This window comes from Sphaerisporangium rhizosphaerae, from assembly GCF_042665155.1.
GTDB lineage: Bacteria > Actinomycetota > Actinomycetes > Streptosporangiales > Streptosporangiaceae > Sphaerisporangium > Sphaerisporangium rhizosphaerae.
Window position 1 is genome coordinate 115,344 of sequence record NZ_JBHTCG010000016.1, and the last position, 57,671, is coordinate 173,014.

The 57,671-nt window shown below is 71.8% G+C and carries 47 protein-coding genes (2 of these 47 cut by a window edge); 33 read left to right on the forward strand and 14 right to left on the reverse strand.

What is annotated here, in order from left to right; genetic code table 11:
- The 4 genes from trpS to ACFQSB_RS23385 form a co-directional block, all read right to left on the reverse strand.
- On the reverse strand, positions 1-316 hold the 5' end (the start) of the coding sequence (gene trpS, locus ACFQSB_RS23370; protein WP_380829068.1) for a tryptophan--tRNA ligase. 737 nt of this gene lie to the left of the window's left edge; 316 of the gene's 1,053 nt are visible here — the first part of the coding sequence; its start codon is at positions 314-316; its stop codon lies beyond the left edge, outside the window.
- A 1,090-nt stretch (positions 317-1,406) separates the two neighbouring features.
- Positions 1,407-1,895, reverse strand: coding sequence for an SRPBCC family protein (locus ACFQSB_RS23375; RefSeq protein ID WP_380829069.1), 489 nt, complete (start codon positions 1,893-1,895; stop codon positions 1,407-1,409).
- On the reverse strand, positions 1,876-2,232 hold the full coding sequence (locus ACFQSB_RS23380) for an ArsR/SmtB family transcription factor (RefSeq protein WP_354851800.1): 357 nt from the start codon (positions 2,230-2,232) through the stop codon (positions 1,876-1,878). The genes ACFQSB_RS23375 and ACFQSB_RS23380 overlap by 20 nt, the downstream gene beginning before the upstream one ends.
- 129 nt (positions 2,233-2,361) lie before the next feature.
- Positions 2,362-3,225: an oxidoreductase gene (locus ACFQSB_RS23385; protein WP_380829071.1), complete on the reverse strand. Its 864-nt coding sequence runs from the start codon at positions 3,223-3,225 to the stop codon at positions 2,362-2,364.
- A 113-nt stretch (positions 3,226-3,338) separates the two neighbouring features.
- Here ACFQSB_RS23385 and ACFQSB_RS23390 point away from each other — a divergent pair, with 113 nt between their 5' ends.
- Both ACFQSB_RS23390 and ACFQSB_RS23395 read left to right on the forward strand, forming a co-directional pair.
- Positions 3,339-4,238 carry a LysR family transcriptional regulator gene (locus tag ACFQSB_RS23390; RefSeq protein ID WP_380829073.1) on the forward strand — a complete coding sequence of 300 codons (900 nt, stop codon included), beginning with the start codon at positions 3,339-3,341 and terminating at the stop codon, positions 4,236-4,238.
- Positions 4,239-4,421: 183 nt separating this feature from the next.
- The gene (locus tag ACFQSB_RS23395; protein WP_380829075.1) at positions 4,422-5,594 is read left to right on the forward strand and encodes a carboxylate-amine ligase; all 1,173 of its coding nucleotides are present in this window, start codon (positions 4,422-4,424) and stop codon (positions 5,592-5,594) included.
- On the opposite strand, the gene ACFQSB_RS23400 is transcribed toward ACFQSB_RS23395, so the two are convergent.
- The 3 genes from ACFQSB_RS23400 to ACFQSB_RS23410 form a co-directional block, all read right to left on the reverse strand.
- Positions 5,578-7,125, reverse strand: coding sequence for an NAD(P)-binding domain-containing protein (locus ACFQSB_RS23400; RefSeq protein ID WP_380829077.1), 1,548 nt, complete (start codon positions 7,123-7,125; stop codon positions 5,578-5,580). The genes ACFQSB_RS23395 and ACFQSB_RS23400 overlap by 17 nt on opposite strands.
- Positions 7,126-7,129: 4 nt before the next feature.
- A complete protein-coding gene (locus ACFQSB_RS23405; RefSeq protein ID WP_380829078.1) occupies positions 7,130-7,693 on the reverse strand; it encodes a hypothetical protein in 564 nt (187 codons plus the stop codon).
- Positions 7,694-7,806: 113 nt separating this feature from the next.
- On the reverse strand, positions 7,807-8,367 hold the full coding sequence (locus ACFQSB_RS23410) for a carboxymuconolactone decarboxylase family protein (protein WP_380829080.1): 561 nt from the start codon (positions 8,365-8,367) through the stop codon (positions 7,807-7,809).
- 277 nt (positions 8,368-8,644) lie between these two features.
- Here ACFQSB_RS23410 and ACFQSB_RS23415 point away from each other — a divergent pair, with 277 nt between their 5' ends.
- Entirely contained in the window at positions 8,645-9,040 is a 396-nt protein-coding gene (locus tag ACFQSB_RS23415) for a nuclear transport factor 2 family protein (RefSeq protein WP_380829082.1), read from the forward strand.
- 123 nt (positions 9,041-9,163) lie between these two features.
- On the opposite strand, the gene ACFQSB_RS23420 is transcribed toward ACFQSB_RS23415, so the two are convergent.
- Positions 9,164-9,859, reverse strand: coding sequence for a carboxymuconolactone decarboxylase family protein (locus tag ACFQSB_RS23420; protein WP_380829083.1), 696 nt, complete (start codon positions 9,857-9,859; stop codon positions 9,164-9,166).
- Positions 9,860-10,089: 230 nt separating this feature from the next.
- Here ACFQSB_RS23420 and ACFQSB_RS23425 point away from each other — a divergent pair, with 230 nt between their 5' ends.
- The 9 genes from ACFQSB_RS23425 to ACFQSB_RS23465 all read left to right on the forward strand — a co-directional run bounded on the left by ACFQSB_RS23425 (position 10,090) and on the right by ACFQSB_RS23465 (position 24,041).
- Complete coding sequence (locus tag ACFQSB_RS23425; protein ID WP_380829084.1) at positions 10,090-10,350, forward strand: acyl-CoA carboxylase subunit epsilon; 261 nt, start codon at positions 10,090-10,092, stop codon at positions 10,348-10,350.
- Positions 10,351-10,608: 258 nt separating this feature from the next.
- Positions 10,609-11,601 carry a DUF1702 family protein gene (locus tag ACFQSB_RS23430; RefSeq protein ID WP_380829085.1) on the forward strand — a complete coding sequence of 331 codons (993 nt, stop codon included), beginning with the start codon at positions 10,609-10,611 and terminating at the stop codon, positions 11,599-11,601.
- A gap of 254 nt (positions 11,602-11,855) precedes the next feature.
- Positions 11,856-12,815 carry a DUF1702 family protein gene (locus ACFQSB_RS23435; RefSeq protein WP_380829086.1) on the forward strand — a complete coding sequence of 320 codons (960 nt, stop codon included), beginning with the start codon at positions 11,856-11,858 and terminating at the stop codon, positions 12,813-12,815.
- Positions 12,812-14,779: a CRTAC1 family protein gene (locus ACFQSB_RS23440; RefSeq protein ID WP_380829087.1), complete on the forward strand. Its 1,968-nt coding sequence runs from the start codon at positions 12,812-12,814 to the stop codon at positions 14,777-14,779. Before ACFQSB_RS23435 ends, ACFQSB_RS23440 begins: the two co-directional genes overlap by 4 nt.
- A gap of 5 nt (positions 14,780-14,784) precedes the next feature.
- Entirely contained in the window at positions 14,785-15,792 is a 1,008-nt protein-coding gene (locus ACFQSB_RS23445) for an enediyne biosynthesis protein (RefSeq protein ID WP_354851771.1), read from the forward strand.
- Positions 15,789-21,560 (forward strand): type I polyketide synthase, encoded by a 5,772-nt coding sequence (locus ACFQSB_RS23450; protein WP_380829088.1) that lies wholly within the window; start codon positions 15,789-15,791, stop codon positions 21,558-21,560. Before ACFQSB_RS23445 ends, ACFQSB_RS23450 begins: the two co-directional genes overlap by 4 nt.
- Before the next feature lie 76 nt (positions 21,561-21,636).
- Positions 21,637-22,065 (forward strand): acyl-CoA thioesterase, encoded by a 429-nt coding sequence (locus ACFQSB_RS23455; protein WP_380829089.1) that lies wholly within the window; start codon positions 21,637-21,639, stop codon positions 22,063-22,065.
- Positions 22,066-22,098: 33 nt separating this feature from the next.
- Entirely contained in the window at positions 22,099-22,638 is a 540-nt protein-coding gene (locus ACFQSB_RS23460) for a flavin reductase family protein (RefSeq protein WP_380829090.1), read from the forward strand.
- Positions 22,635-24,041: a cytochrome P450 gene (locus tag ACFQSB_RS23465; RefSeq protein ID WP_354851764.1), complete on the forward strand. Its 1,407-nt coding sequence runs from the start codon at positions 22,635-22,637 to the stop codon at positions 24,039-24,041. The genes ACFQSB_RS23460 and ACFQSB_RS23465 overlap by 4 nt, the downstream gene beginning before the upstream one ends.
- Before the next feature lie 81 nt (positions 24,042-24,122).
- Here the strand turns inward: ACFQSB_RS23465 and ACFQSB_RS23470 are convergent, their stop codons facing one another.
- Entirely contained in the window at positions 24,123-24,851 is a 729-nt protein-coding gene (locus tag ACFQSB_RS23470; RefSeq protein WP_380829092.1) for a helix-turn-helix transcriptional regulator, read from the reverse strand.
- A 413-nt stretch (positions 24,852-25,264) separates the two neighbouring features.
- Between ACFQSB_RS23470 and ACFQSB_RS23475 the strand changes: the two genes are divergently transcribed.
- The 7 genes from ACFQSB_RS23475 to ACFQSB_RS23505 all read left to right on the forward strand — a co-directional run bounded on the left by ACFQSB_RS23475 (position 25,265) and on the right by ACFQSB_RS23505 (position 33,765).
- The gene (locus ACFQSB_RS23475) at positions 25,265-25,834 is read left to right on the forward strand and encodes a DUF5987 family protein (protein ID WP_380829093.1); all 570 of its coding nucleotides are present in this window, start codon (positions 25,265-25,267) and stop codon (positions 25,832-25,834) included.
- Positions 25,831-27,486: a GMC family oxidoreductase gene (locus ACFQSB_RS23480; RefSeq protein ID WP_354927845.1), complete on the forward strand. Its 1,656-nt coding sequence runs from the start codon at positions 25,831-25,833 to the stop codon at positions 27,484-27,486. The genes ACFQSB_RS23475 and ACFQSB_RS23480 overlap by 4 nt, the downstream gene beginning before the upstream one ends.
- 34 nt (positions 27,487-27,520) lie before the next feature.
- Entirely contained in the window at positions 27,521-28,603 is a 1,083-nt protein-coding gene (locus ACFQSB_RS23485; protein ID WP_380829095.1) for a carboxymuconolactone decarboxylase family protein, read from the forward strand.
- A 128-nt stretch (positions 28,604-28,731) separates the two neighbouring features.
- The gene (locus ACFQSB_RS23490) at positions 28,732-29,535 is read left to right on the forward strand and encodes a TIGR03084 family metal-binding protein (RefSeq protein ID WP_380829096.1); all 804 of its coding nucleotides are present in this window, start codon (positions 28,732-28,734) and stop codon (positions 29,533-29,535) included.
- 363 nt (positions 29,536-29,898) lie between these two features.
- The gene (locus tag ACFQSB_RS23495) at positions 29,899-30,924 is read left to right on the forward strand and encodes a prephenate dehydrogenase (RefSeq protein WP_380829097.1); all 1,026 of its coding nucleotides are present in this window, start codon (positions 29,899-29,901) and stop codon (positions 30,922-30,924) included.
- Between the two features lie 628 nt (positions 30,925-31,552).
- On the forward strand, positions 31,553-33,223 hold the full coding sequence (locus ACFQSB_RS23500) for an MFS transporter (protein WP_380829099.1): 1,671 nt from the start codon (positions 31,553-31,555) through the stop codon (positions 33,221-33,223).
- A gap of 212 nt (positions 33,224-33,435) precedes the next feature.
- Complete coding sequence (locus ACFQSB_RS23505) at positions 33,436-33,765, forward strand: YciI family protein (RefSeq protein ID WP_354851748.1); 330 nt, start codon at positions 33,436-33,438, stop codon at positions 33,763-33,765.
- Positions 33,766-33,980: 215 nt separating this feature from the next.
- On the opposite strand, the gene ACFQSB_RS23510 is transcribed toward ACFQSB_RS23505, so the two are convergent.
- Both ACFQSB_RS23510 and ACFQSB_RS23515 read right to left on the reverse strand, forming a co-directional pair.
- The gene (locus tag ACFQSB_RS23510; protein WP_380829100.1) at positions 33,981-34,307 is read right to left on the reverse strand and encodes a hypothetical protein; all 327 of its coding nucleotides are present in this window, start codon (positions 34,305-34,307) and stop codon (positions 33,981-33,983) included.
- 17 nt (positions 34,308-34,324) lie between these two features.
- A complete protein-coding gene (locus tag ACFQSB_RS23515) occupies positions 34,325-34,789 on the reverse strand; it encodes a hypothetical protein (protein WP_380829102.1) in 465 nt (154 codons plus the stop codon).
- A gap of 7 nt (positions 34,790-34,796) precedes the next feature.
- Here ACFQSB_RS23515 and ACFQSB_RS23520 point away from each other — a divergent pair, with 7 nt between their 5' ends.
- Entirely contained in the window at positions 34,797-34,997 is a 201-nt protein-coding gene (locus ACFQSB_RS23520) for a hypothetical protein (protein WP_380829103.1), read from the forward strand.
- Positions 34,998-35,024: 27 nt separating this feature from the next.
- On the opposite strand, the gene ACFQSB_RS23525 is transcribed toward ACFQSB_RS23520, so the two are convergent.
- On the reverse strand, positions 35,025-36,275 hold the full coding sequence (locus tag ACFQSB_RS23525; RefSeq protein ID WP_380829104.1) for an acyltransferase family protein: 1,251 nt from the start codon (positions 36,273-36,275) through the stop codon (positions 35,025-35,027).
- Positions 36,276-36,595: 320 nt separating this feature from the next.
- Here ACFQSB_RS23525 and ACFQSB_RS23530 point away from each other — a divergent pair, with 320 nt between their 5' ends.
- Positions 36,596-37,672, forward strand: coding sequence for a DUF2855 family protein (locus tag ACFQSB_RS23530; protein WP_354927827.1), 1,077 nt, complete (start codon positions 36,596-36,598; stop codon positions 37,670-37,672).
- A 117-nt stretch (positions 37,673-37,789) separates the two neighbouring features.
- Entirely contained in the window at positions 37,790-38,509 is a 720-nt protein-coding gene (locus tag ACFQSB_RS23535) for a DUF2306 domain-containing protein (RefSeq protein ID WP_354851740.1), read from the forward strand.
- Positions 38,510-38,762: 253 nt separating this feature from the next.
- Here ACFQSB_RS23535 and ACFQSB_RS23540 read toward each other — a convergent pair whose 3' ends face one another.
- Complete coding sequence (locus ACFQSB_RS23540) at positions 38,763-40,109, reverse strand: extracellular solute-binding protein (protein WP_380829105.1); 1,347 nt, start codon at positions 40,107-40,109, stop codon at positions 38,763-38,765.
- 660 nt (positions 40,110-40,769) lie between these two features.
- On the opposite strand from ACFQSB_RS23540, the gene ACFQSB_RS23545 reads away from it, so the two are divergent.
- From ACFQSB_RS23545 to ACFQSB_RS23595, 11 genes are all read left to right on the forward strand, one after another.
- The gene (locus ACFQSB_RS23545; protein ID WP_380829107.1) at positions 40,770-42,359 is read left to right on the forward strand and encodes an FAD-dependent oxidoreductase; all 1,590 of its coding nucleotides are present in this window, start codon (positions 40,770-40,772) and stop codon (positions 42,357-42,359) included.
- A gap of 146 nt (positions 42,360-42,505) precedes the next feature.
- Positions 42,506-43,753 carry a cytochrome P450 family protein gene (locus tag ACFQSB_RS23550; protein WP_380829108.1) on the forward strand — a complete coding sequence of 416 codons (1,248 nt, stop codon included), beginning with the start codon at positions 42,506-42,508 and terminating at the stop codon, positions 43,751-43,753.
- 124 nt (positions 43,754-43,877) lie between these two features.
- Positions 43,878-44,387: an SRPBCC family protein gene (locus tag ACFQSB_RS23555; RefSeq protein WP_354851733.1), complete on the forward strand. Its 510-nt coding sequence runs from the start codon at positions 43,878-43,880 to the stop codon at positions 44,385-44,387.
- Between the two features lie 16 nt (positions 44,388-44,403).
- Entirely contained in the window at positions 44,404-44,949 is a 546-nt protein-coding gene (locus tag ACFQSB_RS23560) for a dihydrofolate reductase family protein (protein WP_380829110.1), read from the forward strand.
- A gap of 81 nt (positions 44,950-45,030) precedes the next feature.
- Positions 45,031-45,912 carry an LLM class F420-dependent oxidoreductase gene (locus ACFQSB_RS23565; protein WP_380829112.1) on the forward strand — a complete coding sequence of 294 codons (882 nt, stop codon included), beginning with the start codon at positions 45,031-45,033 and terminating at the stop codon, positions 45,910-45,912.
- 50 nt (positions 45,913-45,962) lie between these two features.
- Positions 45,963-47,825: an asparagine synthase (glutamine-hydrolyzing) gene (gene asnB, locus ACFQSB_RS23570; protein ID WP_380829114.1), complete on the forward strand. Its 1,863-nt coding sequence runs from the start codon at positions 45,963-45,965 to the stop codon at positions 47,823-47,825.
- Positions 47,826-47,877: 52 nt separating this feature from the next.
- Positions 47,878-49,758, forward strand: coding sequence for a non-ribosomal peptide synthetase (locus ACFQSB_RS23575; protein WP_380829116.1), 1,881 nt, complete (start codon positions 47,878-47,880; stop codon positions 49,756-49,758).
- Position 49,759: 1 nt separating this feature from the next.
- Positions 49,760-52,327 carry a condensation domain-containing protein gene (locus ACFQSB_RS23580; protein WP_380829118.1) on the forward strand — a complete coding sequence of 856 codons (2,568 nt, stop codon included), beginning with the start codon at positions 49,760-49,762 and terminating at the stop codon, positions 52,325-52,327.
- On the forward strand, positions 52,324-53,103 hold the full coding sequence (gene cuyB / locus ACFQSB_RS23585) for a cysteate racemase (RefSeq protein WP_380829120.1): 780 nt from the start codon (positions 52,324-52,326) through the stop codon (positions 53,101-53,103). The genes ACFQSB_RS23580 and cuyB overlap by 4 nt, the downstream gene beginning before the upstream one ends.
- A gap of 185 nt (positions 53,104-53,288) precedes the next feature.
- Positions 53,289-54,059, forward strand: a complete 771-nt coding sequence (locus ACFQSB_RS23590; protein WP_380829122.1) for a thioesterase II family protein — start codon at positions 53,289-53,291, stop codon at positions 54,057-54,059.
- Positions 54,060-54,308: 249 nt separating this feature from the next.
- Complete coding sequence (locus ACFQSB_RS23595; RefSeq protein WP_354851718.1) at positions 54,309-55,535, forward strand: acyltransferase family protein; 1,227 nt, start codon at positions 54,309-54,311, stop codon at positions 55,533-55,535.
- Between the two features lie 163 nt (positions 55,536-55,698).
- Here the strand turns inward: ACFQSB_RS23595 and ACFQSB_RS23600 are convergent, their stop codons facing one another.
- Positions 55,699-57,671: the 3' portion of an FG-GAP-like repeat-containing protein gene (locus tag ACFQSB_RS23600; protein ID WP_380829124.1), read on the reverse strand. 340 nt of this gene lie beyond the right edge of the window; only the last 1,973 of its 2,313 coding nucleotides appear in the window; its start codon lies off the right edge, out of view; it ends in the stop codon at positions 55,699-55,701.

Consider the following 57,671-nt stretch of genomic DNA (forward strand, 5'->3'; position numbering starts at 1 on the left):
CGCTGTGGGCGAAGATCGTGCTGCGGGCCGGGTCGACGCCGACGGCCAGGTAGTCCAGCACGAGCTCCTCCACGTGCTCGGCGAGCCGGTCGGCGACGTCGCGGTCGGTCAGCACCTGGTAGTCGGCGACGACGACGAACAGCTCGACGCCGAGATTCTGCAGGCGGACGCGGTTGTGGAGGGTGCCGAAGTAGTGGCCGAGGTGCAGCCGGCCGGTCGGACGGTCGCCGGTCGAGATCCGGAACCCGCGCGGATCCCGCCGGATCAGCTCCTCCAGCTCGGCGCTGCGCAGCCGGGCGGCCCGCACGCCGAGCACGTCCGAGGGCGCACGCCCTTCTGACGCGGCCCCGGACGCGGAGCCGGGCCCGGACGCGGTCCCAAACGCGGTCCCGGAAGCGACCCCGGACGGAGGCTCGAACGTGGAGGCGGACCCGGATCCGGACGCGAACGCGATTGCGGACGCGAGCGCGGAGGCGGATGTGGACCCGGACGTGGAGTTGGACGCGGACCCGGACGTGGGCGCGATGAAGGGCCGGGGCGAACGGATCGGGTCGGTGGTGCCGGTCATGGTGTGGCTCCCTGGTGGGCGAGGTGGGTGGGATGGCCCGCCGGGACGGCCCCCTTGCCGGGTGGTTCAGGGAGAACACCAGAAAGGGCCGTCCGTCAGAACGGCCCTGCGCGTGCGAGAGAGGTGGCCGCTCCTACGAGGAGCGCCACCAGCTCACGCACTGCGGACGATGCATGGGATCAGTCTAGGCCACCCGGTGCCGCCGGCCCAGGGACCGGACCGCCCTGCCGCGCGAGGTCCCCCATGCCGTGGTGGATGCTCTCATCGACTCCTACTACGGCGACAAACCCGACCAACCCCCCGGTTGGCAGCAGAGCCATGAAAGGGTCCACCCCGCAAGCAGTCGGGGTGGCTAGCCATGGCTGCCCACCCCCGACACCACCGGCCACGCGGGGAGTCACCAGGACCCCGGTCAGGACCCCGGCCGGGCCCACTTTCCTGCTCCAACCGGCCGTCTCATCGGCACGAATGTGACACGAGCGGCCCCGACCGGTGATCTCCACCTCATGCGGCGACGGTCATGTTCCCGGTGTCGGTCCGGGGTGTTGCTCGGGTTTGTCGCCGTACGAGGGGATGCCATGGACCTGCTTGCCGGCGATCAGGCCGGCGCACGGGTCGCCCATCCCTGTCCTCGTGTAGCCAGGGGGAGGGCTGGGTGGGCAACCGTGGCTTGCCACCTCAAGTGCTTGCGGGGTGGGCCTCGTGTCGGTCTGGTGAAGGCGATGCGCGTCCGGAAAGGGCGAAGCCGCCGTCGTGGTGGGTGCGGCGGCGGCTTCACGGCTTGGCCTGCCGAGGACGCGTCCAGGGAGCGGACGATCCCGGTGGCGCGGCGGGTGGGTCAGGCCAGGGACTGGGCGACCAGTTCCAGGTGGTCCATGGCCTCCTGCATGCCGCCCTCCATGCCCGAGCCGATGTGCGCGTCGCGCGACTCGCGGCCGTCGTGCTCGATGAGCGAGGTGAGCGTCGTGCGCCCGTCCTTCTCGCTGAACGCGGTGGTGACCAGGGCCGCCTTGTCGGGCATGCCCTCGTAGACCTCCGTCGCCACGATGCGCTCGTGCGGGACGATCTCGCGGTACTCGCCGTGGAACCCGACCTCGAACCCGCCGTGCGCCGTCAGCACGTAGCGCCAGGCGCCGCCGACGCGCAGGTCGACCTCGGCGAGCGTCACCTCGCCCCGTTCGCCGCCCCACCAGCGCCTGATGAGCTCGGGCGTGGTCCAGGCCCGGTAGACCAGGTGCCTGGGGGCGTCGAATTCGCGCGTGATCAAGATCTGGGTGTCCGCCGGGAGCGTGACCACCGCCGTACCGCTACTCGCCTTCGTCGCCATCGCGTCGCTCCGTTTCCTTGAGTTCCTCCAGCACGACGTCCATCAGGTCGAAGCGCTGCGACCAGGTGTGCTCGTAGCCCCGCACCCAGTCGTGAATGGACTTGAGCGGCCGGCCGTTGAGCCGGTAGAGGCGTTGCCGTCCCTCGTCGCGCACGTCGACCAGCCCGACCTCTCTGAGCACCCGCAGGTGCTTGGACACCAGGGGTTGGGGAAGACCGAGCAGCCCGACCAGGTCGCCGACCGACCGCTCGCCGCCGACCAGGGCGTCCAGGATCTCCCGCCGCCGGGGCTCGGCCACCGCGTTGAACGCGTCCGTCGTCGTCGCCGCTCGTGCCATGGCCCAATCGTATTCCCATATGGGTATGCGTGCAAGGCGCGTGCGTCCGGGATCGGCGCATCACGGGGAACGGCCCCGCCGGGACGGCGGTCAGCCGAACGCGGCGTCGCGGGCGACCGGCTCCCATGGTCAGCCGAACGCGGTGTCGCGGGCGACGGGCTCCCAGGCCAGCAGCTCCGCGCGCACGCGGTCCGCGTGGGACACCAGCGCGTCCACCGCGTCGTCGCCCAGGGGCAGCCGAAGCGGCACAGGATCCGCCTGAAGGGCGGCGAGGATGGCCGCGGCGGCCTTGGCGGGGTCGCCGGGCTGCTTGCCGTCCGCCCCCGAGGCCATGGACCGGGTGGGCCCGACGGTCTCCCGGTAGGCCTCCATGGCATCCGACCGGTACAGGGCGTCACCGAACAGGCCGGTCCTGAACGCCCCCGGCTCGACGATCAGCACCTTGACGCCGAAAGGCGCGACCTCCTCGGCGAGCGCCTCCGACAGCCCTTCCAGCGCGCACTTGGTCGCCGAGTACGCGCCGAACCCGGCGAAGGACAGTTGGCCGCCCATGCTGCTCATCTGCACGATGGCGCCCGAACCCTGGCGGCGCATGTGCGGCAGCACGGCCCGCACGAGCGCGACCGGCCCGAACAGGTGCAGTTCCATCAGGTCGCGCAACTCCTTGTCGGTGGTCTCCTCGACCGCGCCGATCTGGCTGCGCCCGGCGTTGTTCACCAGGACGTCGACGCGGCCGTACCAGAGGATGACCTCGGCGACCACGGCCGCGACGCGCGCGGGGTCGGTGACGTCCAGTCGCAGGGCCGCGGCGCGGCCGGGGTGCGCGGCCACCAGGTCGTCGATCGCCTCCGGCCTGCGCGCCGTGGCCACCACGGTGTCGCCGGCCGCCAGCGCCGCCTCGGCGATCGCCCGCCCGAAGCCCGAGGAGGCTCCGGTGATCAGCCATACCCTGCCCGCCGCCGGCCGGGCGGGGGCTCCGTTGTCCACGGTCATTCGTCCTTCTCCACGCTCAGGGGTCTGTTGAGGTCTCCGTTATGCCGTGAGCCGTGGCAGGCCGTCCAAGACAGAAGATCGGCGGTCCGATAAACAGCGTTTATCATCGCAGGATGGAGCTACGGCAGCTGCGCTACCTGGTCGCGATCGACGAGGCGGGGAACCTCAGGCGGGCCGCCGAGGCGCTGTACGTGAGCCAGCCCGCGCTGTCCTACTCCTTGCGCACCCTGGAGTCCGAGCTCGGCGTGCGGCTGTTCGACCGGCACTCCGGCGGGGTGACCGCGACCGACGCCGGGAGGGAGGTCGTGGCCGAGGCGCGGCGCACGGTCGCCCAGGCCGGGCGGGTGACGGCCGCCGCCGAGCGGCACCGGCGCGGCGAGACCGGCGTGCTGCGGGTCGGCTTCGAGGCCAGCGGCGCGGGGCGGCTCACCACCCGCGCCAGGGCCGAGTTCGCCCGCCGCAACCCCGGCGTCCGGGTGGAGCCCAAGCGGTTCGACTGGGGCCAGGAGGCCGCCGCCCTGCGCGAGGGCAGGGTGGACGTGGCCTTCGTCTGGCTGCCCGCCGACCTCGCCGGCCTGCGCGCCGAGGTCGTGCACACCGAGGAACGGGTCGTCGGGCTGCCGTCCGGGCACCGGCTCGCCGGGCGGGACGGCGTGTCGGTCCTGGAGGTGAACGACGAGCCGCTCATGTGGACCGAACGGGCGCCGCGCGCCTGGGTGGACTGGTGGGCGGTCAACCCCCGGCCGGACGGGTCGGCCCCGCGCTGGGGGCCGACCAACGACAACGTGGAGGAGATGCTGGAGCAGGTGGCCGAGGGCGCCGCCATCTGCTTCGCCCCGGCCAGCATGGCCATCTACTACGCCCGTCCCGACCTGTCGTGGGTGCCGCTCACCGACGTCGAGCCGCTGCGGGTGGCCCTGGCCTGGGCGGACGGCGCGGACGCGCCCCTCGTGCGGGGGTTCGCGCAGGTCGTTCGCGAACTGGCCTCCGGTGGTACGGCCGTGGTGTCCTGACCGGTGGCCGCCGGACCCTGAGGGCCTCCGCGTCCCCCCGCGACGGCGGGGCCGCCGGTCGCCGCACCCCGATCGGGGGGCCGGGTGACCCCATTGAGTCTGCGGGAAGAAGATCTGTATGGGTAGCGTGTCGGGAGTCGGCAGACGAGCCCGCAGGACGGGCCGAGCTTTCCTGGAGTAGTGATGACGGCCACCCTCGACGCACCGCCGCCCGTGCCTTTCGACGCGGTCTGCCCGCTGATGGGGGTGGAGGAGGAGTACCTGGTCGTCGACCCGGCGACGCGCGAGGTCAGCCCGTGGGGCGCGCGCATCGTCGAGCGCGCCGCCGTCACGATGGGAGACCGGGTCTGCACCGAGATCACCAAGTTCCAGGTGGAGGCGAAGACCGCCCCCTGCGCGGGCGTGGCCGAGCTGGAGGGCCAGCTGCGCCGCATGCGGGCGGCGGTGGCCGCGGCGGCCCGCGACGAGGGCCTCGCGCTGGTCGCCTCCGGCACCGCGGTGCTGGGCCAGGTCGTGCCGCCGCCGATCAACGACGACCCGCGCTACGGGGTCGGCGTGGCGACCTACCGGGCGCTGCACGACGAGCTGAGCATCTGCGCGGGCCACGTCCACGTGCACCTGCCCGACCGCGAGCGGGCCGTGCTGGTGGGCAACCACGTGCGGCCCTGGCTGCCGGTGCTGATCGCGCTGATGGCCAACTCGCCGTTCTGGGCGGGCCGCGACACCGGGTACGCGAGCTGGCGGACGCTGTCGTGGGGCAAGTGGCCGGTGGCCGGGCCGCCGCCGTACTTCGGCTCCCTGCGCGAGTTCGACGAGACCATCGCCGCGCTCACCGAGATGGGCGCGCTGGTCGACCCCGGGACGATCTTCTGGGACGTCCGGCCGTCGGCTCGGCTGCCGACCCTGGAGATCAGGGTCACCGACGTCCCGGCGACCGCGGAGGAGTCGGCGCTGCTCGCGGCGCTCGTGCGGGCGCTGGTCGTGGTCTCGCTGGAGCGGGTCGAGCGGGGCGACCCGGGGCCGCCGCTGCCCGCCGAGCGGCTGCGCGTGGCGTATTGGCGGGCGGCCCGCGACGGGCTGGACGGGCACGGCGTCGACCCGGTCACCGGGCGGCTGCGCCCGGCGGCGGAGCTGCCCGGCGTCCTGCTGGAGCACGTGCGCCACGCGCTCGCGGCCACCGGTGACCTGGACCTGGTCACCCGGCGGCTCGGACGGCTGGCCGCCACCGGCACGGGCGCCGCGCGCCAGCGCGCCGCCCACGCCCGCCGCGGCCGCTTCACCGACGTCGTCGACCACCTCATCGACCACCTGGTCCCTGCCGAGGAGGCCGGGGAGGGGGTCACAGGTAGCCGGTGAGGAACTCCTTCAGGGGCGCGACGTGCCGGACGGGGTCGCGCCACTGGGCCAGGAGGTCTTCCAGCAGGTGGCGTTCGGCCACCTGCTCGCCGTGCCGCCAGACGCGGACGACGGGGTGCAGGAAGGCGCTCTCGTGGGCCCGCTCGGGGGTGGGGTGCCGCTTGATGGCGAACACGTCGTCGTGGCGGTCGCGGCCCCAGCGCAGGGTGACGGTGAAGCACAGCGGGTGGCCGGCGAACCGCTCGGCGGCGTAGTCCTCGGGCAGGTCCTGGTAGTGCGTGACGGTCCCGGCGTCCGGGTCGACGACGTAGGCGTCGCACAGGTACTCGAACTGGGTCCACAGCGCCGAGCTCCAGTTGACCCGGTCGAGCATGGTGGCGGTCAGCCGGCCGGGGTCGGGCGGCAGCGCCTGCCGGTCGAGCGGGACCGACTCGTACCGCTCGGCGAGCAGGGCGGCCATGGTGCGCAGGTTGTAGCGGAACCCGTCGATGAACGCCGAGGAGGCGCGCTTGAAGTCGCGGGCCTGCATGAGCGTGCCGGCGAAGTACAGGCCGTCCACGTTGGCCGACTGGAAGTCGGGACGGATGGCCGGCATGCGCCCGCTGGGCGTGAGCTCGGGACGGCAGGACTCGCCGAACAGGGAGGTGTCCATGGTGAACCCGGTGCAGCGGATCACCGCGTCGTACTCCAGCAGCGCCTGCTCGCCCTCGGCGAGGGTGTAGGTGATGGCGGCCTTGTAGGCGTCGCCCTCGCGCCAGATGCGGTCGACCGTGCATTCAAGGACGCCGTGCAGGGTCTTGAACCAGTAGCTGTCGAGCAGGGCGCCGTACTGGCCGCGCACGTTGCCCGGGTGCTTGGTGTTCCACGCCAGGGTGACCGGGCTGGGGCTGGCGAGGTGGATGATGGCGGCGTCGCCGAGCATCGAGTGGGCGGTCTCGAACGCCGAGTTGCCCTTGCCGATGATGAGCACGCGCTTGTCGGTGAAGTGCTCTCCGGACGTCGGGACGTCCTCGTAGCCCATGGCCAGCTCGATGCCCGGGATGTCGGGGATATTCGGCCCGCCCCAGCCGGTGGCGATGATCAGGCACTCGGCGCGGACCACCTCGCCGCCGGCCAGGTGCGCCAGGAAGTCCCCGCCGGTCTTCTCGACGCGTTCGACCGGCGTCCCGTAGCGGACGTTCAGCGCGTGCTCGCGCTGGAAGTCGGCCAGGTAGCGCACCAGGTCGTCGGCGCAGGGCAGGTACTCCTGCGAGTAGCGGGGGAAGGTCAGCTCGGAGGAGTCGCTGAGCAGGGAGTTCCAGTCCCACCGCAGCAGGATCTCCGGGTCCTTCTCGGTGGTGTGCACCTTGTTCAGCGAGATGAGCCTGCGGTGGCGCGGGAACCGCCGGAAGAACCCGCCGGGGGCCTGCTCGCGCTCCAGGGTGAGGTAGTCGGCGCCGGCGCGCTGGAGGTAGTAGCTGAGCTGCAGCCCCGCAGGGCCGGCCCCGATGATCAGATAGCGGACGCGCCCGTCCTGTCCCATGTCCGTCATGGGCTCAGGCCGGGACGGTGGCGCAGGAGCAGTTCATCCGCGCCTGCTCGTCGGGGCGAGGACGGCGGTGCAGCACCATGGCCACCACCATGGGCACGAAGACGACGGCGTTGTAGAACAGGTGCAGCTCCACGCGGGGCACCAGAAGCTGGATGATGCTGGTCGGCACCGGCCGGCCGAGCAGGTGGACGCCGGTCAGCGCCTGCAGCAGCAGGAGCAGGTGCTCGAAGTGGTGCCATACCTGGATGCCGAGCGAGATGGTCCACCAGGTGAGCGCCCGCCCGGTGAAGCCCTTGCGCAGCACGATGAGGCCCACCAGCATCAGCAGCGCGTAGCCGTAGTGCATCCACTCGGAGGTCACCAGCCACGGGAACGGCAGGCCGAGCACGCCGCGCGCCTCGGGGACCGGCCAGCCCATGACGTAGATCTGGACGGCCTGCGCCACGTGCTCGGCCCAGTGGGCGAGCACGATGAACAGGAACACGTTCAGGCCGAGCCGGTGGTGGTCGGTGTTCAGCGAGGTGATCAGGTCGTGCCTGTGCGGTAAGGCGCTGGAGTGGCTGGCCATGGTTCCTCCGCGGTCGTCGGGTCGGTCGCCGCCCGGGCGCGGCCGTCGCGCTCCGTGCCCCGCGCGGCGGGGGCATGCGTGGGCGCCGGCCCGCCGGCGGGCCGGCGCGGCCGTCAGGAGCGGCGCTGCGCCTCGGCGAGCAGGGCCAGGTAGCCGTCGGCGACGATGCGCTCGGCCCGGGCCGCGTAGGAGGCCGGGTCGTCGGGGGCGATCGTCGCCAGGCCGTCGACGTAGCGGTTGTACATGCAGAACGCCGCGGCGATCAGCACGGTGTCGTGGATCTCCAGATCGGTCGCCCCGGCGGCGCGGGCGGCGGCCACGTGCTCCTCGGTGACCTCGCGCCCGCCGCGCTGGACGGCGGCGGCGATGCCGAGCAGGGCCCGCAGCTTGGGCGTGATGGGTGCGCTCGCGAGGTCGGCGCGGACCTGTTCGACCAGCTCCATGCCCTCGGGAAGCTGGGCGGCGGCGTAGGCGGCGTGCGAGGAGAAGCAGTAGCGGCACTCGTTGAGCGACGAGACGTACGCGGCGATCAGCTCGCGCTCGCCCGGGGTGAGCGTGCTCTCGGCCCGCAGCAGCACCTCGACCAGCGCGTTGAGCGGGCCGGCGGTCTCGGGCCGGAACCGGAACAGGCCGCGGATGCCGGGCTCGTCGGTGGTAAGGGTGATGTGGGGCATGGCAGTTTCCTCGCCGTCGTGCAGTTGAGGCCTTTCACGCAGCCCCACGTGCGCATTTCATCCGACAAACGCTCATGCTCGCCATTCGACCACCCGGCTGTCAATGGCTGTTTTCGGTCACCCCTTAATCGCTTGACTGTGCCCCTTAAATCCTGTTGTCCACACCGGTATGACTATATGGTAAGTATGTCCTCACTCTCTTGTTTGCGGGTAAAGGCCCGGCGTAGCGTCACCACGTCGCCCCCAAACGATCCGCACCATCATGAGGAGGCCGTCCATGTCCGAACACCCCAACGTCAACCCGGTCCGCGAGATCTACGACGCCATCGCCAAGGGCGAACTGGATTACATCCGCGACAGTCTGCTCGCCGACGGCGTCTCCTTCCACGTGCCGGGCCGCGGCCCGCTCGCCGGAACGTACAAGGGCAAGGAAGAGGTGCTCGGCTACCTGGCGAAACTCGCGAATCACACCGGGAACTCACTGCGCTACGACCCCGACACCTTCCTCGCCGACGACGGCCACGTCGCCGCCCTGCTGCGCATCAGGGGTGACCGCGACGGCAAGGAGCTGGACGAGCGCGGCGTCCACGTCTTCCACGTCACGGACGGCAAGATCACCGAGCGGTGGAGCTTCCCCTACGACACTCACGTCATCGACGAGTTCTTCGCATAGGCGACCGAGGCGCCCGAGGCGCACGGATCACCGGCCCGGTGTTACGCGAGCCGGTGTCCTCTCCTGACCGCCCGGTCCGCCCGGCTCCTCGCCGGCGCGGGCCGGGCGGTCGCGTCGCCGCCGTCAGTTCTCGGCCTGCGACTCGGCGAACACGGCGAGATAGCCGTTGGCCATCTTCGCCCGCGCCGCGTAGACCTCCGGATCGTCCGGCGCGAACGTGGCCAGGCCGTCGACGTAGCGGTTGTACATGCAGAAGGCCGCCGCGATGAGCACCGTATCGTGGATCTCGACGTCGGTCGCGCCCGCCGCGCGCGCGTCGGCCACCTGCCGCCGGGTGACCTTCTTCCCGCTCTCCTGCACCGACGCGGCGATGGCCAGCAGCGCTCTGAGCTTCTCGGAGACCGGGGCGGTCGACAGGTCGGCGCACACGTGCTCCACCAGCATCATGCCGTCGGGGGAGCGCACGGCGGCGAAGGCGGCATGGGTGTAGAAGCAGAACCGGCACTGGTTGAGCGCCGAGACATAGGCCGCGATCAGTTCGCGTTCCCCGCGGGTCAGCGTGCTGTCACCGCACAGCAGCACCTCCGACAGGGCGTTCAACGGAAGCGCCGCGTCCGGGCGGTACCGGAACAGGCCGCGGATCCCCGGTTCGTCGGAGTTCAGCGCGATGTGCGGCTCCTCGGGGCTCGGCGCGCCCAGTGGCACCAGGGGAGGCCGGGCGGGCCATTCCAGCCCACAGGACAATCCGGCCGTCTGGGGCAGGGACTCAAGGTCGACGGACACGTTCGAGCGGACAGGTAGGGCCAATGCGTTCGACATTGCGGATCCTTTCGGCAGCCAACTGAGCTCGCACGTTCCACTGTGCGCGCCGCCCCGTCCCCGCAGACAGAGGTTCGGAGGTCAGCAAGCTGCCGGGGGACTTCCGTTTCCTGCAGGCCGCCCCCCTTGACGTCCCCGGCGCGAGCAGGTCAGCACGGCAGGAGATGCGCCGGGCGGGGGCGGGAGTGAGGCTGGTAGAGCGGGTCATCCGAGCCGGGAGGGCGGCGACTGTGACGCAGGGCTTCTACCTGAAGGTGGTACGCGGCAACCCGACGGCCGAGGAGCTGGCCGCGCTGATCACGGTGCTCAGCGCGCGCGCCGCCTCGCAGGCCGGCGGGGACTCCGGCGCGCACCCGTCCCAGAACGGCGCCGGCGCCGGCCTCGCCCCGGAGCCCGCCTCGGCGTGGCTGGACGGATCGCGCACGGCGCGCAAGCCGTCGGCTCCGAGCGCCAGTGCCGCGGCCTGGCGGGTCAGCGGCTGGGCCGGCTGACCGCTTTCGACATACTCGCCGGCGAGCCCCCGCATTCGCGGGGGCTCGCTGCTTTTCCGGTGCCTTGCACCGCTTACCCGGGCCGCCGGGACGGCCTGCCGGAGGATCTTCGCCCGCGCCCGTAAGACAGGTCATTACAGATCATGACTTAGCTTCGCAATACGGGAGATGTCGCGAAACTCCTTCGCATATCACCATTAAATGGTCCAGCTGAGGGTGCGGAACCGTCATCGGCTGACGGCGAAGACGAGGAGCATTATGCCTACCCTGTTCGGCTCATTGCGCAGGCTCGTGCTGACCCCGTCGCTGGCCGACGTGACATTCGGCGTGCGCGGCTTTCCCGCCACCCCGTCGGAGGCGACGCGACGGCTGGAGGCCATCCCGCGGGCGGTGATCTGCGGGTTCGAATGGGGGATCGACGCGCGCGACCAGTGGGAGGTCGAGCGCCGTCTCGAACTGGTCGACCAGGAGCACCGGGGGTTCGCCTACGAGGGCGCGACGATGGCGTTCACCGTGCTCGACGCGATGGCCGGCGGGCGCGGCCACCGCACCCGCGACCTGCTGCTCGGCCCCGGGCAGCCGCACATCTTCCTCACCTACATCGGCATCGGCTTCGCCATGGCCCGCCTGCCCCGGCCGCTGTGGAAGAAGGTGATGCCCGACCTCAGCGGCTCGGCGTACTACCCCACGATGAGCTGGCTGGCCGTCGACGGCTACGGATTCGACCGCGCCTACTTCGAGACCCCCCGCTGGGTGGACCAGCAGCGGGTGCCCGCGCCGTACGCCTGGGAGGGCGACCCCGAGTACTTCCTGCGGGCCGTCGACCAGGGCATCGGCCGCGCCCTGTGGTTCATCCACGGCGGCAACGTCCCGGGCATCGCGTCCCGCGTCGAGGGCTTCGCGGCCCACCGGCGGGCCGACCTGTGGAGCGGCGTCGGACTGGCCGCGACCTTCGCCGGCGGCTCGACGCCCGAGGGACTGGCCGCGCTGCGCCACGCCGCGGGGGAGTACCGGCCCGAGCTGGCCCAGGGCGTGGTCTTCGCCGCCAAGGCGCGTGACTTCTCCGGCTTCGTGCCCGAGCACACCGAGGCGGCCACCTCGGTGCTCGCCGAGCTGTCGATGGAGGCCGCCGTCGCGCTGGCCGACGCCACCGCGGTGGAGGCGGGCCCCGGCGCCGTGCCGGCCTACGAGCTGTGGCGGCGCGCGGTGCGCGCGCACTTCGTCACCGCCGGCGAGCGCATCCCGGGCTGACCGCCGCCGTCGTCTCCTTTTCCGCCGGCGCCGGCCGGCGGAAAAGGTCATTCTCGCATGCGCGGGATCAGACCCCATAAGGGTGCGGAGGTCATTTCCGCGTGCCCGGGAAACGGAAATGGCGCTACGCCGAGTGAGCACGTTTGAAGTGGACCCGAAGTAGTCCGATATGGCTACATTTAACCACAGATTATCCCGCGGAGCAGGGAAACCCCCGGGGGAGGGAGAGGGAATTGGCCAGCCTTCTGAGATCATTGAGGCGACGAATTATCACGCCGAACATCTCCGAGACGAAACTCGCGACGCGTGGTTTCCATGTGAAGAACGCCGAAGCCCGCGATCTGCTCGAAACGGTCGGCGAGATGTTCCTCACGGGCTACGCCTACGCGGCCGAGGCCCGCACGCCGGCCGAGGCGGAGGAGCGGCTGGAGCAGATCCCCCGGCGGTTCCGCGGCTTCGCCTACGAGGGCGCCGGCATGGCCTACGCCATCCTCGACGCCACCCCGCTGGCGACCAGCGGCAAGGTCGCCGCCAGCCTGGCCGGCCGGGGCGACGCCCAGGTCTACCTGATCTACGTCGGCGTCGGCTGGGCCATGGCGCGGCTGCCCCGCGTGCTCTGGTCGAAGATCCACGCCCCCGACCCGCTGCTGCGGTGGCTGGCGCTGGACGGGTACGGCTTCCACCAGGCCTACTTCCGCACCCAGCAGTACGTTCACGACCAGTACCAGGACCCGCGCTTCCCCTGGCCGAAGGACGGCACGTCCGCGTACGCGAACCGCGTCATCGACCAGGGCATCGGCCGGGCGCTGTGGTTCGTCGGCGGAACCGACGTCGAGGTCGTCAGCTCGCTGATCGCCAAGTTCCCCGAGCAGCGGCGCGGCGACCTGTACGCCGGCGCCGGCCTGGCCGCGACCTACGCCTGCGGCGCCGAGGAGGACGAGCTGCGCAGGTTCGCCGAGCTGGCCGGCCCGAACCGCCCCCAGCTCGCGCAGGGCTCGGCGTTCGCCGCCGAGGCGCGGGTGCGGCCCGGCCTGGTGGTCCCCGCCACCGAGATCGCCACGCGCGTGTTCTGCGGCGTCCCGCCCGAGCAGGCGGCCCGCATCAGCAACGAGTCACGTCCCGACCAGCCGATTCAGGGTGATGTGCCGGCCTATGAGGTGTGGCGGCAGCGCATCGCCGACCAATTTGTCTCTCTTGGAGGTGTTAGCCGGTGACCGCGACCCTTGGCTGGCTGCGCAGGCAGCTACCGGGAATCGTCGCTCTCGTGCTGATCGTGAGCGTCTTCTCGATTGCCCGCCTGCCGTCCTACTCCGCGGCCGAGACCGCGACCATCGCGAGCAAGTTCTCGTTCAAGCCGTTGTCCATCGCGCTGCCCAGTGGCTACACGCAGCAGACGATCCGCAAGGTGAACAAGGACTACACGCACATCGACGCCTGGATCTCCTCGGTCGGCGCGGCCATCGCCATGAACGACCTCGACGGCGACGGGCTGTCCAACGACCTGTGCCTGGTGGACACGCGCATCGACCAGGCCGTGGTGACGCCCACGCCCGGCGCGCGCGGCAACCGGTACGCGCCGTTCGCCCTGAACCCGGCCGGCCTGCCGATGAACGACACCATGGCGCCGATGGGCTGCGTCCCCGGTGACTACAACGAGGACGGCCGCATCGACCTGCTGGTCTACATGTGGGGCCGCACGCCGATCGTGTACCTGGCCAAGCCGGGCGCGACCAAGCTGGACGCCGCCGCCTACCAGGCCGTCGAGCTGGTGCCCGGCGCCAACTCCACCAACGGCCAGTACACGGGCCCGAAGTGGAACACCAACGCCGCCACCGTCGCCGACTTCGACGGCGACGGCCACGACGACATCTTCATCGGCAACTACTTCGCCGACAGCCCCGTCCTGGACCCCAACGCCAACGGCGGCGTGCACATGAACCACTCGATGTCCGACGGCCACAACGGCGGCGAGGACTACTTCTTCCGCTGGACCGGCTCCAGCACCGGCGCCACCCCCTCGGTCACCTACGAGTGCGTCGACAACGTGCTGTCGAAGGAGGCCTCCAAGGGCTGGGAGCTCGGCGCCGCCGCCACCGACCTGAACGGTGACCAGCTCCCCGAGCTGTACCTGGCCAACGACTTCGGCCCCGACCGGATGTTCTACAACCGGTCCACGCCCGGGCACATCAAGCTCTCGCCGGTCACCGGCGTCCGCTCGCCGATCATCCCCAAGTCCAAGACGGTGGGCAACGACTCCTTCAAGGGCATGGGCGTCGACTTCGGCGACCTGAACCACGACGGCCTGTACGACATGTTCGTCAGCAACATCACCACCTCGTGGGGCATCGAGGAGAGCAACTTCCAGTACATGAACACCGCCAAGGACCAGGCGGACCTGACCGCGAAGCTGAGCGAGGGCGTGGCGCCGTTCAAGGACGTGAGCGCGCCGTCGGGCACCGCGTGGTCCGGCTGGGGCTGGGACATCAAGATGGCGGACTTCAACAACAGCGGCGACCTGCAGATCGCGCAGGCCACCGGGTTCGTCAAGGGACAGACCGACCGCTGGCCGCAGCTCCAGGAGCTCGCCACCGCCAACGACCAGCTCCTGCAGAACCCCTTCTGGTGGCCGAACGCCCGCGCCGGCGACGACATCGGCGGGCACCAGACGCTGCACTTCTTCGTCAAGGGCCCCTCGGGCCGCTACGTCGACATGGCCAAGGAACTCGGCCTGGCGATCCCCACGCCGACCCGCGGCATCGCCACCGGTGACGCCGACGGCGACGGCCGCCTGGACTTCGCCGTGGCCCGCCAGTGGGACGAGCCGGTGTTCTACTCCAACCAGAGCCCCGACACCGGCGCCTACCTCGGCCTGAAGCTGTTCCGCGACACCCCCGCCTCCCCGGGCGCGCTCCCCGCGGCCGGCTCGCCGGTCACCGGCGCGCAGGTCTGCGTCAAGACCGCCGACGGGCGCACCTACGTCGCCCGCGTCGACGGCAGCAGCGGCCACTCCGGCCGGCGCTCCACCGACGTGCACATCGGCCTCGGCCAGAACGTCACCGGGCCGCTGACGGTGAACGTCAAGTGGCGCGACCGCACCGGCCAGGTACACGCCCAGGATCTCCAGCTCGCCACGGGCTGGCACACGCTCGAGCTCGGCCAGCAGGCCAAGGAGAAGTGATCGACATGGCTGAGTCAAAGCCCAGCGCGGCCGAGTCCAAGCCCGCCGCGCCGCCGCGCCACGACCCCAAGGTCGTCACCGCGCTGCGCAACTTCGCGATCTCGATTTCGGTCTTCAACATCTTCGGCTACACCGTGCTGGGCTTCGAGCAGCCCTGGCTGTGGCCGTTCATCGCCCTGGCCACCGGGTACGCCACCGAGATCGGCCTTGAGATCATCGGCGCCAAGGTCGAGGGACGCCAGCCGCGCTTCAAGGGCGGCGGCTTCAAGGGCCTGATGACGTTCCTGTACCCGGCGCACATCACCAGCCTCGCGATGAACATGCTGACGTATGTCAACGACCAGATCTGGGTGCTGTTGTTCGGCATCGTCGTCGCGGTCGGCGCCAAGTGGGTGCTCCGGGCGCCGGTCAAGGGTCGGCTGCGGCACTACATGAACCCGTCGAACTTCGGCATCGCGGTCATCCTGCTGCTGTTCCCCTGGGCCAGCATCGCCCCGCCGTACCACTTCACCGAGCACACCGACACGTGGTTCGACTGGATCATCCCCTGCATCATCATCCTCGGCGGCACGATGCTGAACGGCAAACTGACCAACAGGATGCCGTTGATCATGGGGTGGGTCGGCGTCTTCGCGCTCCAGTCGATCGTGCGCGGACTGATCTTCGGCACCTCCATCCCCGCCGCGCTCGGCATGATGACCGGCGTCGCGTTCGTGCTGTTCAGCAACTACATGATCACCGACCCCGGCACCAGCCCCTCCAGGCCCGCCATGCAGGTGCTCTTCGGCGGCAGCGTCGCCGCGCTGTACGGCCTGCTGACCGCGATCCACATCTCCTACGCCCTGTTCTTCGCCACGGCCGGCGTCTGCGCCATCCGCGGCGGGTTCTTCTGGGCGGCCCACTTCGTACACAAGGCGCGCGACGAGCGCGAGGCCCAGGCGGCGCTCAAGGCGGTGGCGGAGTTCCCCGTCGACCAGGTGCCCGCCCCGGACAAGAAGGTCGCCACGGTATGACCAGGATCGCGATCGTCGGCATGGCGTGCCGATACCCGGACGCCGCGTCGCCCAGAGACCTCTGGGAGAACGCCATCGCCGGTCGCCGTGCCTTCCGCAGACTGCCCGACGTGCGGATGCGGCTGGAGGACTACTGGAACGCCGACCCGGCGCATCCGGACACCTTCTACGCCCGCACGGCGGCGGTCATCGAGGGGTACGAGTTCGACCGCGTCGGCTACAAGATCGGCGGCAGCACGTACCGCTCGACCGACCTGACGCACTGGCTCGCCCTTGACACGGCGGGCCGGGCGCTGGCGGACGCGGGCTTCCCCGCGGCGGAGGGACTGCCCCGGGAGCGCACCGGCGTGGTCGTCGGCAACACCCTGACCGGCGAGTTCACCCGCGCCAACGTGATGCGGCTGCGCTGGCCGTACGTGAAGCGCACCGTCGCCGCCCAGCTCAAGGAGCAGGGCTGGGACGACGACCGGCTCGCCACCTTCCTCGCCGACCTGGAGGTCACCTACAAGGCGCCCTTCCCCGGCATCGACGAGGACACCCTGGCCGGCGGCCTGGCCAACACCATCGCCGGCCGCATCTGCAACTACTTCGACCTCAACGGCGGCGGCTACATCGTCGACGGCGCCTGCTCCTCCTCGCTGCTGTCGGTCACGACGGCCTGCAAGGCGCTGCAGGACGGCGACGTCGACGTGGCCATCGCGGGCGGCGTCGACCTGTCCATCGACCCGTTCGAGATCGTCGGCTTCGCCAAGACCGGCGCCCTGGCCAAGAGCGAGTTCCGCCTGTACGACCGGCACTCCAACGGCTTCTGGCCGGGCGAGGGCTGCGGCATGATCGTGCTGATGCGCGAGGAGGAGGCCGTCAAGGCCCGCCGCCGCGTCTACGCGACGATCGCCGGGTACGGCATCTCCTCCGACGGCAAGGGCGGCATGACCCGGCCCGAGGTCAGCGGCTACAAGCTCGCGCTGAGGCGCGCCTACGAGCGGGCCGGGTTCGGCATCGAGACCGTGGAGCTGTTCGAGGGCCACGGCACCGGCACCGCGGTCGGCGACGCCACCGAGCTGCGGGCGCTCACCGAGGCCAGGGCCGAGGCCGACCCCTCGGCCACCCGCGCGGCGGTCACCTCCATCAAGGGGATGATCGGCCACGCCAAGGCCGCCGCCGGCGTCGCCGGGCTCATCAAGGCCGCCATGGCCGTGCACGAGCAGGTGCTGCCCCCGGCCATCGGCTGCGTCGAGCCGCACGAGGTGCTGACCGACCAGGGGGCGACGCTGCGCGCGCTGCGCAAGGCCGAGCCCTGGCCGGCCGGCGCCCCCGTGCGCGCGGGCATCACCGCCATGGGCTTCGGCGGCATCAACACCCACGTCGTGCTGGAGAAGACCGGTCCGAGGAAGCGCGCGCCGCTCTCGACGCGCACCCGCACCCTGGCCGCCTCGCTCCAGGACGCCGAACTGCTGCTCATCGACGCCGCCTCACCCGAGGCGCTGCGCGAGCGGGTCGCCGAGCTGGCGGGCTTCGTCATCACGGTGTCCTACGCCCAGCTCGCCGACCTGGCCGCCACCCTCCAGCGCGACCTGCGCGACCTGCCCTACCGCGCCGCCGTGATCGCCTCCTCTCCCGAGGACGCCGAGCGGCGGCTGGGCACCGTGCTGGAAGCCCTGGACGCGGGCGAGACCCGCCTGTTCAGCCCCGAGGGCAAGGCCTTCTTCGGCCACGCCGACGGGCCGGGCCGGGTGGGCTTCCTGTTCCCCGGGCAGGGGTCGGGACGGGGCACCAGCGGTGGCGCGCTGCGCCGGCGCTTCCCCGACGTCGAGGACATCTACCTTCAGGCGGCGCTGCCGACCAGCGGCGACATGGTCGCCACGGCCGTGGCCCAGCCGCGCATCGTCACCGGGTCGATGGCCGGGCTGCGCGCCCTGTCCACGATCGGCGTGGAGGCCGACGTCGCCGTCGGGCACAGCCTCGGCGAGATCTCGGCGCTGCACTGGGCCGGGGCGCTCGACGAGGAGGGCCTGCTGCGCGTCGCCGGCGTCCGCGGCAAGGCCATGACCGAGCACAGCGCCTCGGGCACCATGGCCAGCGTCCGCGCGACGCCGGACACGGTGACCGAGCTGGCCGGCGAGCTGCCGGTCGTCATCGCCGGGTACAACGGCCCGGAGCAGACCGTGATCGCCGGTCCGCTCGACGCCATCGAGGCGTTCGGCCGCAAGGCCGCCGACGCCGGGCTGAAGTGGACCAAGCTCGCGGTGTCCCACGCCTTCCACTCGCCGCTGGTCGCGCCGGCCGCCGAGGCATTGGACGCCTACCTGGCCGAGGAGGAGTTCGGCCCGGTCGCCCGTCCGGTGGTCTCCACGGTGACCGGGGAGACGCTCCAGCCCGACACCGACGTCCGCGCCCTGCTGCGCGACCAGATCACCGCCCCCGTTTTGTTCACCCAGGCCGTCGAGGCGGCGGCCAAGGACCTGGACCTGCTGGTCGAGGTCGGCCCCGGCCGGGTGCTCAGCGGCCTGGCCGCGTCGGTGACCGAGGTGCCGGCGCTCGCGCTGGACACCGACGACGAGTCGCTGACCGGCCTGCTCAGGGTCGCCGGCGCCGCCTACGTCGCCGGCGTGCCGATCGTGCACGACGAGCTGTTCCACGGCCGGCTCGTCCGGCCGCTGGAGGTCGGCGCCGAGTTCACCTACTTCCAGAACCCGACCGAGCAGGCGCCGAAGGTGCAGATCAACGGCACCGTCCAGCAGCGCGTCGCCCAGCCGGTGGCGCCGGTCGCCTCCGAGACCGCCGGGCCGGTGGGCGAAGGCGGCGAGTCGAGCATCGACCTGCTGCGGCGCCTGGCCGCCGAGCGGGCCGAGCTGCCGCTGGAGATGGTCGGCGAGGACAGCAGGCCGCTGGACGAGCTGCACCTCAGCTCGGTCACCGTCATGCACATCATCGACCAGGCCACCCAGCGGCTCGGCGTGCCCGCCTCCAAGGCCCCGACCAACCTCGCCACCGCGAGCCTGCGCGAGCTGTCGGAGGCGCTGGACGCGCTGGTCGCCGGCGCCGACGGCGACCAGCCCGCCCCCGCCTCGGCGGTGGCCGGCGCGGCGCCCTGGGCGCGGCCGTTCAGCGTCGACCTGGACGTCCTTCCCCTCCCGGCGCGCACCTCCCCGCAGGAGAACGGCCCCTGGCAGCTCTACACGGCCGGGGACGCACCCCTCGCCGGGGCGCTGCGCGAGGCGCTCGAACGCGGGAAGGTCGGCTCCGGCATCCTGGTGGTGCTGCCGCCCGGCTGCCAGGAGGAGCACCTGGAGCAGGCGCTGCTCGGCGCCAAGTCGGCGGTCGCCGCCGCCCCGGGCACCCGGTTCGTCCTGGTCGAGCACGACCGCGGCGCCGCCGGGCTGGCCAAGACGCTGCAACTGGAGGCCCCGCACCTGCGCACCACCATCGCGCACGTGCCGGCGACCCCCGAGGCGGTCGGCTGGGTCGTGCAGGAGGTGGCGGCCACCACGCGGTTCTCCGAGGCGTTCTACGACGCCGAGGGCGTGCGGCGGGTGCCGACCCTGCGGGCCATGCCGGTGAGCCCGGCCCGCGCCGAGCACCCGCTCGGCGAAGGCGACGTCCTGCTGGTCACCGGCGGAGGCAAGGGCATCACCGCCGAGTGCGCCCTGGCCGTCGCCTCCGACAGCGGGGCCAAGCTCGCCATCCTCGGCCGCTCGGACCCGGCCGCCGACGCCGAGCTCGGCGACAACCTGCGCAGGATGGCCGACTCCGGGGTCGCCGTCCACTACGCCAGGGCCGACGTCACCGACGCCACCGCGGTGCGCGCCGGGATCGCCGAGCTGGAGGCCGCCCTCGGGCCGGTCACCGCCGTGCTGCACGGCGCCGGCCGCAACGAGCCCAGCGGGCTGACCACGCTGGACATGGCCGCCTTCCGGCGCACCTTCGCCCCCAAGATCGACGGCCTGCGCAACGTGCTGGACGCCGTCGAGCCGGGCCGGCTGCGTCTGCTGGTGACCTTCGGCAGCATCATCGGCCGCGCCGGGCTGCACGGCGAGGCGCACTACTCCACCGCCAACGACTGGATGGCCGGCCTCACCCGCGAGGTGGGGGAGGCCAACGAGGGCTGCCGCGCCATCTGCATGGAGTGGTCGGTCTGGTCGGAGGTCGGCATGGGCGAGAAGCTCTCGGTCGTCGAGGGCCTGTCCCGCCAGGGCATCGTCCCGATCGCCCCCGACCAGGGCGTGCGGATCATGCGGCGGCTCGTCGCCGACCCCGACGTCCCGCCGGTCGTGGTGATCAGCGGGCGCACCGAGGGCATCGACACCGTCCGCCGCGACCTGCCTGAGCTGCCGCTGCTGCGCTTCGTCGACAAGGCGCTCATCCGCTACCACGGCGTCGAGCTCGTCACCGAGGCCGAGATGAGCGCGGGCACCGACCTCTACCTGGCCGATCACCTCCTGGACGGCAACCTGCTGTTCCCGGCGGTGTTCGGCATGGAGGCCATGGCGCAGGTCGCCTCCGCCGCCACCGGCGAGCAGAGGGCTCCGGTCATCGAGGAGGCCGAGTTCCTGCGGCCGATCATCGTGCCGCCGGAGGGCAGCACCACCGTCCGCGTCGCCGCGACCGTCGTCGAGGACGACACGGTGCAGGTGGCCATCCGCAGCGCGGAGACCGGGTACGAGGTCGACCACTTCCGCGCCCGGCTGCGCTACACCGATCAGGGCGCCCCCGACGGGCCGCCCGCCCAGATCGGCGAGGGCCTGCCGGCCGTCCCGCTCGACCCGGCGACCGAGATGTACGGCGACACGCTGTTCCAGGGCGGCCGGTTCCACCGGCTCCGCCGCTACCACCGGGCCGCCGCCCGCCACGTCGACGCCGACGTGGCCGCCGTGGACGCGCGCGACTGGTTCGCCGGGTACCTGTCCGGCGAGCTGCTGCTCGGCGACCCCGGCATGCGCGACGCGCTCATGCACGGCAACCAGGTCTGCGTCCCCGAGGCCACCCTGCTGCCGGTGGGCATCGAGCGCATCTGGCCCGGCGGCGCGGCCCTGGCCGACGCGGGGCAACTGCGCTACTGCGCGACCGAGCGGTTCCACGAGGGCGACACCTACATCTACGACATCGCCGTGCGCACCGCGTCCGGCGAGGTCGTCGAACGGTGGGAGGGCCTGCGCCTGCAGGCGGTCCGTAAGAAGGACGGCCGTGGCCCGTGGGTCGCCCCGCTGCTCGGGTCCTACCTGGAGCGCACGGTGGAGGACCTGACCGGGACCCGCGCCGCGGTCGCCGTCGAGCCGTGGTCCGGCGCCGACGACGATCTGACGGCCGTGGCCGCGGGACGCGCCCTCGGGCGCGCCGCCGAGGTCCGCCAGGGCGCCGACGGGCGGCCCGAGATCGACGGCGGGCGCACGCTCTCGGCCGCCCACGGCGCCGGGGTCACCGTGGCCGTGGTGTCCGAGGGCCTGACCGGCGCCGCCGTCGAGCCGGTCGCCGAGCGGACCCCGCAGGAGTGGGCCGAACTGCTGGGCGCGCACGCGCCCCTCGCCGAGCGGCTCGCCGCCGCGACCGGCGAAGGGTTCGACACGGCCGCGACGCGGGTGCTCGCCGCCGCGGGAGCACTGCGCGCCGCCGGCGTCCTGCCGAGCGCGCCGGTCACCCTCACCCCCGAGGTGCGGGGCGCCTGGGCGGTGCTCGCCTGCGGAGGCGGTCACGTCTCGACGCTCGTCACGACCCTCAGGGACGCCCCCGGCCCGGTCGTGTTCGCCGTCCTCACCGAGGGACGGTCGTAGGGCATGGGGGTTTCGACGCGGAAGGGCCGCCCTCACCGGGCGGCCCGGTCCCACACGGAAGGGCGGTCCTAGCCCGATGGGCAAGTACTACGAATACCTGCACACGGTCGGCTTCGAAGAGACCAACATCGTGGGGAACGTCTACTACGTCAACTACCTGCGCTGGCAGGGACGCTGCCGGGAGATGTTCCTCAAGGAGCGGGCGCCGGAGGTGCTCGCCGACCTCCAGGACGACCTGAAGCTGTTCACGCTGAAGGTCGACTGCGAGTTCTTCGCCGAGATCACGGCCTTCAGCGAGCTGTCCATCAGGATGCGGCTGCAGGAGCTGGCCCAGACCCAGGTCGAGTTCAGCTTCGACTACGTCCGGCTCGACCCCGACGGAACCGAGGTGCTGATCGCCCGGGGCCGCCAGCGGATCGCCTGCATGCGCGGGCCCAACACCCGCACGGTCCCGTCCAGGGTCCCCGACGCCTTGGCACGGGCGCTCGAACCGTATGCCTCATAGGCGCGGCCCCCGACAGTCAGCCAGGAGGACAGCGTGAACGTCGAACAATCCACGCGGACCCGCCCGGTGGCGGACGCGAAGTCGCTGCGGCGCGCGTTCGGGACGTTCGCCACCGGCGTCACCGTGGTGACGACGGGCGGCGCCGTCCCGCACGCCATGACCGCCAACTCCTTCACCTCGGTCTCGCTCGACCCGCCTCTGCTGCTGGTCTGCGTCGACCGGGGCGCGATGATGCACCAGTGCCTCACCGACACCGGCCACTTCGGGGTGTCGGTGCTGGCCGCGCACCAGGAGGCCGAGGCGATGCACTTCGCCAACCGCTGGCGTCCCCTGGGCGCGGCCCAGTTCGAGAAGGTCGACTGGGTTCCCGGCGAGGAGACCGGCGCGCCGCTGCTCACCGGCACGCTCGCCAGCTTCGAGTGCGAGGTGTGGCGCACCTACGACGGCGGCGACCACACCATCTTCATCGGCAGGGTCATCACCCTGCTGCAGCCGACCGACCGGGACGGCCTGCTCTTCTTCAAGGGCAAGGTGCGCCAGATGAGTCCCGACTGGAGCGAGGTGCCGCAGTGACCCTCACCGGACCCAAGGCCGGACCGGCGCGCGAGGGCGGCGAGGCGTCCGGGCGGGCGCCGTCCGCCCGCCGGGTGCCTCCGGGCCCCCCGCTGTGGGCGGGGCCGGGGCTGTTCAAGAAGCTCGCCGGCGACCGGCTCGCGCTGATGAACCTGGCCGCCACCTACGGGGACGCGGCCCGGCTGCGCATCGGGCCGAAGACTCTGTACTTCTTCAACCATCCCGACCACGCCAAGCATGTGCTGGCCGACAACAGCGGCAACTACCACAAGGGCGTGGGACTGGTCCAGGCGCGGCGCGCCATCGGCGACGGCCTGCTGACCAGCGAGGGCGAGCTGTGGCGCAAACAGCGCCGCATGATCCAGCCGGTGTTCCAGAACAAGCGGATCTCCCGGATGGACCAGGTCATCGCCGCGGAGGCGGCCGGGCTGGTGGAGCGACTGCGCTCGCACACCGGCGGCGATCCGGTCGACGTCGTGCAGGAGATGACCTGGCTCAGCCTCGGTGTGCTCGGGCGCACCCTGCTCGACGCCGACCTCGGCGCGTTCAGCTCGATCGGCCACTCCTTCGAGGCCGTCCAGGACCAGGCGATGTTCGAGCTCATCACGCTGAGCAAGGTGCCGATGTGGGTGCCGCTGCCCAAGCAGCTGCGCTTCCGCCGCGCCCGCGCCGAGCTGCAGCGCATCGTCGACCACCTGGTCGCCGACCGGCTGGCCCGCCCCGAGGGCCTCGGCGACGACGTCGTCTCCCGCCTGATCGGCTCCACCCGGCAGGAGGCCGACCCGCGCGTCGGCAGGCAGCGCATGCGCGACGAGCTGGTCACCCTGCTGCTCGCGGGGCACGAGACCACGGCCAGCACGCTGGCCTGGACCTTCCACCTCATCGACCGGCACCCCGAGGTCCGCGAGCGGCTGCGCGCCGAGGCGGTCGAGGTGCTCGGCGACCGGCTGCCGGTCTTCGAGGACCTGACCAGGCTTCGGTACACCGCGATGGTGGTCGAGGAGGTCATGCGGCTCTACCCGCCGGTGTGGATGCTGCCCCGGGAGGCGCAGGGCGACGACGAGGTCGGCGGCTACCACGTGCCGGCCGGGTCCGACGTGCTGATCAGCCCGTACACGCTGCACCGGCATCCGGCGTTCTGGGACCGGCCGGACCGGTTCGACCCCGAGCGCTTCGACCCGGACCGGCCGGTGAACCGGCCGCGGTACGCCTACATCCCCTTCGGCGCCGGTCCGCGGTTCTGCGTCGGCAACCACCTGGGGATGATGGAGGCCACGTTCGTCATCGCCATGGTCGCCCGCGACCTGCGGCTCACCCAGCTCCCCGGGCACGAGGTGGTCGCCGAGCCCATGCTGTCCCTGCGGGTGCGGGGCGGCCTGCCGATGACCGTCCACCCCGCCTGACGGAGAACGCGCGAAAGGCGGGCGCCCCCTTGGAGGGGGCGCCCGCCTTTCTCTGGCTCTCGGTCACCGGATCTCGGTGGATCAGTGGATCAGCTGGGGGACCTGCACCGGCAGCAGGTCGCGCAGGGCGAGCAGCACGGGCGGGTCCAGGGGGCGCATCGGGCGCAGCGACAGGTCGGCGACCTTGGTGTGGGTTCCGGGGCGGACGGTGATCGGGCCGTGGCGGCCGATGCAGACGGCGGTGTCCCCGCCGGGGGCGTGGTCCAGGGCGTCCTCGTGGCCCGGCGCGATGGCCTGGGCCATCACGTGCCACTCGCCCTGCGGGACGTCCTCCAGCACGTACGGGCCGGGCCGGCGCAGGACCGTGAAACGGACGGGCCGGCCTTCGAGGATGCGGTCGGGGAACAGCCCGGCGAAGATCGGCTGGTCCTCCAGCGGGGAGAAGATGTCCCCTCTGATCGTCGTGGTCACCGGCTCGGTCACCGGCGGCTCCTCCAGGCCGTCGAACGGCGTGTCGTGCGCGGCGATCTTGAGCTGGCGGTACTTGGTCGGGGAGACCCCGACGCTGCTGGTGAACCGGGAGCTGAAGGTCCCCACACTGGAGTACCCCACCCGGTGGCTGATGTCGGTGACGGTCAACGAGGTGGACGCGAGCAGCCGCTTCGCCTCCTGCAGCCGCACCGCGGACAGGAAACGGCCGGGCGACAATCCGGTGACCCGCTGGAACACGCGGGAGAAATGAAACTTGCTGAACATCGCCGTGCGCGCCATGTCATTGATGGTCAGTTGCTCGCCAAGGTTTTCGTGCATGCTCCTGACGACACGAAGGACGGCTTGTTCGATTGCGCTATCCATTGCTCCTCCCGTGCATTGGAGGTGTTGCCGGAATAGACCCCGAATCGCCACGGGAGAACTCGTCCTCGAGAGTCTCCGTCATCTGCTCACACCTCACTGCAGTGAATGGACCCCACCCGGTCACCGTGTGAATTTCCGGGAAAGACGACGCTCGACGACGACACATCGACGGCACTCGGCCATGTCATCAGAATTGGCGTCCGTAACCTTCTGCGACAACCCCTAAGCCCCCCCTGCCTGCAGATATCCACTTTCCGAGGCCCCTGCGGGGAGGAAATGTGAAAGCAACTCAGAAGATGCGACGGGGACGGGAGTGCCTGAACGTTGAACTGGTCAGCCGTCGCCCGGGACCGACGAAGGGAACCCGTATGCCGTCGCCAACCCCCGAGGGGAAAGACGCCAGGACGATGACGCTCGAAGCGTTCGCGGACACGATCGTCCCCGGCGAGAAGCGCTCGCCGGACGACCGGGCCATCGCCGGAGCCGCCGAGGGCGGCGGAGCGGTGCAGGCCGGCGCCATCGAGCTGCTGGAGTGGGACGCGACTGGTCTGTCCGAGAGCCTGGACGGCTTCTCCTCCGCCCTCGACGCCCACGCCGGCGCCTACGCCGCCGAGCACGGCCTCACCCTGGACGAGTCCGTCCCGCCGTTCGTCGCGCTGCCCTTCGAGCACCGCACCGCCCTGGTACAGCAGCTGACGACACCCGGCCACCCCGAGAAGGCCCTGTGGGTCAGCCTGGCCCTGTTCAGCAACATGGCCTTCGACTCGGCGGCGCACATGCACACCGCCGACGCGCTCGCCCAGGGGCACCCCGGCCTGATCGCGCTGGGCATCGAGAAGCCCGGCCCCGACGGCCTGTGGCGGTTCGACGAGTACACCTACGGCCGGCCGCTGGCCCGCCTGCACCCGGCCACGACCCCCTCAGGGAGCCCCGCATGAGCAGCACCGAACGCACCGACGTCCTCGTGGTCGGCAGCGGCTTCGGCGGCGCGATCGCGGCCTACCACCTCGCCGCGGGCGGCGCCAAGGTCGTCGTGCTCGAACGGGGGCCGTGGCTCACCGGCAAGGACTTCGACCAGGACTTCAAGCTCGGCTCGTCCTACACCCGGGCCTTCGACTTCGTCGTCGGCGACGGCATGAGCATCCTCGGCGGCAACTGCGTGGGCGGCGGCAGCGTCGTGTACTTCGCCGCGATGCCCCGCGCGCCGCGCTTCGTGTTCGAGCGCCACGGCAGCATCGGCCGGCGCATGTGGCCCGCCGCCATCAGCCGCGACACCCTTGAGCCGTGGTACGACCGGGTGGCGGAGTCCATCCCGATCTACCAGCAGGGGTGGAACGACGTCTCCTACGCGGGCGGCCTGTGGGCGGCGGCGTGCGACCACGCCGGCCGCACGGCCAACCCGGTGCCGGTCGCCGTCGACCCGACCCAGTGCGTGAACTGCAACTGGATGATGGCCGGGTGCCGCTTCGACGCCAAGAAGTCGCTGCTGTTCACCTACCTGCCCGCCGCGCTGTCGCACGGCGCCGAGATCCGCCCGCTGCACGAGGTGCAGCACATCTCCCGCACCGACGACGGCGGCTACCGCGTGCACTACCAGGTCGTCGACGACGAGGACTACCGGGTCACCACCGGCGAGGGCACGATCGACGCCAAGATCATCGTCCTGGCGGCCGGGGCCGGCGCCACCCCCGTCATCCTCCAGCGCAGCGAGCCCCACCTCGGCGCGATGCCGCATGGGGTCGGCCGGTACTTCTCCGGCAACGGCGAGCGGCTCAACACCGCGATACTCAACGAGGACAAGGTGCGCGACGTCCTCGGCCTCGAGCGCGGCAACGGCCTGGCCTACGAGGCCAACCAGATCGGCAGAGGGCCGGTCGTCGCCAACTGGGACCGCCTGGACGGCTCGCTGCCCGAGTTCGAGCGCTTCTCGCTGGAGCAGCTGTACTTCCCGCCGGGCCTTGGCACCATCCTCGCCCAGGTCCCCGGCGCCGAGGGGGTGAGCTGGTTCGGCGTGGACAAGAAGGAAGTGCTCAAGCGCTGGCGCTCCTGGCTGATCATCTTCCAGATGATCGAGGACAACAACGAGGGCGTCTTCGGCCCGCCGCCGGCCCGCGGCAACGCCGACCGGCTGTCGCAGCAGATGCTCGGCGTCGGCCGCCTGCGCTACGACCCGACCCCGCAGACGCTGCGCGCCTGGGCCCTGGCCGACGCCGAGTGCAAGGACATCCTCGAGCGCGACGGGCTGGCCGAGGTCGCCGCGTGGACCAACGACGTGGTCGGCGCCTACACCGTCCACCCGCTGTCGTCCTGCCGCATCGGCGACGACCCGGCGACCTCCGCGCTGGACGACCGCCACGAGGTGCGCGGACACCCCGGCATCTTCGTCACCGACGGCTCGGCGGTTCCCGGAGCGCTCACCGTCAACCCGGCGATGACCATCTCCGCCCTGGCCGAGCGGGCCATCCCCGGCATCGTCGCCGCCGCCCGCGAGCGCGGCGTCGAGGTCACCTACGGCGCCCCGGCCCCCAACGGCGGCGTCGCCGCCCGCAAGGCCGCCGCCCCGCTCATCCCCGAACTGATGCGCAGGTGAACGGGCGGGTCCCGGCTGGCGGAGAGAGGGAGCGATGGGCAAGCTGCTGACCCGGGTGACGCTGCCCGGGGTGCTGGCGCAGATCCGGCACGTCACGCCGGTGCGCCCGGACGCGGCCGAGGGCCTGACCGCCCGCGTGTACGCGCAGGCCGGGCGGGACTTCGGCATGCTGGCCCCGCCCATCGTCCTGCACTCGCCGGCCCCCGAGCCGCTCGCCGCCGCCTGGGGGATCCTGCGCGAGTCGCTCCTGGCCGCCGGGACCGTGGAACGGTCGGTCAAGGAGGCGGTCGCCACCGCGGTGTCGGCCGCCAACACCTGCCCCTACTGCGTCGACGTGCACCGCGCCACCATGGACGGCCTGGTGGCGGGCGGGCCGGCGCGCGAGATCGCCGACGCCCGCGCCGAGGCGATCGCCGACCCGGCTCTGCGCCGGGTGGCCGCGTGGGCGCTCGCCCGCGGCACCCGCGCCGGGGCCGCCGGGCACGCCCCGCCCGAGCCGCCGGAGCGGACCCGCGAGCTGGCCGCGGTCGCGGTGACCTTCCAGTACCTCAACCGCATGGTCAACGTCTTCCTCGGCGAATCCCTGCTGCCGCCGCAGGTGCCCCGCAGGGCGCGCGGCCCGTTGATGCGGATGTTCGGCCTGGTCATGCGCCCGGCCGCCCGCAGGGCCGCCGCGCCGGGCGCGTCGCTGGTGCTGCTGCCTCCCGCGCCGCTGCCCGCCGACCTGGCGTGGGCGGAGGGCACCGCGTTCATCGCCGGCGCGTTCGCGCGGGCCGCCGCCGCGATGGACCGGGCCGGCCGCCACTCGGTGCCCGAGCCGGTCCGCGAGCTGGTGACCGCCGAGCTTTCGGCCTGGGACGGCGAGCCGCCCGGGCCGAGCCGCGCATGGGCGGGCGCCGCCGTGTCCGCCCTGCCGCCCGGCCTGCGCCCGGCCGGCCGGCTCGCGCTGCTGACCGCCAAGGCGTCCTACCAGATCGACCCCTCGGTCGTCGCCGACTTCCGCGCCGAGACGCCCGGCGACCGCGCCCTGGTCGAGCTGACGTCCTGGGCGAGCTTCGCCGCGGCCCGCCGCGTCGGCGCCTGGCTCCGCACCACGACGCCGTCCCCTTCGCCGTGACCGGCGACCGGGCGGCGCCGGCCGTCCGCACGGCCGTCACCGGCCACCTCACCCGGACCGGCGCACGGTGATCCGGCATGACCGACGACCACCCACCACTTACCAGTGACCAGTGAGAGGAGAGACACGTGTCCGAACTGGATGCCGTGCTCGCAGACCTGACCGCGGAAGGTGAGCAACTCGACGACCTGGTCGCCGGCCTCACCCCCGACCAGTGGCGGCTGCCCACCCCCGCCGAAGGATGGACGGTGGCCGACCAGATCGCCCACCTGGCGTTCATCTTCCGCATCGCCGGCACCGCGGCCGCCGACCCCGAGAAGTTCAAGGCCATCGCCGCGGGCGCCGAGCACGACTTCAACGGCGCGGTGAACGCCGCGCTGGCCGACTACGCCGGCGACACCCCCGAGGTGCTGCTGGCCCGCTGGCGCGCCGAGCGCGCGTTCGTCGTCGAGGCGCTCGCGGGCGTCCCCGCCGGCCAGGTGGTGCCGTGGCTGGTCAACCCGCTGCCGCCGATCATCCTGACCTGCGCGGGCATCATGGAGCAGTTCGCCCATGGACAGGACATCGCCGACGCCGTCGGGGCGACCCTGGAGCGCACCGACCGCATCAAGCACCTGGTGATCTTCGCGATTCTGACCAAGGACTTCGGCTACCAGGCGCGCGGGCTCACCCCGCCGCCGGTGGAGTTCCGCTGGGAGCTCACCGCCCCGTCCGGCGAGCTGTGGGCCTTCGGCCCCGAGGACGCCGAGCAGCGCATCACCGGCCCGGCCGTGGACTTCTGCCTGCTGGCCACCCGGCGCCGCCACCGCGACGACCTCGCCGTCACCGCCGTCGGCCCCGACGCCGACCACTGGCTGGACATCGCCCAGTGCTACCGCGGCCCCGCGGGCGCCGGCCGCACCCCCGGCCAATTCGCCCCCGCCGCCGTGTAGCGCTCACGGGACCACAGGGGACCTCACCGGGACGACGCCGGTGAGGTCTTTCCCATGCCCGTTTCTCCGAGCACCTGGCATTCCCCTCGCCTTCCCTCTCTTCATGACCGGCCTTCGGATGTTATGGGGGTCGTTGTGCGGGTCTTCCTTTTCCGCCGGGCGCGGGTGGCATTTCGGTGCGGGGGTCCAGTGGGACGGTGACAGGAAATGGATCGCGGTCGGCAACTTGCTGCCTTCCTTCTCCGCCTTCTCCGGCGCCCTGATGGCGCACAGTTGGTGATGCGGGACGGTTCTTTCGGAAATCCCGCCCGGCCGATCATCCGAAGCGGCGAGAAGACGAACAGGGAAAAGGGGAGCGACGTCATGGTGATCACCACGATCGCGGGCGCCACGCCATCGCACGTCACGGCGGCCGGCACACCGGGCTCGCCCGCGGTCCGCCGCGTCACGGTCATCGGCACCGGCGTCATCGGCACCTCGGTCGCGCTCGCCCTGCGCGGCGCCGGCGTGCAGGTGGCGCTGTCGGACCGGGACGCCGCCTCGCTGGCCCAGGCGGTGCGCATGGGCGCGGGCGCGCCGCTTCGGCCGGGCACCCCGCCCGCCGACGTCGTGGTCATCGCCACTCCGCCGTCCACCGTGGTCCCCGTCCTGCGCGACGCGCAGGCCCGTGGCCTCGGCGCCGCCTACACCGACGTGGCCAGCGCCAAGGGCCGCATCGCCGCCGAGGCGGAGCCCGCCGGCTGCGACCTGGCGAGCTTCGTCCCGGGACACCCGATGGCGGGCCGTGAACTGTCGGGCCCCGCCGCCGCCCGCGCGGAACTGTTCGCCGGCCGCCCCTGGGCCCTGTGCCCGCACGCCGGCACCTCGCCGGAGGCGGTCGCGCTGGTCGCCCGCCTGGTCGCGATCTGCGGCGCGGAGGCCCAGGTGGTCGCCCCCGGCGCCCACGACCAAGTGGTGGCCGCCGTCTCGCACGCGCCGCACGTGGTCTCGGCCGCGCTCGCCGCCCACTTCGCCGCCGCGGACGACACGACGTTGTCGCTGGCCGGGGCAGGGCTCGGGGACACCACCCGCATCGCCGGCGGCGCCCCGTCCCTGTGGTGCGACATCCTGCTGCAGAACGCCGAGCCGGTCGCCGCCGTGCTGGAGGCGGTGGCGCTCGAGTTGGCCGCGGCGGCGGGCGCCCTGCGCGCCGGCGGCGCCACCGCGTCCGGCGTGCTGGCCGATCTGCTCGTCCGGGGCAACCTCGGGCGCGAACGCATCGTCGAGGCGGCTTCGTCGAGCCGCGCGCGGGCCGCGGCCTCCGCTCACGAGCCCGCCGCCCAGGCCGCCCCCGCGGTGCCCCTGCGGGCCGCCCGGGCCGCCGCCCCCGCGCCGTTGCGGGCCGCGTGAACGGCGCGTTTCCGATGACGTTTCCGATGACAGAGCATTTTGGAAGAAGTGCCGCCCGGTGAGCGAGGAGACAATGCTGGGGGAGAGCATGGGCGGATGGCCGTGGCCCGGCCACCGCCGGCGGAAAGGAGCGTGCCGACCAGCATGACAAGACGGCTTGACTTGGAGTTACCGAGGAGGTTTCGCCCTATGGCGTCCACCGGTGGCCAAGTTTGGAGTGAATCGCGTCGGCTGGTGTCGGTGTGTCCTTTCCTGACGCGCTCTGACCGGTTTGTTAGGCCGGCAGGGCGGTCCGGTGATTTCCTCGCTTTCTCTCTTCTCAGGCGGGGTGTGCGGGAATGCCGCTCGGTGTCCCGCCGCGTCCTCTGGTGGCGTTCCCTGGGCGCTCCGTTCGTCCGGGTCCCTCCCACCCCGCAGGCGCCGCCCGCGTGATCACCCGATCTCGGATCCCTGGGGAAGGGGGCGCCGCTGCTGGAAGTCCATGGCCGGTACGCCTCGTCCTCCGGGACGGTCCCGTCCCCCGGGAGCAGGAAGACCGGTCCGATAGCGAGCACAGCCCTGTAAAGCGCAGCACCCGGCTCAAGCGGCCACGCCGCTGGTGTGCGGCCGACGAAGAGAGGACAAGATAGTGACCGACGAAGTGCGGCTGAAGGCCGGACGACGGGAGTGGGTGGGCCTGGCGGTGCTGGCCCTGCCCGCCATCCTCGTCGCCCTGGACATTTTCGTGGTGCTCCTGGCGCTGCCCGAGGTGAGCGCGAAGCTCGGCGCCAACAGCACCCAGCAGCTCTGGATCGTGGACATCTACGGGTTCATGGTCGCGGGCTTCCTCATCACCGCGGGCAACCTCGGCGACCGCATCGGCCGCCGCAAGCTGCTCCTCATCGGCGCGGCGGCGTTCGGCCTGGCCTCCATCGTGGCCGCCTACTCCACCAGCGCCATCACGCTCATCATCGCGCGGGCCGTGCTCGGCATCGCCGGCGCCACCCTCGGCCCGTCCACGCTCTCGCTGATCAGCAACATGTTCCGCGACGACAAGCAGCGCGCGACCGCGATCGGCGTGTGGGCCGGGTCCTTCTCCATCGGCGCGATCATCGGCCCGGTCGTCGGCGGCGTGCTGCTGGAGCACTTCTGGTGGGGCTCGGTCTTCCTGCTGGGCGTGCCGCCGATGGTGCTGCTGCTCATCGCCGGCCCGATCCTGCTGCCCGAGTACCGCAACCCCGACGCAGGTAAGATCGACTTCACCAGCGTGGCGCTGTCCCTCGCGGCGGTCCTGCCGGTCATCTACGGCATCAAGGAGCTCGCCCGCACCGGCTGGAACACCATCCCGCTCGTCGCCCTGGTGTTCGGCCTGGTCATGGCGGTGGTGTTCCTGCGCCGTCAGCGCGCGCTCAGCGACCCGCTGCTCGACCTGCGGCTGTTCACCAACAAGATGTTCAACACCGAGCTGGGCAGCATGCTGCTCTACAGCGCGCTCACCGGCACCACGATGCTGTTCATCGCCCAGTACTTCCAGACCGTGGCGGGCATGACGCCCCTGCAGGCCGGCCTCGGCCTGCTCCCCGGCCTGCTGCTCGGCATCGTCAGCGTCACCGTGGGCCCGCAGCTCGGCGGCCGCTTCAAGCCCGCCCACCTCATCGCGGGCGGCCTGGTCATCGTGGTGGCCGGCCTGACGATCCTCAGCTTCTCCACCTCGGCGGCCGGCATGATCATCGGCTACGCCGTCTGGTGCCTCGGCGGCGGCCCGCTGCTCACCCTGGGCATGGGGCTGGTCGTCGGGTCCGTCCCGCCGGAGAAGGCCGGTTCGGCGTCGTCGCTGGCGCAGATCTCCAACGAGTTCGGCTACGCGCTCGGCATCGCCACGGTCGGCACCATCGGCACCCTGGTGTACCGCACGCAGGTCGCCGACGCCATCCCCGCCGGCGTCCCCGCAGCCGCGGCCGGAGCGGCGCGCGAGAGCGTCTCCGGGGCCGCGGCCGCGGCCGGCGGCCTGCCGGGGCAGGTCGCCGATACGCTGCTCGCCCCCGCCCACGCGGCCTTCACCAGCGGCCTGCACGTGGTGGCGGCCATCAGCGCCCTGGTCGTCCTCGGCGTCGCCATCCTCAACGCCGTCGTGCTGAAGGACCTGCCCGCCTTCGGGCAGCCTCCGGCCGGTCAGGACGGCGGCGAGGCCGGCGGCCCGTCACAGGCGGCCGGCGAGGCCCAGCCCGGCGGCGCGTCCGACGGCGCGTCCGACGGCGAGGCGCACGCGAGTGCGCAGGCGTCGCGCGACCAGGTCGCCGTGGCCGGACACGAGTCCTAGCGCTCGCGCCGGGAGCCTGGCGGAGCGACAGCCCGCGAGGCTCCCGGCGACACCGGGACGCGCCACGCCGTCTCGATCCCGTCCCGCGATCTGCCGAACCGGTCGATCGCCGGACGCCGAAAGACTCGGACCGTACCATCGACCAATAAGTGATCACCATGCGGTGGTAGCCGGTTCGTTGTAGATGAAACGACAACGAGAGGAAGCCTGAGATGCCTCAGTTCGCAGTTCTGCTTTACGCGCCCACCCCCGCCGACTGGTCGGAGGCCCCGCAGGAGGAGCTGGAGGCGCACGGCGCCTACGCCGGCAAGATCGAGGAGCTCGGCGCGAGCATCGTCGCCGGGTACGCCCTCCAGCCCAGCACCACCGCCAAGGCCGTCCGCAGCGACGGCGTCACCGACGGCGCCTTCATCGACGCCAAGGAGGTGCTCGGCGGTTTCACCGTGATCGAGGCCCGTGACATCGACCACGCGGTCGAGATCGCCAAGCTCAGCCCCGGCACCTGGCGCGGCGGCATCGAGATCCGCCCCCTGTTCGGCTGACTCCACCACCCCGCCGCGCCCCACGCGCGGACGGCCCCCAGAGAACGCGAATCGCCGCGGCGCCCCAAGGACGCCGCGGCGATTCGTCGTCCAGGTGCTGCGGCGTGGTCGTGCATCCGAATCAGTGTCACGGCCTCGCCGAAGATCGTGTCCGGCTCGCAGACCGCCGGGCGTGCCGCGGCCCCCGCCCAGTGACAGCGTGCACGGCGGTTGTGTCAGTGCCCTCTTCTATCGGTCGGCTTCGGATGTCCGGTGCCGGCACGTGTTATCCACAGTGTCCGCTGCGCATCGTCGATGGCGTACCAGATCCGACCACCCGCGGTGGCTTCGTACTGCCACTGCTCCAGCACCTCGCCGCCCACCTTGACGGTACCCAGAGCGCCTTTCAGGGGATGCTGGCGACTGTCGACGTGGCGGGGATCGCTGGTTATGGCCACCCACGCCCGGTCGAGATTCTCCAGCGCTTGGCGGAGGAGGTGCTGCCACCCTTCAGCCGCCTTGCGGTCGGCGAAGCGCACCACCCAGGGTTTGGGGCGGAGCACCTCGTCTCCTCGGCCGGTCATGGGGAAGGAACGGCCGGGCGGGTGGCCTCACCGCCGTCGCCGGGGAAGGGGCCTTGCAGATGGTGGGCGACTTCCGGATCACTCCAGGCGATGGCGGTGGATCGCCAGGAGGTGAGTGCGCGGCTGAAAGGAACGAGCTCGCCCGTGTCCGCTCCGGCGACCAGGTGTCCGAGCAGTTCTGCCACGCAGACATGCCGCTCGGTGTCAGGCAGCCAGGTCGTCCACGGCAGTTCCTCGGTGAGCACCTCTTCGGCGAGGTCGTTGTTACGGCGGGCGAGGATCGCAAGGGCGCGGGCCGCGATGCGCAGCGTGGAAACACCGGCCTCGAATCGTTCGGCGCGCATGAGGATGAGGTTCTCGTCGTCTCGACGCTCCAGGATGACGTCGGCGTCATCGAGAGACGGAAGGACCTGCGACGGCCCACGCAGGAAGGCGCTGTACGGGAAGCTTTTCGTCGCCATGACTCGCATGGTATCTGAACTACTTCAGACGACGCCGTCGCGCGACTGGAACGTCGAGCTGGCGCTCCAGGAACCTGGGGGACGCGGGCTGCGTGCGGTGGGCACGCAAGACTTGACGACGCCCTCCTCGAGTGGCTCGGGGAAGGTCGAGCCGGTGGAGGAGGGCGTCGTCGTCGTGGGGGCGCGGGTGGCGCCGGCCGCGCGGTGACGGGGCGCCGGTGTCCGCGAGGGGCGGTCAGGCGTCGGGCGAGGAGGAGGCGCCCGCGCCGGTGAGGGCGGGGGGATCGGGGGTGGTGGCCGGCGCGGTCGCGGGGGTGGCGGCCGTGACGTGGCGGGTGCGGGAGCGGGAGGTGGCGAAGCGGCGCATGATCGGCGTCTCCACGAGGTGGAACATCGCCGCCGCGATCACCAGCGAGATCACGAACAGCAGCGCGACGATGCCGAGCCCCACCGGCGTGCTGTAGCTCTTGCCGCCGGTCAGCCACATCGTGCCGAAGATCACCACGAGCAGGTGGCACATGTAGAAGGCGAAGGACACCTCTCCGGCCCACACCATGACCCGGCTGCGCAGCCAGCTCGGCCGGCGGTTGACATCCGAGATGGCCCCGTTGGCGATGAGGAGCGCGAGCGGGATCACCGTGGCCGCCGCCTGCGGATAGGTCAGCGGCAGGTGCGGGCCGACGAAGTAGGCGAAGACGGTCAGCGCGACCGAGCCGCCGACGCCGAGCGGCACCCGCCGGCCGGTGATGACGATGCGGGCCATGACGATGCCCAGGACGAACTCCAGCAGCCGCACCGGCGGGAACTTGGAGGTGAACCAGAACTCCAGGTGCGCCGACTGCGTCCACGGCTGGTACATCCCGCCGGCGCCCGGCAGCAGGGTGGCGACGAGGGGAACCAGGAAGATGACCGCGACGATGCCGGCCGCCCACGCCCACAGCCGCTCGGGCTTGATGCGGACGATGTAGCGGATCAAGAACGGGAACAGGAAGTAGAACAGCGCCTCGTTGGACAGCGACCAGGACACCGAGTTGTAGGCGGTCCAGATGTCCAGCGGCGCGAACCACGATTGCAGCAGGGTGACGTTGAGCACGGTGGCCAAGGGGCTGAACGTCATCTTCATCACCGTGCCGAACAAGATGGCCGCGGCGACGAAGGTCAGCAGGTGGTTCGGCCAGATCTTGAAGACGCGCCGCCGCCAGAACTTCGCGGTCGTGTCGCCGGAGCGCATCGACCAGGTGAGGACGAAACCGCTCAGCAGGAAGAAGAAGCTGACGCTCGCCCAGTTCCCCTCCCAGAAATACGACGCGAGGTTGCCGGGAACGGGCATCATGTGCCAGTCCTTGGCGGCGAAGATGGTCGTGCAGAGGACGTGGAAGGCGAAGGGGAACAGACAGGCCACGAACCGCATTCCGGTGAGCGAGGGAAGTTGCGGTTGAATGACCGGGGTGCGGGCCTCGCCCTGCTTCAACGTTGAATCAACCATGTGACGTGCCTTTCGACGTTCGGGCTCACTGGGACTCGATCGACCGGTAGCGCCGAGCGGCCTCACCACGGTCAGGCGGCCACCATCCACGAGCCGGTAGCAATAGCGTGGCGTCCTGCGGTCCCGCCCACATATTCCGTATTGCGCAGTTGCCCACCCGTGCGCGGCGGAAAAGGGAGGCCGCAATCCAGAAGATGCGCCGTGTGAAGCCCGCGGAGAACGATGTGGCGGTGTGGGCCGCGTGCCCATCCCCGCGGTGTCCCGGTGCCCCGGTCCATCGGCGACCGCCGGCCCGCGCGCGACGAAAGAAGGAGATGGCTGTGTCTCACCCCGACAGATGGGATCTGGTCTACAAACGCGACGATCTGACGGTGAGCGAGATCCGGGACGCGTCCTCTCCTGGCCTCGAGCCGGGCCAGGTCCGGCTCGCGCTGGAGAACTTCGGCCTGACGGCCAACAACGCCACCTACGCGCGCTTCGGTGAATCCGACATCCCCTTCTTCGACGCCTTCCCCGGCCCGGAGGGATACGGCCGCGTGCCCGTCTGGGGACACGCCAGGGTCGAGGAGTCCCGCCACCCGGAGATCGCCGTCGGCACGCGCTATTACGGCTACCTGCCGATGTCCACCCACCACGTGGTGGCCCCGCAGGTCACCCCGCGCGGCTTCGCCGACCTGACGCCGCAGCGGCACTTCCTGCACCCCTGGTACTGGCACTTCGAGCTGGCCGCGGAGCCCGACGCGCTGGACGAGCGGCGCACGCTCATCCACCCGGTCTACCCGGCGGCCTACAACCTGGCCGACATGCTCCAGCGCCAGGCCGGGGCGGGCGTCGGCACCGTCGTGCTGACCAGCGCCTCCAGCAAGGTGGCCGTCGGCCTGGTCGAGGAGGCCGCCGCGCGCGGCCTCGGCCTGACGACGGTCGGCTTCACCTCGGCGCGCAACGCCGCGTTCGTCGGCGGCCTCGGCCTGTACGACACGGTCGCCTCCTACGAGGACCTGTCGTCGGTGTCCATCGACGGCCCGGCCGTGTTCGTCGACCTCACCGGCGAGGCCACCTGGCGGCTCGCGGTCGCCGACCGGTTCGCCGACAAACTGGTCAACACCACGCTCATCGGCTTCACTCACCCCGGCGCGCAGGTGCCCCCACCGGCCGGCCTGCGCGGCCCCGCGGCCGAGGTGTTCTTCACCCCGGCGGTGGAGTGGGCGGTCGCCGAGGCCGAGGGCCCGGAGAACTACTACGCCCGCTACGCCGCCTCCGAGGAGCGCTTCCTCACCAGCACGGCGTCGTGGCTGACCATCGAGCACGCCCAGGGACCCGAGGCGATCGTCGAGGTCTTCGGCGACGTGCTCGCCGGCAAGCAGCCGCCGGACCTCGGCTACGTCCTTCGCCCCTAGGGCGCGCCCCGCGCCGGCGGGACCGCGGAGAAACCCACCGCGGCGCCGGCGCGGCCACATCGGGGGGAGAACCTCAGCGGCTCGATGCCGGGCCTCGTCAGCAGGAGGAATACAACCGTGACACTGGATACCGACAAGGCCGGCGTCCCCACGGGGCTGGCCGACCCGCCGCCCCGCCCGCAGGCCCCGGCCGCCGCTTCCCGCACGCCCACGTCATGGTGGCGCCGGCCCTGGATCGCCCCCCTGCTGGCCGTCGTCGTGACCTACCTGGTCTACCAGATCTCGCCGTACGTGCCCGAGAGCAAGGCGCCGACGCCGCCGCACGACGGCTTCCCCGCCTACTACCCGCTGCTCGTGGTGCACATGATCTGCGGCACCGTGGCCATCCTGACCGCGTGCTTCCAGGTGTGGCCGTGGCTGCGCAAGAAGCACCCGGCGGTCCACCGCGCGAGCGGCCGCCTGTACCTGGCGGGCGCGGTCATCGGCGGCATCGTCGGCCTGATCCTGGTGCCCTTCGCGCCGCCGGTCGGGCAGATCGGCGTCGCCGCCGCGACGAGCCTGTGGATCATCTTCACCGTGACGGCGGTGATCTGGGCGCGCAAGGGCCGCATCGACCTGCACCGCCGGTTCATGCTCTACAGCTTCGCGATCATCATGAACAACATCTGGGGCGTGCTGATCGTCAACGTCCTGATGCGGCTTCCGTTCGAGGTCGGGTTCACCTACATGCTGGAGGCGGCGCGCTGGACCGGTTGGGTGTTCAACCTGATCCTGGTGCAGATGTGGCTGTACCACACCGAGGGCCGCAAGATCGGCGTCCCGGCCGGGCGCTCCTAGCCCGAGGCCCGACCCGCGATCGTCGACCGCCGAACGGCCGGCAGGGAACCCCCTGCCGGCCGTTCCGCACGTCCGGCACCCATGACGCGAAACGCCCGCGAACCGGACGCCCGCGAACCCCGACGCCCCTGCGTCGACCACCTGAGCCGGAACGCCTTCGCGCTCGCACGCCCCGGACGCCGAACGGCCGGCGGTCCTCGTCGGACCGCCGGCCGTCCCGCCGCGGGAGGGCGGATGAAGCGAAGGGGGTATCTCAGCTGTCGATGAGCGTGCAGTGCGCCGGCCGCGGTCCGTTCACCAGACAGCGCCGGCCGTACTCCGCCAGCAACTCCTCGGCCTCCTTGGCCGCCTGGGTGAAGCGCTCGACCGGGTCCGCGCCGAGCGCCATGATGTCCTCCAGGGCGTACATCATGGCGTGCTGGATCTGCGCGAAGTGCCCCACGATGGGCGTCTCCGCGCCCGGCACCCCCGTCGTCGAGTTCAGCTGCTCAGTGGTCACCCGGTGATACGGGTGCTCGTCGTACCAGCCCTCGGCCTCCAGCAGCGCGGCGGCGGCGTTGGTGACCGGCGCCGAGCCGTACACCTTGTGCCATTCGGCGGCGTTGCGCGGGTTGTTGAGGTACTGCATGAAGGCCAGCGCGCCGTCCTGGGTCTCCTCGTCGAGGCCGTCGCGCAGCCAGATGCCGTCACCGCCGATCCAGTTGCCGGCGAGGGGGTACTCGGCGTTGTACGGCGTCGGGGTGACCGCGACCTCGAAGCCGTGCTCCTGGCCGGCCTTGACCATGTACGGGGCCTCGAAGGAGGAGCTGAACCGGAAGACGACCCGCTGCTCCCTGAACGCCTGCGCGCACCCGGCCCAGTCCTCGAGCTTGCCGCTGTGCAGGAAGTGGCCGTCCCGGTGCAGGCGCGACCACCACAGCACGAAGGCCATCATCTGCGGCGACAGCAGGTCGACGGACGTGGCCCGCCCGTCGCGGCCGTTGCCGGCGTCGGTCAGCAGGCCGCCCTGGTGGGCGAGCATCTGCTGGAAGAACTTGCCGTCGTTGGCCCAGCTGATCCGGTGCGGAGGGGCGTCGTCCATCCGGGCGATCGCCGCGCAGGCCGCCTCGACCTCCTGGAAGGTGCGCGGCACCTCCTGGATCCCGGCGGCGCGCAGCAGAGTGAGGTTGGTGTACATGTGCATCGTCGACAGGGTCACCGGCATCGCCGCGAAGGTCCCGTCGATGGTGTAGAAGTTCCGGCCGGCGATGACCATGTCGTCCAGCACGACGGGCTGGCCGAGGATCTCCGTGCGCCCGGCGATCGCCTTCTCCACCGAGGTGAACAGCGGCCTGCCGTCCTTCGTCAGGGTGTCGCGGGCGAGCTGGGTGGCGCCGCTGTAGTAGGAGGCGATGGTCGGCGGGCGGCCCTCCTGCGCGGCCTGGGCGACGTCCGCGGCCAGGTTCTGGAAGTAGGAGCTGCCCACGTTGATCTGATAACGCGGGTAGAGCTCTTCGAACTCCCGTGCCCGCTGTTTGATCGGCTCCAGGAAGTTCGGGAAGGTGTATCCGGAGAACCAGGCGTCGATGACGATTTTCCCGGAGCGGTCCGCCTCACTCACGTGCTCGTCCTTTCGTCGGATTAACGGCGGTGAGAACCCGCGCAGCCTGAACGGCCCGGCCGCCTTCCGTGCGGCGGCAGGGTCGTGCGAGAGGTCGGGACGGCCTTTTCCGTCAAACGCGGCGCGTCGGCGTCCAAACCCCCATGCTGCCCCCACCCCGAAACCCCCGCATCTCGCCCCTTGCGCTTTCTGTGTTTATCGGCCTCGCTCCGCTCGGCGGGCTTGGGGCGCCTTTGAGGCGGCGCCGTTCGTCGTCGTTCACGAGCGCTCGTTCCTCGCACTCGCTCTCTCCTCCTCACAGCACCGCCGCGCCCCAAGCCGGTTTTGGGGCCGATCCGTTCCGAAGCACTCGGGGGTGATTCGGGGAGTGGAGAGCCCGCCGAGCGAAGCAAGCCCATAAACACGACTCGGCCCCGAAACCCGGCTCGGGCGCGGCGGTGCTCTGAGGAGGAAGGAGGGTGAGGAACGAGCCCGGATGACGACGAAGAGCGCCGCCTCAAAGGCGCCCGAGCCCGCCGAGCGGAGCGAGGCCGAACAACACAGCACATCGAAAGATGCAGTGGGGATTCGGCGGATAGCAGGCTTGGGGAAGCCGAGCCGACCATGACTCGGCCGGGCGATGGCGTCGACGCCGCCCGGCCGCCACTGGAGGAACGAACAATGACCGACCTGCAGAGTCACGGCCATCCCAACGGGGCCGTCACCGCCGTCTCCTCCGAGGCGTTCACGGCCGGCGGACAGCACCAGACCGTTCTCGGCGCGTCCACCATCACCCGGGACGACCCCCGCTACGACAGCATGTTGCGTGGCACCAACCACCGGTTCGTCGGCAGCCCCGACTACGTGCGCGTGGTGACGACGACCGAGCAGGTGGTGCAGGCGGTGGACGAGGCGGTCGCCTCGGGCAGGCGCATCGCGGTCCGCAGCGGCGGGCACGGCCTGGAGAACTTCGTCGCCAACCCCGAGGTCAAGATCCTGCTGGACATCTCGGAGATGACGGCCGTCTACTACGACAGCGGCCGCCGCGCGTTCGCCATCGAGTCCGGCGCGACCCTGGGGCACGTCTTCCGCGTCCTGTTCAAGGGGTGGGGCGTCACGATCCCGGCCGGGATGTGCCCCGAGGTGGGCGTCGGCGGGCACTTCGCGGGCGGCGGCTTCGGCCCGTTGTCGCGCAGCCTCGGCGCCGTGGTCGACTACCTGTACGCCGTGGAGGTCGTGGTGGTGGGCGAGGACGGCCGGGCCCGGGCCGTCATCGCCACCCGCGAGCCCGGTGATCCGCACCGCGACCTGTGGTGGGCGCACACCGGCGGTGGCGGCGGCAACTTCGGCGTGGTGACCCGTTACTGGATGCGCAGCCCGGACGCCCTCTCCTCCGATCCGGCCGAGCTGCTGCCGAAGGCGCCGGCGGCGACCCGCAGCGGCCTGGCCATCTGGTCGTGGGAGGGGATGTCGGAGGAGGGCTTCACCACGCTGCTGCGCAACTTCGGCACCTGGATGGAGAACAACAGCGCCGCCGGCACGCCTGAGGCGAAGCTGTTCCCGTACTTCCACGGCACGCACAAGGACACCCCGCCCGGCCTGATGGTCGGTGCGCTCATCGACGAGGGCGTGCCCGGCGCCGAGGCGCTGATGACGGCCTTCCTGGACGAGGTGGCGGCCGGGGTGGGCGTGGAGCCGGCGATGCGGTTCCAGGAGGTCCAGCCCTGGCTGTACGCGGCGTCCTATCCCGGTTACGGCGACCCGGGCAACCCGGGCGTGCGCCGGTTCAAGATCAAGGCGGCGTACCTGCGCAAGGGGTACAGCGACGCGCAGATCGCCGCCGTCCACAAGCACTTCACCGGCGAGGTGTACAACCCGGCGCAGGTGCTGCTGGTCGGTTACGGCGGCCAGGTGAACACCGTCGCCCCCGACGCCACGGCGACCGCGCAGCGCGACTCCATCCTCAAGGCGGCCTATCTCGGCGCCTGGGCGAGCGAGGCGGACGACGACACGAACGTGGGCCTGATCAGGGACCTGTTCCGCGACATCTACGCCCACAGCGGCGGCGTGCCGGGGCCGGACGAGCTGAGCGACGGCGCCTACATCAACTATCCCGACGCCGATCTGGCGGACCCGGAGCTGAACACCTCCGGCGTCCCCTGGCACACCTTGTACTACAAGGACAACTACCCCCGTCTCCAGCAGGTCAAGAAGCGCTATGACCCGCGGAACGTGTTCCGCCACGCGCTGTCCATCAGGCTCCCCGAATAGCCGTTCCCTCCCAGGCCGGGGCCCCGCGGCTCCCGGAAGGGCGCGACGGCCGGCCGTCCCGCGGCGGCCGGAAGCTCCCGCCCGTCCCGCCCACGGGTGCCCGCGCACCCTGATCAGCTCTTCCGAACCAGATCTTGGAGTCACTCATGGAGAGTCGCTGCCCCGTCGCCCTGGATATCACCGGCAAGGACATCCACGCCGAGGCCGAGCACCTGCGCTCGCTCGGCCCGGCGACGCTGATCGAGCTGCCGGGCGGTGTCACGGCGTGGGCGATCACCGACTACGAGACGCTGCGCAAGGTCCTGACCGACACGCGCGTCACCAAGAGCGCCCGCGCCCACTGGCCGGCCTTCACCAACGGCGAGATCCGGCCCGACTGGGAGCTGATCAGCTGGGTCGCGATGGACAACATCTCGACCTCGTGGGGCAGCGACCACAAGCGGCTGCGCCGTCTGGTCGGCAAGGCGTTCACCCCGCGCCGCATCGAGGCGGTCCGGCCGCTCATCGTGCAGCTGACCACCGAGATCCTCGACGCGCTGGCCGCCACGCCGCCGGGTGAGGTCGTCGACCTGCGCCAGCAGTTCGCCTACCCGCTGCCCGCCCGCCTGGTCGCCGACATCATCGGCATGGACGAGACCGCGCTGGCCAAGACCGCGCCGGTCATCAACATGATGGTGGACACCACGGTCAGCCCGGAGGTGGCGCACGGCATCCTCATGGGCTGGCGCGACGCGATGTCGGAGTTCATCGCCTCCAAGCGTGCCAACCCGGGCGAGGACATCACCAGCGACCTGATCGCCGCCCGGGACGACGAGGACGGCGGCAAGCTGACCGAGGGCGAGCTCACCGACACCATCTTCGCCATCCTGGGCGCCGGGTCGGAGACCACGATCAACTTCCTCAGCAACGCGGTCACCAACCTGCTCACCCACCCCGACCAGCTCGAACTGGTGAGGTCGGGGGAGAAGTCCTGGGACGACGTGATGGAGGAGGTGCTGCGGGCCGAGGCTCCGCTGGCCAGCCTGCCGCTGCGCTTCGCCGCCGACGACGTCGATCTGGACGGCGTGCTGATCCGCAAGGGCGACCCGATCCTGGTCAACTACCTCGCCGCCGGCCGTGACCCCAAGCTGCACGGGGAGAGCGCCTGCGAGTTCGACATCACCCGCGCCGACAAGGAGCACATCTCCTTCGGCTACGGCCCGCACTACTGCCTGGGCGCCGGCATCGCGCGCCTGGTCGGCGCCATCGGCCTGTCCACGCTGTTCGAGCGCTTCCCCGACATCAACCTCGCCGTCCCGGCCGAGGAGCTGCAGCCGCTGCCCACGTTCATCATGAACGGCCACCGCAGCCTGCCGGTCCGCCTGCACGCCCGGGTGCCGGCCGAGGCGCACTGACCCCTCTCACCGCACTGACCGCACTGACCGCACGCCCGTGGCCGGCCTCCCGGCCGCGGGCTTCGGCCCCGCCCCCGCACCCGGCGACAGGCCACCCTCCGCACCGCGACAGGAAGGAAAGCACGTGACCGAGACCACGACCACCCCCACGCCGACTCTGCAGGAGGTGTCGATCACCCGCGTCTTCGACGCGCCGCGCGAGCTGGTGTTCGACGCGTGGACGGTCGCCGAGCACTTCACGCACTGGTGGGGTCCGGAGGGCACCACGGCCCCGCTGTCGGAGATCGCCATCGACGCGCGGCCGGGCGGCCACTGGAAGGCCCTCATCGTCATGGAGGCGACCGAGGAGACCGAGCGCGCCGAGCAGCCCTTCTTCGGGGTGTACCGCGACCTGGTGCGCCCGGAGAAGCTGTCGTTCACCCTCGGCGACCCGCTGGACCCGGAGTTCCTGGAGCGCAGCGCGCAGGGCGAGGGCGAGGAGCTGGTCAGCGTCACCTTCGCCGAGCGCGACGGCGGCACCGAGATGCGCTTCCTCCAGGTCGGCTACCTGCCGGCCGAGACGGTGCCGCTGGCCGTCGAGGGCTGGGGCAGCTTCTTCAACTGCCTGGACGCCTACCTCAAGACCAAGGTCTGACGGGGCGGAGGACGCCGTGCGGGAAGTGATCCTGTCGATGTTCGTGAGCGTCGACGGCTACGTGGAGAACGCGACCGGCCAGCAGGACTGGAACATCGACGTCTTCGACGACGAGATGGAGCGCCACGTCGAGGAACAACTCGACGCGGCCGACACCCTGCTGCTCGGGCGCAGGACCTACGAGCTGTTCGCGCAGGCGTGGCCCGCGGAGACCGGCCGGGTCGCGGACAAGATGAACGGCATCGCCAAGGTCGTCTTCTCGCGGACCCTCCAGAGCGCCGCCTGGCGCAACACGCGGATCGCCGCCGGCGACGTCGCCGAGGAGATCGCCGGGCTCAAGCGGCTCCCCGGCAGGAACCTGCTGATCTACGGCAGCGCCGCGCTCGCGCGCGACCTCATGCGGCGCGGCCTGATCGACGAGTACCTGCTGTGGGTGCATCCCGTCGTCCTCGGCGAGGGCAGGCACCTGTTCGAGGACTTCAAGGACCGCGTGGACCTGAAGCTGGCCGGCACCCGGGTCTTCGACACCGGGGTCTGCATCCTGCGCTACCGGCCGGCGTGAGCCACCCCGGGCCGCCGGCCGGCCCGCACCACCCGCGAGAACACCCGCGAGAACGTTGTCACAGAACCTAGGGAGACCGGCGTGAAGGTTGGCTTGGAAATCGGGGACTTCTCCTGGAAGGGCGGCTCCGCCCGGGTGGCGGACACCCTGGTGGAGATCGCGCAGTCCGCCGACGACGCCGGGTTCTCGCTTCTCGGCGTGGGCGACCACGTGTGGCAGGGCCCGCACGCGGGCGGTCCCGAGGCGCCCATGCTCGAGTGCTTCACCACCCTCACTCTGCTCGCCGCGCACACCCGGCGCTGCCGGCTGGCCCCCATCGTGGCCGGCGTCCACTTCCGGCACCCGGGCGTGCTGGCCAAGACGGTGACGTCCCTGGACGTCCTGTCCGGCGGGCGGGCGATGCTCGGCCTCGGCGTCGGCTGGTACGAGGACGAGGCGCTCGGCCTCGGCATCCCCTACCCCTCCCTCGCCGACCGCTTCGCGATGCTGGAGGAGACGATCCAGATCTGCCACCGCATGTGGGACGGCGACCGCGGCGACGAGCGGCCCTACGAGGGCGAGCACTACCGGCTCGCGCGGCCGCTGAACCTGCCGCAGAGCATCACCCGGCCGCACCCGCCGATCCTCATCGGCGGCGGCGGGGAGAAGAAGACCCTGCGCCTGGTGGCCAAGTACGGCGACGCCTGCAACCTGTACCCCGGCCCCGACCTGCCGCACAAGCTGGACGTGCTGCGCGGGCACTGCGAGGCCGAGGGGCGCGACTACGACGCCATCGAGAAGACGGTGATCTTCCCCTTCGACGTCGGCGACGACGGCGCCGGGGCCGGTGACCTGGCCGAGACTCTGCGCGGGCTCGCCGGGCTCGGCGTGGACACCGCGATCGGCATCATCGGAGGCCCCGAGCCGGTCCGCCAGGTCGAGATCATCGGCAAGAAGGTCGTCCCGGCCGTCGCCGACGCCTAGCCCGGTCCCTGCCGTTCTGTAGCTGCCTACGTGGAAGGAGCGCCCGAGACATGTGCGGAATCGCTGGGTCCATGGCCCTCCGTGACGGCCGTGCCATCGACGAGCCGGAGCTCGCGCGGATGACCGGGACGCTGGCCCACCGGGGGCCCGACGCGGGCGGGACCTTCTTCGACCGGGGCGTCGCCCTGGGGTTCCGGCGCCTGAGCATCATCGACCTGCACGGCGGCGACCAGCCGATGTTCAGCGAGGACGGCCAGGTCGCGCTGGTGTGCAACGGCGAGATCTTCAACCACCGCGCGCTGCGCGCCGAGCTGCAGGCCAAGGGGCACCGCTTCCGCACCGACTGCGACGTCGAGGTCCTGGTCCACCTCTACGAGGAGGAGGGCCCGGACCTGCTGCGCAAGCTCAACGGCCAGTTCGCCTTCGCCATCTACGACCTGCGCCGGCGCCGGCTGTTCCTGGCCAGGGACCACGTCGGCATCCTCCCGCTGCACTACGCGCGCACCGGCGACCACTTCGTGTTCGGCTCGGAGGCCAAGACCGTCCTTGCGCACCCCGGCGTCGGGCGCGAGGTGGACCTCACCGGCCTTGACCAGGTGCTCACCTTCCCCGGTCTGGTCAGCCCGCGGACCATGTTCCGCGGCGTCAGCAGCGTGCGCGCCGGCCACTACCTGCTGGTCGAGGACGACGAGGTCCGCGAGGTGCGCTACTGGGACCTGGACTTCCCCCTCAAGGGCGACGCCCCGCCCGCCCGTCCGGACGAGCACTACGTCGAGACGCTGCGCGAGCTGCTGGGCGAGTCGGTGCGGCGCCGCCTGCAGGCCGACGTCCCCGTCGGGTTCTACCTCAGCGGCGGGCTGGACTCCTCGCTGATCGCGGCGCTGGTCGGGCGGACGACCCCACCCTCGCACTCCTTCTCCATCACCTTCCCCGACGCCGCCATCGACGAGTCGGCCTACCAGCGGCTCATGGCCGAGAAGGTGGCCTCCCGCCACCACGAGGCCGAGTTCCACGCCGAGGACATCACCGGCGAGCTCCAGAGGATGGTCTGGCACGCCGAGTGCCCGGTGAAGGAGACCTACAACACCTGCTCGCTGGCCCTGTCGGCGCTCGCCCGGCGCAACGGCGTCAAGGTCATCCTGACCGGTGAGGGCTCCGACGAGCTGTTCGGCGGGTACGTCGGCTACCGGTTCGACCGGTTCGGCCGGGGCGGCGGCGGAGGCGGCGGCCTGGACGAGGCGCTCGAGGACGACGTGCGCAGGCAGTTGTGGGGCGACCCGGGCCTGTTCTACGAGCGTTCCTACAACGCCTGGCGCGAGTCGAAGATGGACATCTTCTCCGAGGGCGTGCGCGAGCGGTTCGACGACTTCGACTGCCTGCGCCACCCGCTGGTCGACACCGACATGCTCGCCGGCCGCGACCGCCTGAACCAGCGCTCCTACCTGGACTTCAAGCTGCGGCTGTCGGACCACCTGCTCTCCGACCACGGCGACCGGATGTCGCTGGCCAACTCGGTCGAGGCCAGGTACCCGTTCCTGGACATCGACGTCATGGAGTTCGCCACCACGGTGCCCGCGCACCTGAAGGTGAACGAGGCGGGCGAGAAGTACGTCGTCAAGCAGGCCGCCCAGGGGCTCGTGCCCCCGGAGATCATCGCCCGGGAGAAGTTCGGCTTCCGGGCCCCGGGGAGCCCCCACCTGCTGCGGCGCGACGTCGAGTGGATCAACGACACGCTCTCCCACGAGCGCGTCAGGCGGCAGGGCTTCTTCGACCCGGCCGTCGTGGACCACCTCAAGGCCCGTTACCTGCGCGAGGGATTCGACGTCCACCCCCACCTGGGGGACGACCTGCTCCTGGTCGTCCTGACGTTCGGCATCCTGCTGGACACCTACGGCCTGGCCGACCACGCATGAACCCCGGGGGGCGGATCGGACGAGCGTCCCTGGCAGAGAGGAAGGAAGCAGGATGGCCTTCGAAGCGATCCACTCGCTCGTAGGACGCGCGATCGAGCGGTTCCCCGACCAGGTGGCCGTCGAGTCCCCGCAGGGGCGACTGACGTACGCGGAGCTCTCGGCCCGGGCGGACGGCCTGGCCGGCGCCCTGCGGGCGGCGGGAGCAGGCCCCGGGTCGCTCGTCCCCGTCCTCGCCGAGGACCGCCGGGAGATCATCGCGGCGCTGCTCGGCATCCTCCGCATCGGAGGGGTGTTCGTCCCGCTGGACGCCGCCGCCCCGCGCGTGCGCCTCACCCAGATGGTCGAGGACACCGCGCCCGGCTTCGCCGTCGTCGGGACGGGCGCCGAGGCGCTGGCCGACGCCGTGCTCACCGACGCGGCGCCCGGCGCCGTGCGGGTCGCGGCGGCGCGGATCGGCGAGGCGGGAGCGGCGGTGACGCCGCACGAGCCCGGGCCCGACGACCCTTGCTACGTGTTCTTCACCTCCGGCTCCACCGGGCGTCCCAAGGGCATCGTCGGCCGGCTGTCCGGCATCGACCACTTCGTCCGCTGGGAGACCGAACTGCTGGGCGTCGGGCCGGGGTGGCGGGTCAGCCACCTGACCTCGCCGGCGTTCGACGCCATGCTGCGCGACGTGTTCGTCCCGCTCACCACCGGCGGCACCGTCTGCGTCCCTCCGCAGGACACGCTGCTCGACCCCGCCGCGCTGACCCGCTGGATCGACGAGCAGCGCGTCGACCTGGTGCACTGCGTGCCCTCGCTGCTGCGCGGGGTCATCCGCGAGGCCGCCGCCGGCGAGTACGAGCTGGCGTCGCTGCGCTGCGTCGCGATGTCGGGGGAGAAGCTCCCGCCCGCCGACGCCGCGCGGCTGTTCGGCCGTTTCGGCTCGCGGATCAAGCTGCTCAACCTGTACGGGCCGACCGAGACGACGATGACCAAGACCTACCACTTCGTCACCCCGGCCGACGCCGAGCGCCCCTCGATCCCGATCGGCCGGCCGATCCCGGGCGCCGAGGTGCTGCTGCTGAACGGCATGGGGCAGCCCGCCGCGCCGGGCAGCGTCGGCGAGATCTACCTGCGCACCGCCTACCGCTCGCTCGGCTACCACGGGCAGCCCGAGGCGACCGCCAAGGCGTTCGTCACCAACCCGCTCACCGGCGACCCCGGCGACGTGGTGTACCGGACCGGCGACTACGGCCGGCTGCTGCCCGAGGGCTTCTACGAGTTCCTCGGCAGGAAGGACCACCAGGTCAAGATCGGCGGGGTCCGGGTCGAGCTGGGCGGCGTCGAGAGCGTCCTGCGCGAGCACCCGGCCGTGGCCGACGCCGCCGTGGTGGCCGCCGAGGAGGAGGGCGGCGTCCCCTACCTGTGCGCGTTCGTCGAGCTGACCGGCGCCGCCGAGCCGCAGGAACTGCGCGACCACGTGCGCGGCCGGCTGCCCGACAGCGCCGTCCCCGCCGTCCTGGTGCCGCTGGCCGAGCTGCCGCGCACGCTCAGCGGCAAGATCGACCGCAAGGCGCTGCCCACGCCGGTGCTGCGCCGCGAGCTTCCCGGCGAGGACCACCTCCCGCCGCGCACCCCCACCGAGCAGGCCGTCGCGCGGGTCTGGCAGAGCATCCTGCCCGTCGACGACCTCGACGTCCGCGAGAGCGTCTTCGAGGTCGGCGGCAGCTCCCTGGTGGTGTTCGAGCTGCTGTCCCGGCTCGGCACCGAGTTCGGCGTCGAGGTCCCGCTGCAGGAGTTCCTCGCCTCGCCGACCATCGAGTCGCTGGCCGCGCTCATCGAGAACGCCATCCTGGGCCGCGACGCGCCGCTCGACGACCTGTTCGTCTCACTGACCGACATCGGCGCGCAGGGCACCCACGAGGTGCTCGTGAGCGAGAGCGGGAGCTGACATGGCCGGATCGATCCGATGGACGGCGCCGCACCTCAGGCCCACCGTCACCGAGACGCCGTCGGACCAGGACACGCCGCCCGCCGCGGCGGAGCTCGGCCCCGAACAGGCCCGGCTGCTGGAGCGGGAGGTCGAGACGGCGATCATGCGGCAGGACGGCGTCGCCGACTGCGCGGTGGTGTTCCAGGGCGTCGGGGACGACGCCGGTGAGCGCCTGTGCGTGCGCTGCGGCATCACCGGCCGCTACCCCGGCATCGTCTTCGACGGCGACGGCGTGTGCAACCTGTGCGGCATGTACGCCGGCAACCGTGAGCGCATCCACGCCTACTTCGGCGAGCCCGGGGACATGGTGCGCCACATCAAGGAGCGCTCGCGGGCGCGCGGCTCGGACTACGACTGCCTGCTGCTGTTCAGCGGCGGCAAGGACAGCACCTACGTCCTGCACCAGCTCGTCGACCTCGGCCTGCGCGTCATGACCTTCACCTTCGACAACGGCTTCATCTCCAAGACGGCGCTGAACAACGTCGAGGAGATCACCGCCGAGCTGGGCATCGAGCACCTTACGATGACCCGCGCCGACCAGAACAAGATCTTCCTGCAGAGCCTGGAGCAGCACAAGAGCGTGTGCAACGGCTGCTTCCGCTCGCTGCTCGACCTCAGCACCGAACTGGCCCACGAGCGCGGCATCCCCACCATCGTCACCGGCCTCTCACGCGGGCAGATCATCGACGAGCGGCTGTCGTGGTTCTACCAGCAGGGCGTGTTCGACCCCGCCGAGATCGAGCCGAAGCTCGCCATCGGCCGCCGGATCTACCACCAGACCGGCAGCGCCATCGCCACGGCGGCGGTCGACTCGGTCGAGGTCGTCGACTACTTCCGCTACTCCGACGTCACCAAGACCGGCATCCGCGAGTTCCTCCAGCGGCGCTCGTCCTTCTGGTCCCAGCCCCAGGACACCGGGTTCTGCAGCTCCAACTGCATGATCAACGACGTGGGCGTCTACGTGCACAACCAGGAGCGCGGCTACCACAACTACGAGGCCCCCACCCGGTGGGAGGTGCGCGTCGGCCACCTGGAGATCGCCGAGGCCGACGAGGAGCTGCGCGCCCCGGTCAACACCGCCCGGGTCAAGCGCATGCTCGCCAAGATCGGATACGCCGACCCGGCCGACCGCGACCGGCTGGGCAGCCGGCTGGTCGCCTACTACGTCCCCCGCGGCCCGATCGACGGCGACGAGCTGCGCGCCTCGGTGGCGGGCGCCCTGCCCGACATCCTGGTGCCCGAGCAGTGGGTGGCCGTGGAGGAGATCCCGCGCGCCGCCGGGGTCGTCCAGCGCGAGGCGCTCGCCGCGCCGCGGCCCACCCGGTTCGGCACCGACATCGGCGAGGAGCCCGAGCCGCCCAAGCCGGTGCTCGCCGGCGACCTTACCGTGCCGCTGACGCCGGTCCAGCGCGACTACCTCGAACGGCACTCCGCCGACGTCGAACGGCGGGGCCGCGCGCTGCTGCTGGAGCTGCCCGGCCGGCCGGACGCCGCCCGCGTCCGCAAGGTGGTCCTGCAACTGCTGCTGCAGCACGACGCGCTGCGCACCCGCCTGCTCGACCGCGACGGCGAGCGCCGCCAGCGCGACGGCGGCGTCGGCGCGGCGCTGCCAGTGCTCGGACTGGACCTGTCCAGGCTGGAGGAGGCCGCCGAGCCGGGGCTGCTGCGCGCCGCCGTCGACCGGATGCGCGCCCGGCTCAGCCTCACCGACGGACCGGTGCTGCAGATCGCCCTCGCCGACCGCGGCTCCCGCCCGTCCTGGCTGCTGCTGGTCGTCCACGAACTGGTCGCCGACACCCCGTCGTGGCGGCTCATCCTGGACGACCTGTGCACCGCCTGGGCCCAGACGGAGGCCGGGACGCCGGTCGAGCTGCCCCCGGCCGCGTCCTTCCTGGGCGCCGCCGCCACCATGCCCGAAGGCGCGCCCGCCGCGGTGCCCGCCGGGTGGACGGCCAGCGCCGGCGACTGCATCCTGCCCGGATGCTCGGCCGACGCCGCCGGCACCCCGACCCGCACCCGCGTCGTCGCCCCCGACCTGGCGGGCGACGGCACCCCGGACGCCGCCAGGGTGCTGTCGGCCATCGCCACCGTGCTGACCGAGTGGATCGGCGGTGAGTTCATCACCATCGACGTGCAGGACCACACCGCCGGCGGCGACCGCGACCTCGGCGTGCGCCAGGTCGGCCCGCTGACGGCCGTGACCAAGGCGATCGTCTCCTTCGACGGGCCCTGCGGCATCGCGCCGCGCACCAGCCCCGCCGCCCGCATCAGGTACGACCACTTCGGCGACCTGTCCCGGCTGCTCCCCGCCGGCGCGCCCTTCCGGCTCGCCACGCGGGATGAGGCCGACTACACCGTCGCGCCCACCACCCGCCCGTACGTGCTGTCGGTGAACGCCGCCGTCGAGGACGGCCGGCTGCGCCTGGACTGGTGGTGCGGCCCGAAGCTGCACGGTCTGCTGCGCGAGGCCGACATCCCGCGGCGCGTGGCCGAGCTGCTGTCGCGCGCCGGCACCGAGGTCACATGAGGACCGGCGCGCGGGACGGCGAGGGCGTGGGCACCCGGGTGCCGCGCCCGCCGCGCCCGCTGCCCCCACTGCGGCCGACCCTCGGCATCCTCGGCGGGATGGGTCCGCTGGCGACCGCCGAGTTCCTGCGCCTGCTCGCCGCCCGGGTCCCCGGGACGACCGACCAGGAGCACCCGAGGATCGTGATGCTGTCCGACCCGTCCATCCCCGACCGGACGGCGGCGGTGCTCGCGGGCAGCGACGCCCCGCTGCCGCCCATCAGGGACGGTCTGGCCAGGCTGGCGGAATGGGGGGCCGACCTGCTGGCCGTCCCCTGCAACACCGCGCACGTCTACCTCGACCGGCTCGCCGAGACGCTCCCGGCGCCGGTCGTGCACATCGTGGACGCCACGCTGGAGGAGGCCGCGCGGCGCAGCCCACAGGGCGGTTGGCTGGCCGCCACCACCGGAACCGTCGCCGGCGGCCTGTACCAGCGGCGCGCCGAGGCGCTCGGGTACCGCCTGCTGCTGCCCGGCAGCGGCACGCAGGAGGCCATCCACCACACCGCCACGCTGGTCAAGGCCGGGCGGTCCCACCAGGCCGGGGCGCTGCTCGGCACGGTGGCCCGCGGCCTGTGGCACCGGGAGAGACTCCCGGTGCTGGCCGCCTGCACCGAGCTGCCCCTGGCCTACGCGGCGGCCTCCCTGCCTCCGGACATGATGATCTCCAGTCTGGACGCGCTCGCCTCCGCCTGCGTGAGCCGCATGTACCACCCGGCGGGCGTGGCCAGGCGATGAGCGCGGGCACCCGACGGGAGGACGGCCGTTGAGCGCGGGCTTTCGACGCGGAACGGCCGATGAGCGCCGGCATTCGATGCGACGAGGGCCGATGAGCGCGGACGACCGATGCGACGACGGCCGATGAGCGCGGGGATCCGACGCGCACGGCCGATGATTGCGGACCACCGATGGGAGGACGGCCGATGAGCGTCCGGCAGCAGGCGCGGCGCGCCGAGGCGGGGACGTGGACCGCCGCCCTGCGGGCCGCCAGGGGCGAGCCCGAGGGTCGCGTCGTGGTGTTCCCGCACGCCGGGGCCGGGCCCAACGCCCTGATGCCCCTGCTCGCGGCCCTCCCCGACACCTACGACGTGCTCGGGGTCACCCTGCCCGGCAGGGAGCGGCGCTTCAGCGAGAGCTACGACAGGACGCCGGAGGACCCCGGAGCCGTGGTGGACGGCGTCCTGGCCGAACTGACCGGCCTGCCGTCCTGCGCGACCGTGTACTTCGGCCACAGCATGGGGGTCTCCGTCGCGGTCGCCGTGGCGCTGGCCGACCCGGGCGCGTGCGCCAGGCTCGTGCTGAGCGCCCACCCGCCGGCCGGGGTGAAGTTCGAGCGGGAGGCGGCGTGGAACGACGCCGTCCTGCTCGAGGTCGTCAGGCTGGGCGGCGGCACCCCGCAGGAGATCATGGACAGCCCCTTCTGGCGCACGTACGTGCTCGGCCTGCTGCGCTCCGACCTCACCCTCGCGGCCCGCCTCGTGCGGCGCAACCTCGACGGCCGGATCACCATGCCGCTCACCGTGCTCGGCGGCGACCGGGACGAACTGGTCAGCGTGCGCGAGCTGGTGGCCTGGCAGGACCGCGCGGAGGCGGGAGCGCGCATGCGCGTCTTCCCCGGCGGCCACTTCTACCTGCTCGACGAGCCCAACCGGCGCGCCGTGGCCGCCGAGATCACCGGCGCCTTCTCGGCCTGACCCGCCGGCCCCCTCATCACCGCGGCGGGCGGCCGTCCCGCGCGGCGCGAGCATGGGCGTGAAAGGCGCGCGGAAATAGGGTGCGGCGAAATTGCGCAATTGGTGAGATGCGCCGGGGAACCGCCGGAACGAAGCTGGTGGCGTCGACCAATTCGTAAGGAGCACTCTATGGTCGTGTCAGAGAAGGCGGGAAACCCCGCTGGAGCGGCCCCCAGCGCGGCGCGCCGGTATTTCCCGCATCTTGAGGGAATGCGAGGGCTCGCGGCCCTTGGGGTGCTCGTTCTCCACGTCGCTTTCAGCGCGGGCCAGATGCGGTGGAACGAGGCCCCCGGCCTGGAGGAGACCGGGAACGGCGTCTTCAGCGTCCTGCTCAACCAGCTTCAGGTGAGCCTGCCGATTTTCTTCACATTGTCGGGCATGCTGCTTTATCGCCCCTTCGCTCTGGCCACCATCGCCGGCACCCCGACGCCCCGGGTGAAGCCCTATCTGTGGCGCCGCGCGCTGCGATGCCTTCCGGCCTACTGGGTGCTGATCGCGGTCGTCCTGGTGACGCTCAACCGGGACAACATCCATGGGGTCTGGGACGTCGTGCGGCCGTTCCTGCTGCTGCAGATCTACCAGGAGAACGCCTGGGTCCTCGGCGGTGAGCAGACCTGGAGCCTCGCGACCGAGATCGCGTTCTACTTCGCCCTGCCGGTGATCGCCTGGATCCTGCACAAGATCGCGCGCAGGGCCGCCACCCCGGCGGCGCGGGTGCGCCGCATCCTGATCTCGCTGTCGCTGATCATCCCGATCAGCATCGCCTGGACCGCCTGGACGCACCTGCCGTCCTTCGGCGCCTGGCCCATCGAGGGCAACTGGCCCCCCGGGTGGATCGACTTCATCGCCACCGGCATGATGCTCGCCACCCTGTCGGCCGCCGCCCAGGTGTCGATGGACCACGTGCCCGGCGCCTACCGCGCCGCCTACAGGTGGCCGCTGCTCTGCTGGGCCGGCGCGCTCGTCGCCTACCTGATCGCCTGCGTCTCGCCGTTCGGCGACCCGGCCAGCGCCAACTACCCCGGCCTCGGCCAGGGCGTCCTCGAGCACGTCATGTACCTGATCTTCGGCTTCCTCGCCGTGACCCCGCTGACCCTGCCGCACCTGCGGTCGCGGTTCATCGAGGCCGTGGTGACCAACAAGGTGATGCTGTTCCTCGGCCGCATCTCCTACGGCGTCTACCTGTGGCACATCGCGATCATCTACTTCTGGCACGGCAACCTGTTCCGCGCCGGGAACTTCGGGGTGCTGCTGCTGGTCACCCTGGTCGGCAGCGTGGCCTGTGCCACGGTCAGCTTCTACCTCATCGAGAAGCCGGCCATGAAGCTCCGCGAACGCCTCGGCAAGGCCCCCAAGGAGCCCAGCGTCGTCACCCTCGTCCCCGAGACGCCGGCGGCCGCCGCCCCGGAGGAGCAGGTTCCCGCCCCCGTCCGGTAAGGCGCCTCTGCCTCCCCGACCTGCGCCGGCTCCCGGCCGCGGCCCGCACAGCGGCGACCGGGAGCCACCGTCGTCCGTCATGACCTTTGATCGGGCGGTCGCCGGTGGGCGACCGCGCCGTTGCGGGAGTGGCGCAGGACGGGCCGCCGGCCGGTCGGCGCCGCTACCACTCTCCCGGGACGGGACTGGTCGGGCGCTGGTTGATCCAGACCCTGATCTGGCCCAGCTCCCCGAACACGAGGTAGTCGTCCTGGTGGTCGCCGTTGAGGTCGTGGAGACGCACCTGTGCGCGGGTGGCGCCGACGCCCGGGATGACGGTCCCTTGCCAGATCCATCCCCGGCCGCCGAGGTCGTTGAGCCAGGCCCGGATCGTGCCGTCGTCCTGGACGACCAGGTAGTCGGCCCGGCGGTCGCCGTTGATGTCCTGCAGGCGCACCATGTCACGGGTCGCGCCGACGCCGGAGGCGATCTCGCCCTTCCACGTCCATCCCTCGCCGGCTGCGGCGCCGTTGTTGTACCAGGCGCGGACCTGGCCCTGGTCCTGGACGACCAGGTAGTCGTCCAGGCCGTCGCCGTTCATGTCGGCGAAGCGGATCTGGTCGCGGGGGTAGCCGACGCCGGTGGCGATCTCGCCCTTCCACGTCCATCCCTTGCCGGCGGCCGCGCCGTTGTTCAGCCACGCCCGGACCTGGCCCTGGTCCTGGACGACCAGGTAGTCGTCCAGGCCGTCGCCGTTCATGTCGGCGAAGCGGATCTGGTCGCGGGGGTAGCCGACGCCGGTGGCGATCTCGCCCTTCCACGTCCACCCCTTGCCGGCGGCCGCGCCGTTGTTCAGCCACGCCCGGACCTGGCCCTCGTCCTGGACGACCAGGTAGTCCTCCAGCCCGTCGCCGTCCATGTCCGCGAGCCGCACGTGGTCACTGGGCGCGCCCACACCCGAAGCGGCCTCGCCGATCGGGTTCCAGCCGGGGGAGGCCGGCTCCGGGCCTGAGTTCTCCGGAGGGCCGCCGGGGGCTGGTCCGCACGACCAGGGGCCGCCCGGCACCGGGTCGGCGATGACCCGGTCGTCGATGGCCAGCCTGATCGCCCGGTGGAAGGCCTCGGCCATCTTGCGGTAGCCGTTCGCGTTGGGATGGAGTGAGTCGTTCATGTCCGCCGAGGTGACGGCGCCCATGCCGACCAGCCGGACCCGTCTGCCCTCGGCCGCGAGGGTGGTGACCGTGGCCGCCAGCCGGGAGTTGTAGGCCCTGATCCGGGAGTTGATCGTCCCGTCGAGTGACGGCACCAGCGTGGCCACCAGGACGACGGTCGTCCGGGAGACGTTGGTGATCTCGCGGATCAGCCGGGCGAGCCGGGCCGGCGCCGCGCCGACGTCGAAGTTCTGCGACATGTCGTTGGTCCCCAGGTGCAGGGTGACGACGTTGGGCAGGTAGCTCAGGATGGCACACTCGGTCACCGCGTCGACCTGGTCGATCCGCCAGCCGTGATGGCCTTCGTGGTCGGTGTCGGAGATGGAGCCCGCCCCGTCGTCCAGGGAGCCGACGTAGTCCACGCCGTGCCCGTCTTTCTGCAACCGCTGCAGCAGTCCCAGGCGGTAGCCGACCCCGCCGGGGGACCCGCCGACGCCCCTGGTGATCGAGTCGCCCATCGGCATGATCCTCAGGTTCGCCGGGGGCAACTGACCGAGCCGGTCGAGCTCACGTTGCAGGGCCGGCGGGACTTCCCGTCCGACCTGGGGCATGAAGCCGCGGAACCATTCGGCCGCCGCCCTGACACCCGCGGTCGCCCAGGATCCCAGCCAGGCGACGGCCTTCGAGATCGCCTCGCTGATCGCCGTGAAGATCGCCTCGGAGTTCGCCTTGGAGAACTGCGTCACGAACTCGATGAAGGCGCCGGCGAGCGCGCCGATGATCGCGGCGGCGATGACCGTTCCCCAGAATTGGGGGGTGGACATGTCCTCGCCGTTGAGTTTCGCGGCGACGAACCGTCCGGTGACGGCGGTGGTGGCTCCCGCCAGTGATTTGCACACGTACGGGTTGGCCGTCGCCATGAAGCAGCCGAGCAGCGTCAACGCCCCGGCGGCGGTGCTCGCCGCGATGATGATGATCCAGTTCACGAAGGACGAGGCCGACGCGC

What these genes read in the sequence shown, in the direction of transcription:
- ACFQSB_RS23375 (WP_380829069.1), bottom strand. Translation starts at nt 1,895, where the DNA reads ATGGCGACGAAGGCGAGTAGCGGTACGGCGGTGGTCACGCTCCCGGCG.
- ACFQSB_RS23380 (WP_354851800.1), bottom strand. Translation starts at nt 2,232, where the DNA reads ATGGCACGAGCGGCGACGACGACGGACGCGTTCAACGCGGTGGCCGAG.
- ACFQSB_RS23385 (WP_380829071.1), bottom strand. Translation starts at nt 3,225, where the DNA reads ATGACCGTGGACAACGGAGCCCCCGCCCGGCCGGCGGCGGGCAGGGTA.
- ACFQSB_RS23390 (WP_380829073.1), top strand. Translation starts at nt 3,339, where the DNA reads ATGGAGCTACGGCAGCTGCGCTACCTGGTCGCGATCGACGAGGCGGGG.
- ACFQSB_RS23395 (WP_380829075.1), top strand. Translation starts at nt 4,422, where the DNA reads ATGACGGCCACCCTCGACGCACCGCCGCCCGTGCCTTTCGACGCGGTC.
- ACFQSB_RS23400 (WP_380829077.1), bottom strand. Translation starts at nt 7,125, where the DNA reads ATGACGGACATGGGACAGGACGGGCGCGTCCGCTATCTGATCATCGGG.
- ACFQSB_RS23405 (WP_380829078.1), bottom strand. Translation starts at nt 7,693, where the DNA reads ATGGCCAGCCACTCCAGCGCCTTACCGCACAGGCACGACCTGATCACC.
- ACFQSB_RS23410 (WP_380829080.1), bottom strand. Translation starts at nt 8,367, where the DNA reads ATGCCCCACATCACCCTTACCACCGACGAGCCCGGCATCCGCGGCCTG.
- ACFQSB_RS23415 (WP_380829082.1), top strand. Translation starts at nt 8,645, where the DNA reads ATGTCCGAACACCCCAACGTCAACCCGGTCCGCGAGATCTACGACGCC.
- ACFQSB_RS23420 (WP_380829083.1), bottom strand. Translation starts at nt 9,859, where the DNA reads ATGTCGAACGCATTGGCCCTACCTGTCCGCTCGAACGTGTCCGTCGAC.
- ACFQSB_RS23430 (WP_380829085.1), top strand. Translation starts at nt 10,609, where the DNA reads ATGCCTACCCTGTTCGGCTCATTGCGCAGGCTCGTGCTGACCCCGTCG.
- ACFQSB_RS23445 (WP_354851771.1), top strand. Translation starts at nt 14,785, where the DNA reads ATGGCTGAGTCAAAGCCCAGCGCGGCCGAGTCCAAGCCCGCCGCGCCG.
- ACFQSB_RS23450 (WP_380829088.1), top strand. Translation starts at nt 15,789, where the DNA reads ATGACCAGGATCGCGATCGTCGGCATGGCGTGCCGATACCCGGACGCC.
- ACFQSB_RS23455 (WP_380829089.1), top strand. Translation starts at nt 21,637, where the DNA reads ATGGGCAAGTACTACGAATACCTGCACACGGTCGGCTTCGAAGAGACC.
- ACFQSB_RS23470 (WP_380829092.1), bottom strand. Translation starts at nt 24,851, where the DNA reads ATGCACGAAAACCTTGGCGAGCAACTGACCATCAATGACATGGCGCGC.
- ACFQSB_RS23475 (WP_380829093.1), top strand. Translation starts at nt 25,265, where the DNA reads ATGCCGTCGCCAACCCCCGAGGGGAAAGACGCCAGGACGATGACGCTC.
- ACFQSB_RS23480 (WP_354927845.1), top strand. Translation starts at nt 25,831, where the DNA reads ATGAGCAGCACCGAACGCACCGACGTCCTCGTGGTCGGCAGCGGCTTC.
- ACFQSB_RS23485 (WP_380829095.1), top strand. Translation starts at nt 27,521, where the DNA reads ATGGGCAAGCTGCTGACCCGGGTGACGCTGCCCGGGGTGCTGGCGCAG.
- ACFQSB_RS23495 (WP_380829097.1), top strand. Translation starts at nt 29,899, where the DNA reads ATGGTGATCACCACGATCGCGGGCGCCACGCCATCGCACGTCACGGCG.
- ACFQSB_RS23505 (WP_354851748.1), top strand. Translation starts at nt 33,436, where the DNA reads ATGCCTCAGTTCGCAGTTCTGCTTTACGCGCCCACCCCCGCCGACTGG.
- ACFQSB_RS23515 (WP_380829102.1), bottom strand. Translation starts at nt 34,789, where the DNA reads ATGGCGACGAAAAGCTTCCCGTACAGCGCCTTCCTGCGTGGGCCGTCG.
- ACFQSB_RS23520 (WP_380829103.1), top strand. Translation starts at nt 34,797, where the DNA reads ATGGTATCTGAACTACTTCAGACGACGCCGTCGCGCGACTGGAACGTC.
- ACFQSB_RS23525 (WP_380829104.1), bottom strand. Translation starts at nt 36,275, where the DNA reads ATGGTTGATTCAACGTTGAAGCAGGGCGAGGCCCGCACCCCGGTCATT.
- ACFQSB_RS23545 (WP_380829107.1), top strand. Translation starts at nt 40,770, where the DNA reads ATGACCGACCTGCAGAGTCACGGCCATCCCAACGGGGCCGTCACCGCC.
- ACFQSB_RS23550 (WP_380829108.1), top strand. Translation starts at nt 42,506, where the DNA reads ATGGAGAGTCGCTGCCCCGTCGCCCTGGATATCACCGGCAAGGACATC.
- asnB (WP_380829114.1), top strand. Translation starts at nt 45,963, where the DNA reads ATGTGCGGAATCGCTGGGTCCATGGCCCTCCGTGACGGCCGTGCCATC.
- ACFQSB_RS23575 (WP_380829116.1), top strand. Translation starts at nt 47,878, where the DNA reads ATGGCCTTCGAAGCGATCCACTCGCTCGTAGGACGCGCGATCGAGCGG.
- ACFQSB_RS23580 (WP_380829118.1), top strand. Translation starts at nt 49,760, where the DNA reads ATGGCCGGATCGATCCGATGGACGGCGCCGCACCTCAGGCCCACCGTC.
- cuyB (WP_380829120.1), top strand. Translation starts at nt 52,324, where the DNA reads ATGAGGACCGGCGCGCGGGACGGCGAGGGCGTGGGCACCCGGGTGCCG.
- ACFQSB_RS23590 (WP_380829122.1), top strand. Translation starts at nt 53,289, where the DNA reads ATGAGCGTCCGGCAGCAGGCGCGGCGCGCCGAGGCGGGGACGTGGACC.
- ACFQSB_RS23595 (WP_354851718.1), top strand. Translation starts at nt 54,309, where the DNA reads ATGCGAGGGCTCGCGGCCCTTGGGGTGCTCGTTCTCCACGTCGCTTTC.